Genomic DNA, 57,049 nt, shown 5'->3' with positions numbered 1-57,049 from the left:
TGCCAGGCCCCATCGTGGGAAGCGTTCCCGGGGCCACCACGGTAGTGGTCTCATCATCCAGCGTCGGCGCAACGGGATGCGTATACCCCTGTACGCCGAACGGCGGCGGTTGCGAACCCAGATGCATGGGCTCCGCCAACGTGGAGGCGGCCACCACAATGGGTTGGCTCATGGAGCGCTCATCCATGCTGTGCGCCGGATCAATGCGGGTGGCGGTATCCATTTCCTCGATCTGCCCTAAAGCGCCAGCGGCCTGAAACGCCTCGTCGTACTTTTTCGCCTTGCCCAGACTGAGATTCTTCTTCACCACCACCCGCTTACCGCTGAACAAGCGGGCGCAGGCGGCGTCGCTCAATCCCAGCGCCGCTTTCAGTTTTTCCTGGGTGTCCTGCAACTCTACGTCGCCGCGAATTTCGCCATAGAAAATAAATTGATAGACGTCTGGATTCGGCGGCGCCATCTCCATGGCCTTGGAGTATTCCGCAATGGCGGCGTGAGCGCGGTTCTGGATGTCCCGCACCATCGCCTGGGCGTCTGGATAGCGACCGTCCGGGCTTAGCGCCATGGCCTTCAGAATCACCGGCTCCAGAGCTTTATTGCGAGCGTCGGTCAAGCGGTTTTCCCGCAGCGCCGGCGGCGGTCCGGCGCATTGCCGGTTCATGATGTCCTGGGGGCTTTCGCCGGTATAAGGGCGTTCGCCAGTGATGCAGTAATAAAGAATCGCGCCCAGGGCGTAGATATCAGCGCGTTTGTCGATGTTGCGCGCGCCTTCAATCTGCTCCGGCGCCAGATAACCCGGTGTGCCCATCACCATGCCCAAACGGGTGTATTTAAGATCCCCTTCTCCCAGCGGCTTGCTGATGCCGAAATCCAGCAGCTTGGCGACGGAATGGTCGCCGGACACCCGCGCGACAATGATGTTGCCGGGCTTCAAATCCCGGTGCACGATGTTCATCTGATGCGCGGCCTGCAACCCGGCGCCGATCTGCTCCAGCAGCCACACCACGTTTTCCAGCGGCAGCCCGCTGCGTTTTTCCACCAGATCGGACAGGTTCTCTCCGCGCAGATACTCCACAACCAGATACATCATACCGTCGTCGGTGTTGCCGAAGTCGATCACATGCATGACGTTGGGGTGGTTCAATTGGCTGGCGATGCGCGCTTCGCGGAAAAACAGCTGGATAAAGTCATGATCGTCCATGCCCGCCCGCAGCAGTTTGACCACCACCAGACGGTCCAAGGATAACTGGCGCGCCACATAGACCAGACTCATACCGCCTTCCGCCAGGCGGGATTCGATGCGATACATGTCCTTCAGCATTTTGCCGATAAGCGGATCGCGGCGCTGCTTATCCACCAATGTGGCCCCATCGGCGGGACAGTAATCGCCCTGGGGAAAATCCGTACTGCAAATGGGACAAACCTTCATAGACTCCCCGAGTCGCAAACTGCTGAACTACTGCTTCAGGTTCGTGTCCGGCGCCTGGAAAATAACTGGCTGGACAAAGAAATAGAAATGAATGCTAGGGAGTATAGACAGGGAATAGCCGCAGCGCGAACGCTGCGACGGAGGGATCAATCTCTACGGCTGGACTTCCATTTCTGGTTTACGCACAAGCGATCCGCTTCACGGGCCAGCTCGTTTCCCGCCTGCTTGATCTGAGGGATCAAACAACGCATGACCTCCAGATCTTCGTTATGCAGCGCCAGCCGACACCAGCGCTGCAATTCCAGACCGCATTCCGCGATACTGGGCAACCCCTGGCTTTCCGCCGTGGCGACAATGCCGCTGGCGATATCCCGCATCATCGCAATCATGCGTGAGGTCTCCATCAGACTGGCGCAATGCAGTCGGGAGCCGCTGGAACTGATTAGTGACATGCTATCGGCGAGATGTTCCAGAAACTTGTTTCTGACGACATCCGCAGCGAAGTTCCCGTCATCAAAAGCCATAATCTTCTCTGCGTTCATTTCTATTCTCCAGTTTGACTGTCGCTGAGCTGCGCCAAACTCTCCTTCACCGAAAGGATATAGTTCTCGATAATCCTCGTGGAGGCCTGCTGGTGCTCGAACTGCTCCATCAGTTGGTCAACGATATTGAAAATGCTTTGCTCCGACTCGATGTCCAGGTCCAGCCCCATGATGGAGCTTTGGATAGTCCACTTCAGATCGGAAAAACTTTGAATGGAGTGCGCGCCGCAATCCAGCACCATCTTCATGATGTTGTCCAGCAACGCCTCTGTACGCCGCACCGCCCGCTGCATGATGCCTTGGCGCACCATCTTCTCCTGAGACTCCCGCACCAGATTGGAAAGGACGAAATTCGCCACTTGCGCCAGCCGGGTAAGGTTATCCAGATGGGCCTCTTTCTCCTCCGCCGTCATGGTCAGACAAATAGAGAAATACGGGAAATTGATCAGGGAATACTGATCGAAATTAACAATGCGTTCACGTTGCAACGTCAACGTGGTGATCACGTCAAACTGCAAATTGGTGACATAGTTTTTGCCGCCGAACACATAATGTTGCTCCGGCAGGTTGAGGATGAATACGTAAGGCACTTGATAGCCGCTCAGCGCATTCTCCATCGCCAGACCAATTTCAGAAGGCTCGCGAACTTCCGAGCAGCGCTCGAAAAACTCAATCATACCGCCCAGGAAGCTGTTGGAGCGTAACAGCCCCATCGCCATTTGGTTCACACTGGCCAGACTTTGCTCCAACTCGGCGTTCTTTTGCCTGCTGCGTTCCAGCTCGTCTTGTGGCGCATTAGAGGCGACCAGGGAAACTACTCGGTTTGCTGACATAAATCCTCCTGAACGTTATGTGCACAGATTAATCAGTTTGTCCGTGCAAGAGGATTCGTACGCTTACTGAAATATCAGAGCCGTTCTCAGTAGTACTACGGAGAAGTGATAAAAAATGCGCTGAAGGCGCGACATTATGGAGGAAGCATTAAATCAGCGAATCAACAGGTTCGTGAGTGAACTCGATCAGTTGACGCTGCTCTCCTCCGCCGCCAAGGGCAACACTTTGACCAGCAGATCCTTGATAGAGGAGACGTCGAATTTGGCCAGTACATTGCGGCAGTGCGTCTCGATGGTGCGGGGGCTGATGAACAGTTTAGCCTCCATCTCCTTGGTGCTGAGCCCCTGCAACAGCAGGTCGTAAATCTGCTTCTCACGGGCGGTCAGTTGCGAAATAGAGCGCTGGATGTCGAGACGTTTCATATAACGTTCGCGGTGCAGTTTTTCATGGGCCACCGCCTTTTCCAGCAGGGGGCCTACGTCGGTGATGCTGATAGGTTTGAGCAGAAAATCGAAGGCGCCGCCCTGCAGCGCTTCTTTCACCACCGGCACCGTGGAATACGCCGTCATTAATATCAACGGCGGCAGGTAGCCGGTTTCGGACATTCGGTTCAGCAAGTCCAGGCCTGTCATGTCCGGCATCATGATGTCGGAGAGAATCACGCAGTGGTGATCATTGCTGAACTCGGATAAAAACGCTTTGGGATTGCCGTAGGCTTTGGACTGGTAACCATAGGATTCCAGAATAGCCGACAGCAGATCAGCCTGCATCTGGTCATCTTCGATGATATATACGCACGTATCTTTCATGGCGTTTTTGCTTATCCCAAGCAGAAAAACACGGATGGAACCTTATTGTTATCGTCGCAGCCCCCAAAGCGCCATCCAATACGAAGCGCCCTCAGTTAATTGATAACTATTGGACAGAGTGAGGGCAATGTCAAAGCGAAGCGCCCAACATTTCATCCCAGAATTCCTGCGCCAGCGGCGATAACAATTGATTGCGCAACCGTATGAGATAGATGGGGACCAGACTGCGCGAAGGAAAGTTCTCCACCTGCAGGAACCTCAGTTCTTCTCGCTCCAGTTCGGCGTCCACCATATGCAGCGGAATCCGCGCCCAGCCCATTCCGGAGAGAAGCAGCCCCTTCTTCATCAGAAAGTCATTCACATACCAGCGATGGCCGCCGGGAATCACATTGACGTGATCAAAGGGCGCCAGCGAGCCGCTGTCGGCAATCAGAATATGCGGCAGATTACGTAACTGCGCATGGCGCACCACGCCGTCCGCGCCTGCTTCGACGAACCCCGGCGCCGCAACCGTAACCTGGGTGACTTTCGCCACCTCGGTAAATTCATAGCGATCATCCAGCCCAACCTGGGGACCGATGGCCACTTCCGCTTTCTCAACCAGCAGTTGCTCCAGCACCCCGGACAAATGCTCCGTATGTAAATGCAGACGCATCTCGGGTCGCTTTTTGGCGAACGCTTTCAAGGTGTCCAATCCCGGCAAATGCGCGCACATGGCGCTCAGGGAAATGGACAGCTCCGGCGCCTTGCCCTGGGCCAGACGATGCCCCAGCATCTCCAGATCATGGGCCTTGGACAGTAGCGCCTTGGCTTCCCTGAACAACGCCTTGCCTTCAATAGTCAGCGTCGGTCGGTAGGTTTCCCGACTGAATAACTGTAAATCAAACTCCTGCTCCAGCGCCGCCACCGCCGCACTGACCGTAGACTGGGTTTTAAACAGAGCCGCCGCAGCAGCCCGGAAACTGCCATGCTCCACCACGCCAACAAAAGCGCGTAACTGCTCATTCGTCATGCTCGCCCTCCCCTAAAGCTCCCATCAAAATCAACGACCACAACAATCGATAATACCGATCAACTTGAGCGATATATATCGTTATTTTACGGTCATATAACGGAGTAAGCTTGCCCCGTCAAGATCTGAGGGGGTTGTATGGACTTTGATACCGCATTCTTCTGCATTCTCGCCGCCGGGTTTATCACCGGCTTCTCCAAGTTCTCCATTGGCGGCATGGGGCTGCTCATTCTGCCGATTATCGCTATCGCCTATCCCGGCCCGGAAGCGCTGGGGATTCTGATTCCCATGTACATCGCCACGGATATTCTGGCGGTGAAAAGCTATGGCCGCCATGCCTCATGGCCTATCGTGCTGCGCCTGTTGCCACTAGCGTTAATCGGCATCGGTCTGGGCATCTGGTTGCTCTCCAGCATCAATCCAGAACAGTTCACGCTGTTGCTGGGCGTCATGATTGTGTTGATCCTGGCGCTGGGGCTTTGTCTGGATTATCGCCCCTCCGCCGTCATGCGCCATCCGGCGGCCACCCAGGCCATGGGACTGCTGTCCGGGTTCGTCACCATGACGGCGAACGCCGCAGGTCCTCTGCTCAGCCTGTATCTGATGGAGCAGCGCCTGTCCAAGGAAGCTTATGTGGGCACTCGCGCCTGGGCGTTCATGATCCTGAACAGCGCCAAAGTGCCGTTGCTGATCGCAGCGGGATTTCTCAACGAGGATATCGCCCTGCGCAGCCTCGCGGGATTGCCCGGGTTACTGGTCGGATCATGGGTAGGCTATTGGCTGCTGAGAAAGCTGAACATCAACCAGTTTAAGTGGTTGATACGGGGCATGGCGGCGATCGCCGCGGTCAAGATGCTGGCGTTCGGCTGAACGCCGCCGGGGTCGGTTCAAGACCCGTTCTGAGCGCCCGGAGTCAGCGCTGTAGCCGCTGCGTCTCCGGGCCTCGATTGGCTATCCGCAATGCTTATTTGATGGGAAAGACTACGACAATGCCGTCATCGTTGTAGCGGCGATGGTTGTAATAGCTGTAACGATTATCCCATCTACGGCCGTCATGATGTCTGTAATAACGATGATGACGGTGGTGGTGACGGTTATGATGCTTATGATGTCCACCACGATGACGACGGTTATCATGATGCCCGTGGTTGTGGTGATTATCGTAACGCTTACCGTCATGACGTCCGCCGTCGTGGGCCATCGCGGAGGTGGATGCGCCGGCGATCGCCAGTCCCAGGGTCAATAACAGCATCGGTAACTTTTTCATTTTTAATTCCTCGCAGGTTTATCGATCACGGTTGTTACGATAAGCCAGCTAACGTGAACCTTAACTGAATGAAAAACCGAATGTTTATCCGTCCGCGTTTCATCTTCCCCGGTAATCTTGGCAAAGTCTGCGCCTGAGGCTACATTCGCAGTGGGCGAATCCCATCGCCGTCACCTGATAACCAATAAATTGAGAAAGCCTCCATGAAGAAAGCGCTTAAATCCACTGGGCAAATCCTGCTTGGCGTCGTCATATTGGTCATTGTCGCCGGTTTTTTTCTACCGGACTCCACTCATGTCGAACGCAGTGTGGTGATTAACGCGCCGCAGCGGCAGGTGTTTGATTTCCTCAATAGCTACCGCAACTTTAATGACTGGTCGCCCTGGGCCAAGCTGGACCCCAAAGCTCAGTATCAGTTTTCAGGTCCGCAATCCGGCGTAGGAGCCAAGATGAGCTGGCGCAGCGACGACCCGAAAGTGGGTCAGGGCTATCAGGAGATTATCGCCGTCAAAGAGGCAGAGGAGATTCAAGTCGCGCTGGACTTTGGCGATAACGGCCAGGCTTCCGCGTTTTACCGCCTGCAGCCTGCCGACAGTGGCGTGAGAGTGACTTGGGGCTTCGACACCGAGCACGGCTTCAACCTGTTCAACCGCTACATCGGCCTGATGCTGGAAAGGCTGTTGGCGCCCATGTATGAGGAGGGACTGCAAAGCCTGAAGCGGCGTATAGAGAATCCAGGCGCCGCCAGTTGATGCTTTAACGATAACGGGCGTAGATCCGCCGCGCCCATTCCAGCTGCGGCTCCAGCTCTTTGACGGTCTGCGCCAATGCCGGCGGCGGGTCTTGCGGCCATGGAATATCAAAGGATTCCGGCTGCAGAAACGGCGTCAGCAATGAGGCCGCGGTCAGATCCGCCCGGGTGAAATAATCCCCCACCAGATAACCGTCGGTCCCCACGCGCTCATTGATACGGGCCAGCGCCGCCCGGATGCGGTTTAATGCATCCGCCGCCGTTTCATCATTAATTAGCATGTGCTTGCGCATAATTTTGCTTAACTTGCCAAAGCCTAGACGCAGCAGCCACTTGCCGTACCAGGGCCCGTGGTGCGCCAGCATGGGAACCACCTGATCCGGACGCGTCAATAAATAGTGGTAGCAATAGCAGCGGATGGAAACGCCAATCTCTCTATCCAGATACTTTTCCCACTCCAGAGCGGCGGACCTTGCTCCCGGCTCCACCGGCGTCAAAGGTCTGTCCGAGGACAGGCCATCAAGATAGTTAATGATTTCCGCTGAGCCCTGCACAATTTTTCCATCATGCTCAATGACCGGCACCGTGGACTTATCCGCCAGCTTTTTGATGGCTTTGATGTGCGCCCCGGGCATCAGGTTTTTCACCTTATATTCCAGCCCTTTATAGTCGAGCGCCCATCGCGCTTTTTCACAGAAATGGGAAATAGGGAACTGATAAAGAATGATCATGCGTTAATCCACCAAGATAGAAAAACCGTATTTAGAATACGCGGCAAATAGTTTGAATATAAGGCGCGCGGATTAAATTATAAGACTCTGTCACATCCTTTATTGACAGTGACTCTCCGCGCTTCTATCTTCAAAATAACCGCTTTTTTCAAGGCTGTCCCTCGCGCGCATCCCTTGAATGACGCGCCTTCCAGCCAAAACGTTGACAAGGTCGGAACCAGTTGACAGGGGTTCTTAGAACGGAAGGATATTATGGAAACCACGCCGATGGATGACGATGTAATCAGCTTCGCGCAGGATGAGCCGGAGACGCCCGAGCACATCACGCGAGAAGCCTGGAAAGTGCTCACCGTCGATGACGATTTCAACTACCAGCGCTCCACGGAGTTCGCACTCGCCGGTCTGAAAGTCCTGGACCGCCCCCTTCAGATACTTCGCGCCTACAGTTACGCAGAAGCCTCCAAACTACTCTCAGAACACGCTGACATCGCCATTGCTCTGGTGGATGTGGTGATGGAGACCGACGACGCGGGCCTCCGCCTCGTGCGCGCCATCCGGGAAGTGCTCGGCAATGCGGAAATACGTCTGGTGCTGCTGACCGGACAGCCCGGCATGGCGCCCATGCTGGACGTCATGAAGGAATACGACATCAATGATTACTGGACTAAGTCCGAGCTGACCGACACCCGTCTGCAAACGGTAATGACCGGCTGCGCCCGCTCTTACATTCAGATTCGGGAAATCGCGCGGGCGAAGCGGGGATTACAGTTGATCGCCGAGTCCAGCGACTCCGTTTACTCCGCCAAAAACCTGCAGGAGTTCTCCGCGCGCATGCTGGCGGAGCTGGCCAAACTTCTGGGACTGCCTCCTGACGGGCTGGTGTGCGCCAAAGCGTATACGACCTCCCAGCCGGAAAGTCGCGAGAGCTATATCATTGGCGCCGGTGGAATATATTCCAACTGCGTCGGCAAAACCTTGATGGAGTTTGAAGCGCCCAAGGTGCGGGAGCATCTGAACCAGTGCCTGCAGTCCCGCAAGTCCATCCATGAGAAAGAATTCACTTGCCTGTTCTTTCTCGACCCTATCGGCGCCGCCGATTACGCCGCCTACATTGAGACGGGCCATCCACTCGACTCCACCGAACAGGAGCTGATTCGTGTATTCAGCCTGAACATCTCCAATGGCTTGCAAAACGTTTCCTTGTTCAACCGGTTGGAGCGCCTGGCCTACGAAGACGATACTCTGCGCATTCCCAACCGTAATGCATTGCTGCGCAGGCTAAGTCAGATACTTTCTCGCACGGATAGAAACCAGTATCAGCTGATGCTGGTGGATATAGACGGCTTCGCCAGCATCAACACAGCATTGGGCGCCCGATACGGCGACTCGGTTTTGAAACTAGTGTCCAGCCGGCTCAAAGACGCCTTCAACGGAACCGTTCAGGTTTCCCGGGTCAAAGACGACCTGTTCGCCGTGCTGGGAGGCGTCAACGAGGTGTCCGTCGACAAGCTGGACGGTTTGTTCAATGGCCTGTCCGCCTCTGAGAAGAGCTTAAAACTGCTCAATATCAGCTCGGTGATCTATCCGCTCAACCATCCTGACAGTTCGCCGCCGGAAGTCATCACCCGCGCCGGCATCGCTCTGAAGCAGGCGAAAAAGCGCGGCATCCGCCAGCACACCACTTACGATCCGGAGACCGAAGCCGCCGCCGCAAGTCGCTTTCACTTGTTACAGGCGCTCCAGGACGCCCTGACCAAACAAAGCATCTACGCCGTCCTGCAGCCGCAAGTGGATCTGGAGACCAAGCAGGTCACCGGTGTGGAAGTCCTGGCGCGCTGGCGCATGGAAGACGGCACGCACATCCGGCCGGATCAATTTATTTCTCTGGCGGAAACCACCGGCCTGATACTGCCCCTGGGGCAACAGATTCTCACCCAGGGCTGCGCCGCCTGCCACCGCTTGCAGGACGCCGGCTATCGCGATATCCGCATCGGCGTGAACTATTCCGTTATCCAGTTCGAACAGGACGATATGGTGGACACGCTCATACGCAGCGCTGAGGCGGTGGGAATCAGACCCCAGCAGATCGAGGTCGAAATCACCGAGTCCACGGTCATGCATAACTTCTCACTGGTGCGGGATAAGCTGGAGCGCCTGCGGGAGATTGGCGTCGCCGTCGCCATTGACGACTTCGGCACGGGGTTCTCTTCCCTGGCCTACCTGAGTCGCCTTGCGGTGGACAGATTGAAGATCGATAAATCGTTCATCGATAAAGTCACCACCGATCAAGGCGCCGCCGCGATCGCAAAAACGATTATTCAATTGGGAGAAAGCTTCAATCTCGACATTATCGCCGAGGGAGTGGAAACCAAGGAGCAGGCGCAATGGCTGCTCGACAACGGCTGCAGGAGCGTGCAGGGTTATCTCTACGCCCGCCCAATGGAGGTGGATGACCTGCTGCAATGGCTGGCTCAACGACGCTGACGCCCCCATGACTATTCAGGAGCCTTCTCTATACCACATCCGCAAACGCCTGCTGAATTTGATTGCGCCCTGGAGCATGCTGCTACTGGCGCTTTCATTCTTTCTGTACGACTACCTGCTGGATAATAAGCTGTCTCCCCTGCAGGAAAGCGCCTCCGGTTCGCTCAGCTCCGCCTACGAGACCATGGCCAGAAACTTCGGCGATCTGGCTACGGATATTCGTTTTATTGCGCACAATAAAGCGATTCGCAACGCTACGCCGGAAAACAAACAACGCGCTGAACACTTGTTGCAGGACTTTTCCGAGGCATCCGGCATCTACGACCAAGTTCGCTGGCTAGGCCCAGACGGCAGTGAATTAGTGCGCGTGGAAATGTTCGGCGCTCAAGCAATACGCATTCCTGACGAACAGTTGCAGAAAAAAAGCCAGCGCTACTACTTCACCTCCGGCATGGCCTTGAAGTCGGATGAAATTTACTTTTCTCCGCTGGACCTTAATGTCGAACACGGCTCCATCCAGATTCCCCATAACCCCGTGATACGCGTAGTGACGCCCATTCACAATGATCAAGGCGAGCATAACGGTCTGGTGGTGCTGAACTACAAAGCCAATCTGATGCTGCAGGCTCTGCGCAACCTACACTTGCCCGCCAGCCTGCGCCTGCACTTGCTGAACTCCGATGGCTACTGGCTGTTGAGCGATAATCCCAAAGAAGAATGGGGATTTATGTTCAAGCGCACCGAATCGCGCTTTGGCGTTCGCCATCCTGAAGGCTGGGAACGCATCGCCAAGGCAAACTACGGTACCTTCACGGATGACGATGGACTCTGGCTGTTCACCACGTTCTCACCCACTTCGAACCTGAATAAGGATGATCAATACTGGAAACTGGTGGTGAATGTGGACCCAGCCGCCGTCTCTGCGCTGCAGCGGGAGGCGCTTGCGACCACACTGGGGGTGATCATCGGGCTTTGGGTGATTCTGTTTTTGGTCGCCATCCGCATCACCAGAGCCGACGCCTTAAGAGACTCGCTTAATACACAGCTTAGCGCACGCAGCGGCGAGCTGGAGCATTCCAACACACTGCTGAAAGAGTCACTGGATAATTTGATGCAAACTCAGGACGAGCTGGTGCGGGCGGAAAAGCTGTCATCCCTGGGAATGATGGTGGCCGGTGTGGCCCATGAACTGAATACCCCCATCGGAGCCTCGCTGGTAACGCTGTCCTCCATGCAACGACAGGCGGAAGAATTAAAAGAAGCCTTCGCACGCGGTCTGCGCCGCTCCGATATGAACGACTACTTCACCCGCTTCGAACAAGGCTCCGCCATCATCCTCAGCAACCTCAATCGCTCGGCGCAACTGGTGCATAGCTTTAAACAGCTCGCCACGGACCGCGCCGGAGCCGAACGCAGGGTATTCTCGCTGAAAGGACTGATTGAGGACATGCTGCTGACCACCTGGCTGCGCATTCACAAAAGAGAGCACCAACTGGTGACGGACATCGACGCCGGGCTGGAGCTGGACAGTTACCCCGGAGCCTTAAGCCAAGTGCTGGAAAATCTGGTCAACAACGCCATGAAACATGCCTTTCAAGATACGCCGCAGGGCAGAGTCTGGCTAACCGCTCAGCGCCGCGATGATCAGATTGCGGAAATAGAAGTCCGCGACAACGGCGCCGGCATCCCCCCGGAAATCCTGCCCAAAGTCTTCGACCCCTTCTTCACCACCAAACGCAACCAGGGCGGCACCGGCCTGGGACTGCACCTAACGCATCAACTGGTCACCAACGTATTGGGCGGAACCATCAACATCTCCAGCGCCGTCGGACACGGCTGCGTCGTCAAAATAGAACTACCGCTACATGCGCCCGCCACAGAAGAGCGCGATGTAGAACAAAAAGAAGAAGAGAAAGAAGCCGACACTGGAACTCGTGATGCGTCTATAACTTATTAGAACTGACTTAAAATATCTGCGACATGAACATATTAAGCCCAACTAGAGACAGATCAGCCTCCCTAAGCGCTAACTCTTGGAATAGCGCTTGATGACGTGACAGAGTCCTTTGGCCAGCTCGGTAAAATCATGCTCTAAACCTGAGCTTGTCACTATTTTCACAGCGCCCTCACTTTCATAAACCCGAATCAAAGTATTAATTTCTTCTTTTATCTCAACAGGAAGCGTACTTATTTTTTCAGGGCGCTTTTCAAGAATTATCAGCTCGGCAATATCCAGAGCGGCGCTGGTTTTGTCGCACCTGTACTCTTCAAAGTCTTTCACTATCTCTTCAATTTTCACCTTACCCTCGCTCCCTGAAATACTTGTTTTTGAACACGCCTCTGATTTGGGCATGCTCACGTCTGTGGGTCAAGGTAACGTCTAAGCCTGGCCGGTTTGCTCTTCTCTCACTGCAAACCAAAGTTGTTCCAGGAGTTGATTGATATGCGCGGCAAGATGCAGTCGCTGTTGGATTTCTGTTGCGCTCAAGTTGGCGCAAACGGGCAAGGCGTATAAATCATCCGCTTCAAGATCGTGGTGTTGCAGGAGCGAGGCCATGTCCAGCCAGGGCCAGCCCAAGCCGGCATATTCCCAGTCCAGCACGATCAGCTGTCCTTGATCCAGACACAGATTGCCTGAGTGCAGATCATGGTGGGTCAGCGCCATTGCGTCGTTGGGAATAGCGGAAAACGCATCTTCCAGTTGCTGCAGACAAGCCTGATGCGCGGCCACAGCGGCGCGCTCCTGAAGACGACGTCGATAGAGCGCCATCAAAGCCTGGTAATCAAATGCGGGCCCTTCCGTGACGCGCTGCAGATCTGCGACGAACGCCAGTAACTGCTCGACGGTCTGTTGCGAGGCGACGTCCTGATCACCGGCTTCGGTCAGGCTGGCGCCATGATGCGTCATCAACAGCCAACCTTCCCGCCACGCGTTACAGAGCACTCGCGGCGCCCAGCGAGCGCCCTGGATCAGTCGCAGCACATCCGCCTCAAGTCGCCGGTCAACGCCAAAGGCGCGTAACGAGCTGGCGTTGATACGCAGCACCAAATCGCCTTGCGGACCCTGCGCTCGAAACAACATATTGCTGTGACCTGACGCCAGCATGAGTCGCCAGTCCATCCCCGTCCCCAGAAAGGCGTCAGCCGCCCGCAGCCGCTCCGCAACAAACGGGCGTTGTGTGGGTTCTTCTGACTGTAGGATATCGCTCATGCCATGCTCATTATTTAAGGGTGTGAAAAGTTTATGGCTGTGACAGTTAATGGGGGCGACAGGTTAATGGGTAGTCCAGTTTCCCGCCGCAATTCTCGCGTACACGCAGGTGTTACGAAACTGTCCCTGGTTATCCATGCGCTCATTGCGCAACACGCCTTCAAGCTGAAATCCTGCGCGCTCCGCCAGTTTGCGACTGCTGAGATTGCGTTCGTCCGTGGTCAGATAAACCCGGCTGGCGGCCAGCTCAAGCAACGCGTACTCCGCCAACGCCTTTACGCCCTCCGTCATATAACCGGCGCCTTGCAGGCGCGCCGAGCCCCAATAGCCCACCTCATGATGACGCAAAGCGGCGTTGGCCTTACGCAAACCACACACTCCCGCCAACGCGCCATCTTCCTTGCGCAGCAGCATCAGGTTCACTTCTTCCTCCAGCAGATAGCGAGCGTATGCCTGCCGACACCAGCGGGCGGTCTCCTCTACGCTCGGCGGCGGCGTCATCCAGTCCAGCCAGGGTTGTAGCTGATCCAGAGATTCTATGATTGTCTGGTTTAGCGCCGGACCGTCTTCCGGACTCACCACCCGCAGCGTTAAACGCTCGGTTTCCATCTTTGTAAACGCCATCCTGTCTTGACTCCTTGTTAAGGTTTACTCGCATTACGCCAGCGCAGACAGAGTTTCCTCACTGCAAAATATCCTGCGTCCGCGTAGATTGTCCCATCGCTTTTGGTTAGAATCCGGGCAGTCTCATCGGGGCGCCTGACTCCACTGCGTTTATTCGACGCGCCATTGCGCATGAATGCGCGCCAGTCAGGCTGAGAGTGTACCCGTAGAACCTGATCCAGTTAATGCTGGCGTAGGAAATGAGGCCGGCTAATCGCTTTCTGGATCAAGCCGCCGCTTCCGCGCCTCGCTGTTTAGAGGAGCCTCCATGTACAACCTGTTTCACACTGCATCCGTATCTCGCGTCGCCCGTACGCTTATCGCCGTTTCTGTCGCGACCTTCGCCACCAGCGCCAGCGCGGCGGAAGAGCTGACGGTCTACACCTACGACTCCTTCATCAGCGAATGGGGACCTGGTCCCGCGCTGGAAAAAAACTTCGAAGCCGCCTGTCAGTGCGATCTTAAATTCGTCGCCCTGGAAGACGGGGTCAGCATTCTTAACCGGCTGCGCATCGAAGGCAAGAACGCCAAAGCAGATGTGGTGCTGGGTCTGGACACCGGACTGATAGAAGAAACCCGCAAAGAAGGTCTGGTGCAGCCGCACTCGGTCGCCTTCGACGCCCTGACGCCAGTGCTGAAATGGAGCGATAAAGACTTCGTACCTTTCGATTACGGCTATTTCTCATTCATCTACGACAGCCAGAAAATCAAGCAGCCGGCGCAATCTCTGCAAGAGCTGGTGAACTCATCCGCCTCGGTGATTTATCAGGACCCGCGCACCAGCACGCCGGGACAGGGCATGATGATGTGGATGAAGAGCGCATATGGCGATCAGGCGGAAAACGCCTGGAAACAGTTGGCGCAACATACCGTCACCGTCACCAAAGGCTGGTGGGAAGCCTACAGCATGTTCCTGGAAGGCGACGCGGATTACGTACTCAGCTACAGCACGTCTCCCGCCTATCACCAGGTGGCGGAGGACAAATCGCAATACAAGGCGGCGCTGTTCAGCGAAGGCCATGTGATGCAAGTGGAAGTCGCCGCCATTGCGGCGAATAGCGAGAAGAAGGAGTTGGCCAATCGCTTCCTTGAATTTCTGATTTCTCAGGAAGCGCAGGAAGTCATCCCCGTGACCAACTGGATGCTGCCGGTCCGCAAGGGGGTCAAACTGCCCAGCGCTTTCGATACGCTGATTCAGCCCAAGCCCATTGAGTTAACGCCGGAGTACATCGCGGCGAACCGTAAAACATGGATCAAGGAATGGCGCAGCGCCGTCGCTCAATAAGCGCCGCCATCTCTATTTGTTGTCTTAACTGGTCGGCTTTTTCCATGCAGGTTGTACTTTGATGAAGCTGAGCGCATTCACCTCAGGCAAATGGGCCGGCTGGCCCGCCCTGGGTTTGGTCGCCACCGCAACGGCCCTGGCCTTCGGCGGCCTGATTGGGTTCAATCGCAGCGAGTTCGACTGGAGCTATTTCAGCGATCCCTACTTTCTCGCCATCCTGCGCTTCACTCTGTTGCAGGCGACGTTGAGCGCTGCGTTGTCGGTCGTCCTGGCCTGGCCGATGGCGTTGGCGCTCAGTTATCTCAAGGACAGCACGCACAAGCGCGCGTTTCTCAGTCTATGCGTGCTCTGTTTCGTGATGCCGACGCTGATCGTCATCACCGGCATTATCAGTCTGCTGGGTCGCTCCGGCAGTCTCAGTCCATTATTGGGAGACGACTGGAACCTGTATGGCCTGAGCGGCATCCTGATCGCGCATATCTACCTTAATCTACCCTTTGCGGTGCGCACCCTGTATTTGCGTCTGCAGTCCATTCCCGACGCCAGTTGGCGTCTGGCGCGCCAGCTCAAGTTCACCCGCGCGCAGCGTTTCCGGCGCCTGGAGTGGGCCGCGGCGCACAGCGCCACCTGGCTATTGCTGGGTTTTATCTTCGTCATTTGTTTCAACAGCTTCGCCGTAGTGCTCGCGCTGGGCGGCGGCCCCAAGGCCACCACCCTGGAAGTGGCCATTTATCAGGCGTTGAAATACGACTTCAATATCTCTGAAGCCCTGGCGCTGGCCTGGGTACAATTGTTGATCGCCGGCTCCGCGTTTCTGCTGGTGTCGTTCTGCGGCAAAGTGTCCTGGCTCAGTCCCGCCTCTGCGCCAGCGCAACTGCGTCCGCCGGCGACGCGTCTTGAACAGTTGGCGTATCGCCTGCTCTACGCCTGCGGCTGGCTGTTTTTATTGGCGCCGCTGCTGGCGCTGACGCCGCGGGTAATCCATAGCGGCGTGGATATGGAATTCTGGCGTTCTCTAAGCCGTCCCTTACTGATCACACTTGGCCTGGGCGTCGTTTCGACGGTGTTGTCGATCAGCCTCGCCTACAGCGCCCTGCGCCCCTATCGCCGCGCTCGTATGCAACAATCCCCCGCCGCGCTGTGGCTGGACTGGCTCACCTCGCATTCGCTGGCGGTGCCCGCCATGGTGCTGTCCGTTGGACTGTTCGTGTTGCTATTGCCGCACCTGGACCTGGATCATTGGGGCATCTGGCTGGTGGCGGCGATTAATGGGTTGATCACCGTTCCTTTCGCCGCATCGCAACTGAAGCCCGCGCTATTGAACTTCGACAGTCAATACCACCGCTTGTCTCTTTCCTTGAAACTGACTTCCCGGGAGCGCCGACGCATTGAGTGGAGCTATATGGCGCCGGCCATTCGCACCGCCGCCGCCTTTGTCGGTATGCTGGCCATGGGGGACGTGGCGATTTACTCTATTTTCGGCAACCAGGACTTCGTCACCCTGCCCTGGCTGATTTATGGTTACGCCAGCACTTATCGCCTGGACGAAGCCTCACTGGCCTCCATGGTGTTCCTGGGCGTCTGCGGCCTGCTGATTTTTTATCTGGAGAAACAATCCCCCCGTCATGCTTGAAATCCGCGCACTTCAAATTAAACGGGGCGCCCGCACCCTGCATTACGATCTGCAAGTCGCCCAAGGGGAAATCATCGCCCTGCAAGGTGTCAGCGGCGTGGGGAAATCTACGTTGCTGGAGGCCATCGCCGGCTTTGTCGCGCTCGAGGCAGGACACCTGTCGTGGGAAGACAGGGACCTCACCCACACGCCGCCGGAGCAGCGACCAGTCGCCATGTTGTTTCAGGACTACAACCTGTTCGAACACCTCACTGTCATGGCGAATTTGAAACTGGGGGTGGACGTTGCGATGCAGTCTGAGATCCCCAACCAAGCCCAGGCTTTGGGAATCGCCGACCAGCTGGACAAACTTCCCGGCCGCCTCTCAGGGGGACAGCGTCAGCGAGCCGCTTTGCTGCGCACCATGCTGCGGCCAGAGCCGCTGATTCTACTGGACGAACCCTTCTCAGAGCTGGATGCGGACACCCGTCGCCTCGCGACAGAGTGGACCCGCACGATGGCGGAGCGATTCGGCAAAACTCTGCTAATGGTCACCCATCAAAGCGAGGACGTCAGCCGGCTTGCGCACCGCGCGATTCATCTCGACAACGCAGAGACAGGCGCTGTTTAGGCAATCTCTTGTGAGCCATCACCGTCGATCCGCCGTCTTGTTCAACACATCTGCATAAACGCCGCGCAACGCGCTCCACGCGTACTCGCCCATATCGCAAGGGCTCGCGGATGGGGCGTCCAGCAACAAATCAACGGCTTCATCAATACCCTGATAGCGGCGACTCTGCGGAAACAGTTCAGGATAACTCAGGCGATCCGGCGTCACTGGCGCGCAACCGAGCGCCGCAGCCTCCATCATCGCCAGTCCCTGAAACTCATGCTGCGCCGTGGATAGCGCCGCATGGGCGCGACTCAGCCAGCGCCAGTAGGCTTCGCGACTTTCCGCGAAATCATCGAATAGCAGATGCGCAGCGAATTCTTCCTGCAGTTGGCTCCAGGCGGGAGGCGCTTGTCTGAAGCGACGTCCGAGCAAGACGAGCTGAAAGTCATGGGTCCGCGCCCGCAGCCGCCGCAATATCATCAGCAAGTCATCCACGCCTTTGTCGTATTCCACCCGATGATTCCAGGCGATGGTCAACGGCTGATCGCCGTTTTCCTCCCGCGAAAAACGCAGTAGTTCGTCCTCCAGTGGAACGGGAATCACTTGGCTTTTATCGCGAATGCGGCGACACAATTCTGCGTCCACTGCATCCGGCAAGCGGGCGATCAGATTCTCCAGGCCAGCGAGAAAAGATTCCAGATTGAACGTCGTGTTGAACACCACACGGTCGGCGGCCAGTGCGGCGTAGATATTCACCATGGCCGGATCGATACTGTCGTGCTGTTCCTCGGAACAGGGGTAGGCCAGTTGATTCTCGTGAAAGTAGACCAGCAATGGAGTCGCCGCCAGATTCGGATACAGCCCGCGCAGGGTGGCGACGTCCGCCATGGAAGTGGCTACGATCAGGTCATACGCCCCTCGCAGCGCTTCGTCTTCATACAGGCTCCAACTGATTGGCGCCCCGCGAATGCGCCAGCGAAAGAAGCGAGGCGGCAGGCTGAGCGAAACCCAATCGTGTTCCGGGAACGCATTCAGCAAACCTTGTCGCCAACGTTTATGGCTGTCTACATCGTAAGCGGATAGCAGCAGTATCTTCATGAGTGATCCATTTTATGGATGTGAGCGGCCGCGCCATGTGTCAGCACCCGGATATTAACATGCCATGATCATCGCCATGTTAATAACAATCAGGGAGTTAGAAAACGTCTGTAAATGGCCTAAAAAAACCGCCCATCATTCCACAAAGTTTTACGGGCGTTCTACGAATTTTGCGATAGACTTTTATTGAGCGGCGCAATTAAAAGCGACCCTAGCGGAGCACTTCCACCCCGTCGCCAATGAGGCGCCGCAAGCTGTAAGCGAACAATTTCCCCTGGCCTGATTTTCAGCAGACCTTCGTGATACTCACGGACGTGAGCAGGTTGACGCAATGCCGCTGTTGTCGCTTAGAGACCTAGCCATAGGCTCTCTCAAACCTTTCTCCAATCACCTTTACGAGGGTGACTGCGTCGCTCTGAGCGGCCCTTCCGGCTGTGGTAAAAGCCTGCTGTTACGGGCTATCGCCGATCTGGACCCGCATTCTGGAACCTGTTTCCTGCGCGGAGAAGCCTGCGATCAGATTCCAGCGCCGGAGTGGCGGCGCAGGGTGATGCTCACCCCCAGCGAGTGCCGCTGGTGGCTGCCTACAGTGGGAGAGCATATGCCCGCCGGCATGCCGCCTTCCTGGTACGAAAAAGCCGGTTTCAATCCTGATGTGGCGGGCTGGGAAGCGAGCCGTCTCTCCAGTGGCGAACGTCAACGCCTGGGCCTGATCCGCACCCTGTCGCGCGAGCCTGCCGTCTCGCTGCTGGATGAGCCGAGCGCCAATCTGGACAATCGTAATCGTGAGCGCATCGAGCGGATGCTCACCGCCTATCTGGCGGAGCCAGGCCGGGCGATCTGTCTGGTCAGCCACGATCAGGAGCAATGTCTGCGTCTGGCCAATCGCTTCTGGAATATCATTGACGATAAAGTGAGAGAGCTGAGCGAACTCACTCCCACTTTCCAAGTTTAAGCGCCATTTTTAGGCTGCATGATGAGCATTATTCATTTAAGCATCTGGGACCTGGGCTTATGCGCACTGCTGGTGTGCAGTCTGGCCTGGATCAACTGGCGACAGGCGCCGGACCTTAGCTCAGGCATACTGATCGGCGTCGCGCGCCTGACGATACAACTGAGCTTGATCGGTATGGCGCTGAAGTTTCTGTTCGCCCAGACTTCGCTGCCCTGGGTGCTTATGGTCTGCCTGTTTATGGCCGCCATGGCGGGACGGGAAGTCGGCGCGCGACAAGAACACAGATTCACGGAAGGCTGGACTTTCCGCATCGGTCTGTTCGCCATGACGGCGAGTTCCTATTCCATGATATTGATTGTCCTGCTGGCGCTTATCCAACCGGAGCCCTGGTATAAACCGCAATACGCCATTCCTTTGCTGGGTATGATTCTCGGCAACACCCTGAACGGCGTGTCACTGTGCCTCGATCGTCTCACCGCCGGGGCCAGAAACCAGAAAGATCTCATTGAAGGCCGCCTTATGCTCGGCGAACCCGCCGAGGAGGCGATTCAAGACCAACGCCGACAGGCCTTGCATGCGGGTATGACGCCGGCCATAAATGGCATGGCCACAGCAGGCGTCGTCAGCCTTCCCGGAATGATGACGGGGCAGATCCTCGCGGGCAGTCCGCCGGAAACCGCCGTCGCCTATCAGATCATGATATTCCTGATGATTGTCGCAGCCACCGGCTTTGGAACCTGGATCGCCAACCGCCTGGCCATCTGGCGTCTGTTCGACGAGCGCCACCGTTTGCGCCTGGATCGGCTGGCGTTGAAATGAGCTGCGCCCGTTGTCATCAGAACGTCATCGCTCAAAGCCAAGATCGGCCACAGTTCTTTACGCCCCCGTTTCAGGCTATATTAGACGCACAACCAGCCGTCAGACGCCCGGCTCGGGCCAGACTCCAACCTAGCGAATCCGACTACGCCTATGCTGACAATCGATATCAGAGCGGCCTCTTGCGCCGACGCAACTCCCATCTCCCATTTAATGACGCAATTGGGTTACGCCGTCTCACCTCAGGAAACGTCAGATAGAATCGCCCTGATCGCCGAGCGAGGCGGCGAAACCTTCATCGCAGAAAAAGACGGCGTCGCCGTCGGCTGCATTCAAGCCAGTATGGACGTTCGACTGGCTGAAGGATGCTTCGGCGAGATTATCAGTCTGGTCGTAGACGAAAACGGACGCGGTTTAAGCGTGGGCAAACAATTAGTGATGGCGGCGGCTGAGTGGCTGCAGGCGCGTGGTTGCGAACGACTGCGCGTGCGTTGCAACGCCGTGCGGCTGGAAGCGCTGGAGTTTTATGGCAAACTTGGCTTCGAACATATGAAACAACAATCCATCCTGGAAAAAAGCATCGGTTAATCTATCACGTGACTATCCTAGCCCCCACTCAGGCACTACTGCCTCATATTGAAATTGAACCCAATAAACCCGCGGACGCCGCCTTCATCATGCTGCACGGCCTCGGCGCCGACGGTAACGACTTCGCCCCCATCGTGCCGGAGCTGCGTCTGCCCGAAGACATGGCGGTACGCTTCATCTTTCCCCATGCGCCGTCTATCCCGGTCACGATCAATGGCGGTTACGTCATGCCGGCCTGGTATGACATTCTGGAAATGAACATAGAACGCAAAGTGGACGAGGCGCACTTACAAGCATCCGCCAACGCGGTGCGCGCATTAGTGGACAGAGAGATCGAGCGCGGCATAGACAGTCGCCGCATTATCGTAGCGGGATTTTCCCAGGGCGGAGCAGTCGCCTATCAGACCGCATTGACCTACCCTAAACCACTGGCGGGCCTGATGGGGCTTTCCACGTATCTGGCCACCGTCGCCAGTCTGAAGCCTGACCCGGCGAACCGCGACATTCCCATCCGTATTTGTCATGGAACGGTGGATTCTGTCGTGCCGGAGAGTCTGGGACGGGCCGCCCTCGGCCATCTGCAGACAATGGGATATGCGCCGGAGTACAGCACTTACCCGATGGATCACAGTGTGTGTCTGGAAGAGATCCACGATATTTCGGCGTGGATTCAGAATGTACTGGCTTAATCTTTGAACCGGCGCGCTAAACGCGCCGGTCTCGTTTACCTCAGGCGTTCACACGCCTTACCAGCAGCTTAGAGCGCAGCCAGCGCCGCTTCATAATCTGGCTCGTCGGCGATTTCCGCTACTTGCTCGTTATGCAGCACCTTACCGGATTCGTCGATAACCACAACCGCCCGTGACAGCAGCCCTTTCAGAGGACCGGTCATCACCGTTACACCATAACGATCACCGAACTCGGCATTGCGAAATACAGAGCCGTTATCCACATTTTGCAAACCTTCCGCGCCGCAGAAACGCGCCATGGCGAATGGCAGGTCGGCGGAAACGCACAGCACGGCTGTGTTGTCTTTCTTGCTTGCTTTCTCGTTGAACTTGCGAACGGACGTGGCGCAAGTCGGCGTGTCCACACTGGGAAAAATATTCAGCACCAGGCGCTTGCCGGCGTAATCCTTCAGCGTCGCCTCGGACAGATCAGGTTTGACCAGAGTAAAATCCGGCGCGCTGGAGCCCACGGCAGGCAGGTCGCCTTTGGTTTCAACCGGATTGCCTTTTAAGGTGATAGAAGCCATGTTTTATCCTTTTCGACAGGTAAGTAATTGAACGGGAATCCCTGAATCCAGCGGGAAGGCAGGGCCGCCTACAAAGCTAGCACAAATCCCATTGCGGAGAGATGAAATCTTGGCAAGCAGCGCCCAGGCATATGAGAAGCGATTGCAGCCTTATGGCAGGCTGAAAAATGGCCTATTCAGTTTAGTCCCGTCGATCCGCTATGCTAGCGCCCTATGAAAAATAAAATACTCTCTCTTACACAAACATCCGTATTGCTTGGCGCTGCTGCGTTCAGTTCGCACAGTCTGGCGGACTGTCAGGCTCAGGCCCGCACTGATATGGAGCGCCTCTACTGCGAAATTCAGGACAAAGGCGAAGGGGCCACGCTGCCAAAACTGGAAGATTTTCGCCGCAACGACCGCCAGATTCAGGCGCTGCTGCTTAAACGCCCCGCCGCCAAGCTGGGACTATCGCTGCCCGGCGCCGGCAAGTCGCAGAAGCCGCGGAAAACCGAAACCGCCGCCACGCCTCCCGCAACCGCTTCCAAAAATAGTACTCGCCCGGAGCCTAAGGCGGATGCGCAACCAGCCACCCGATCCAGCGCTCCCGCCGCCAACGACTGCCTGCTCTACAAGGACCAGATAACCTGCGGCTCTCACCAATATCATCTGGCGACCAACAAGCAGAACAAATTTTTGAAGCAAGGCGCTCTGACGGAAAACAACAAATTAAACCTGCCGTCCTTCCAGGGCGMCCCCGCCAATGAAACAGCGGTGAAGGATTATCTGTCTCAAGCCTATCGCGTCTACATCCCAAAAATGTTGGAGATAGGCCTGGGCGACGCCACCATGAGCTTCACCAAGTTCTATTACTCCTTCAAAGATATCCAAAAGCAAAACCTGAGTTTTTCAGATCGTTTTGAAACCATGTACGGCTTCCTGAAGCGGGATAAATCCGCCATGGCGATCCAGCCGCGCTATTCGAAAGAATTGCCATCGGATATCAATCAGTGCAACGGTCTGTCGGACGCTATTATCGTTTGCGATAACGGCGCCACCAACTGGGTTTACGTACGCCAATCCTGAGCGCTCTCTGCGCTCAGCCTTCGCTTAATTCCACGCAGTCATAGATGCCGGCGACATTGGTGAAATGCAACACCAGTGTGTGGGACAGACGCTTCTCTGCGTCATGCAAATGGTACTTAAAACGCGTTTGTTTACCGGTTTGCAAGAAAGCGTCGTAGTCTTTCAGCAACTCTCTCACATCACTGACCACCTCCGTGCTCCAGGTCGCCTTGAAAGGGCCCAGCACCGCTCCGCCCGTTAAGCAAACAGTGACTTCGTGATTGGTCAAACCTTTATTTTTGGTTGTCATAGATCGTCCTCTGAAAAGATATTTCGCCCTGTGTTCACTATAGAATAAAAACCTCTCCGCCATGTGAAAAGCTCAACGCTATCCCCTTTTGACCATAGTCAAAGTCGTGGATGACGATACTTTTGAGCCCACAACCTGCGACTTTACCTGACTTACTATCGCTTTTGTTCAGCCCAGGTTCATGCTGGTTCGGCCTTGAGGTTGGCGACGTTTGCGTCCTCGACCTTTTTCAGCAATACAAGAAAGTGAGGTATACGCTATGGCGATAAAAATGATCTCTACGTTAACAGCAAGCGCCTGTTTGCTGTTTGCATCCACCAGCTTCGCGGCGGATAGCATGCAACATTTCTCTCAAGCTGCGACGCATTCCGCGCAGGCGACGACCAACACCGTCTCCGGCGGCGTCAAACTGGCGTCAGGCGCTGCAGCGGTTCCGTTTAAAGCCATCGCAGTAGTCGGCGAAGCCAGCGCCAAGATCGCTGAGCCGCTGTGGAACAGCGCTACCGGCAAAAAACTGGAAGTATCTGACGAAAGCGTGACGGCAGGCCCGGCTCCCGCACTCGCCGTCGCAGCCCGCTAAGTCAACGCACAAGAGGCTTACTATGTCCGCATCAGGCTCCATATCGGGAGCACGCATCGCATTCGCTGCGTTAGTCCGGCTTGTGGCGCTGACCGTAAGCCTCTTTTTATTTCAGTCCAGCGCTTACGCGGGGAGTCGCCAACAAGAAGGCCCCTCTCCTTTCACAGCGGAAGAAATCGCGACCTTTGCGAAAAAAGTCGAGAAAACCGCCGCAGCGCGAGGCGCCTACGTGTTCTTGCTGGCCAGACAGGGCGTTCCCAGCAAGGACCTCCCGGAAGGCGTGGAATTCACCCATACCGGACTCGCCGTCTACTCCACCATCACCACAGAACAGGGAGAGACGCTGAAGGGATACGCCATCCACAATTTATATCAAGACGATGACAATCCCCGTCGCAGTCATTTGGCGATGGATTATCCCATCGACTTTTTCTCCGGCGCCAAAGTCTTGAAGGCTGGCGTCATCATACCTGCCCCGGCCTTGCAACAGCGGATACTGCAAAGCCTGGAGTCAGGCATTTTGGAGAGCGTTCACAACAATAACTATTCAATGGTGTCCAACCCGTTCAACACCAAATATCAGAACTGCACAGAATATGTGCTGGATATTCTTTTCGCCTCGATCTATCAAACCGACAGCATTAAACAGATCAAGGTCAATGAGCATGCATGGTTCCAACCGCAAGAGATCAAACTCGGGCCGCTGAAAGGACTGCTTGCGCCGTTGATCGCGAAGGAGTTTCGCACCTCCGACCATTCTGGCGACATCAGAACCACCACATTTGGCGCCATCGCCGATTTCCTGAAGAGCCAGTCTTTGGCCGAAGAGGTATTAGTGGTATATCCCTGATTCAAAATACTGATCCGTCTTAAAGTCTTCCCAGTATTTGGTATCGATATTCGATACCAAACTGCGAATATCCCAACACCCCAAAAGCGTTGATAGCCGGACGCCTGGAAATATTCCATGATGGCTTCCACGACAACATCTCGCTTATGCGATATTTAACGCTTACCCTCGGGAAGACATTATGAAACTGATCAACGATTATCTCAGCCGTCATGGTCATGCGCCTTTCAAGTTTGGCCAGGGCCGTATTTCCGGATACATTTCCGCCACACTTGGCATTCTCAGTTTCCTTGCAGTTTTGTGTTTCCATTTCCCTGAATATCTGACCACGCAGGAATTGCGTCAGGTTTATACTGAACAGTTCGCTCGCACTCTTCTGCTGGTGGCGCTTAGCGCCTCTTTTATACTTGGACTGCTCAGTTTCCTGCTGAACCAGCAGAAGCGCCTCAGCATGACCGGCGTGCTGTTTTCCACCGCTGCAGTGGTCGCAGGCGGCGCGGACATTCAGCTCAACAGCATTGGCGAAACCCCTTATTCGTTGGGTCTGGACTGGTTCATTCTGGCGCTGTTTTTCTCCGCCCTCGTCTTTATTCCCATGGAGCGCACATTCGCGCAGAAGCGGGAAACGCATACACTGCGTCCTGAGTGGCGCACCGATCTGGCTTACTTTTTTATGAGCCACATGCTGGTGCAGTTCATTCTGATTTTCACCACATCCTCATCCACGTATCTGGTTGGCTGGGTAGCTTCTGACTCCCTGCGTGACGCTATTCAATCCATGCCTGTCTGGGCGCAGTTTCTGCTGGCTGTATTCATGGCGGACTTCTCCCAGTACTGGTTCCACCGCCTGTACCACACGGTTCCATTTCTGTGGAAGTTCCATGCAGTGCACCACTCCAGCAAACACATGGATTGGTTGGCCGGTTCCCGCGTACATTTGGTTGAAATACTGATTACTCGCAGCGTGGTTATGGTTCCTCTGTTCCTGCTGGGCTTCTCCGCCGAAGCATTGAACGCATACGTTATTCTGGTGGGAGTACAAGCGGTATTGGCGCATGCCAACCTGAACTTCAACTTTGGCTTCCTCAAGTACATTCTGGTAACGCCGCAGTATCACCACTGGCACCATGCGGATGACCCTGCTTACGCCTATAAGAACTATGCGATTCACTTACCGATTATTGATATGCTGTTCGGCACCTTCAAACTGCCTGGTAAAGAATGGCCAAAAAGTTACGGACTGCTGAACAACAAAACCGTACCCAAAGGCATCGTGCGCCAGCATATGTTCCCTTTCGGATACGACGAATAACTCAAACTATTGATACGCCCCGGAAAACCACAGTTTTACCGGGGCTTGTTAGGCTTATAATAGTGCGAACTCATTCAATGACTGGAAGTATGCATCTGATGATAAAAACCAAAAAACTCATTTATTCCCTGCTATTGATTCTTGGCGTCGCTTTCAACGCTTCCGCTGCGTCCAAAGTGGAAATTGACGCCAAAGTGAACGCCGCCCTGAAAGTCTTCTACAACAAAGTTCCTTCTGGGCAAGAGCTCGCTTCCAAAGCGCAGGGCGTATTGGTATTTCCTGAAATACTGAAAGCCGGCTTCATTGTCGGCGGCGAATACGGCGAAGGCGCACTGGTGAAAGGCGACGTCATTCAGAGCTATTACAATATAGCTTCCGCATCCATCGGCTTTCAGGCGGGGGTACAGGAGAAAACTGTCGTCATGCTGTTCATGACGTCCGACGCGCTTAACAAGTTCACCCGAAGCGAAGGCTGGGAAGTCGGCGTCGACGGCAGCGTCGCCATTGCCGAATTCGGCGCAGGCAAGTCAATCGACACCAACACCATACAAGAGCCAATCATCGCCTTTGTCGTCTCCAACAAAGGCCTGATGGCGGGCGTATCTCTGGAAGGCTCAAAAGTCACGCCTATCGTGAAATAGTCTCTTCCTTTGAAACGAATACAAGAAGGGCGACTCACCGCCCTTCTTGTCGACTACAAACCGTACTTTTCCTGAATTTCCATCTGCGCTTCCAAAGCCGCTTCATCTCCCAGTTTTTCCAGTAAGTCCGGCCAAATCAGAGGATGCTCCAGCTCAGCGGAAAAACCGCTCAGTAGCACATTGACGGCATCCAAGTCTGAGCTGACGGGAACCGCGATGTAGATATAGACTCCAGGCAACTCTGCATCGTCCTCCAGATACAGGACATAGTCTTCATTGCTGCGACGATCAAAATGCACCTGCAGCTCCGCGAGGCCATCCTGCAAACGCGCCAGATTTTCATCGCCGGGATGCGCTCCATCAATGGCGAAGTAGTCATATTCAGGAGCTTTAAGGATATGCACGACGGAAAACAGCAAAGTGTAATACCCTTCGCTATCACGCATAACTCCTTCTTCGTCCTCCTGATCCAGTTTGTTCAACGGCGCAGCGTCAAACACCACTTCACACCCGAAACGTTGGGGTTCGCCGAGTCTGGCCAAACCGATGACGCGAGCCGTGACCGGACCATTGCGCACCGCCAGATAATCCCGCGTCTCCCCATCCGCATCCGTAAAGCGAACTCTCACATAAATGCTGTCTTCATCGATAGGTCCTTCGCCTTCAGGAACATCCATCCCCAAGACTTGCATGGATTCCCTGACGCAAACCCAGTCGCCAGCGATAGTCGCAGGAACCATACGGTCCCAATGCAGACTGATTTCCTCCGGGTCCAACGCAATCAGACGCGTCCACCAGTTAACGGACTCCTGATAGCTACCGAGTTTCATCGCCAGCCGCGCAGCGGCGGCAATAGCGAAACCTGCTTCTGGTGAGCGATCGATCAATTTACAGACATGCTCATAGGCCTGTTGCGGATAGCTATTGGAGTAGAAGCGCATTTTCAGCCAGCACAAACGACAAAACAGATCATCGTCCAGTGCAGGGTCAATTTCCGCACCGAATTCCCGCAAGAACTCATCCGTATGATCCTGTTCGATGAGAATACTGCCGTAGGTCATCAACAACCGTGGAGTCTGAAAACCGGATTTCTCCCGCAATACCGCAAGCGCCGCATCACTCCAGCCGCTGGCGTCCAAGAGTTGGGTGTATTCGAGCAATACTCGCTCGTCGTCCGGCCACTTCCGCAAGGCGTCTGTAGTCATCTCCAACGCCGCTTCACGGGTTTCCGCCTGTTGTTCAAGGAACTGTTCAATTTCGGAGAATTCCCATGGCGTTCTTTGCACTTCGGCCTTAGTGACTGCTTCATTTAGAGCAGCCAGTTCTTCTGTGGCGCCGCAATCCCGGTGCAGTTGCTGTACCGCTTCCGCCACGCGCTGGGCGCATAAGCGGGCGATAGAGACGGCGCCACGGGCCAACGCCAGCTGAGCCTGCACCAATCCAAGATTGACGGTATCTCGCCAGGCTTTGCTATTGAATAGCTCCGTCAACATAGCGTTAATCTGCAAATCCAGCTCTTCCGAGTTGGCGCTGGCTTGCTTGGAGGCCAACACTTCCTTCGTCTTGATCCAGGGCTCAAAAAACGCGGGAGACAGCATGGTCTCGTCGTAGCTTAGCAATGCTTCCTCCGCCTCTTCCGCACGCTCCAGCAACGCCAGACACCACGCCAGATAGTTCTTTCTGCGGCGCTCGAAATGTTCTCCGCCGCCGTCATTTCTGGCTTTACGCGCCAGCTTTTCCGCTTCTTCGTATCGATGCAGTCCAATCAGGGCGTCCAACTGGCAAAACAGCATATTGGTGTCATCAGGCGAACGATGACTGGCGGTCAACGCCTTTTTCTGATCGCGGATAGAAGCCAGCGCATCCTCGAATCGACCCGCGTCAATCAACGCGCTGTTGTATTCGCCGCCAATACAGGTGAAACAGGGCCAGGACGCATCGATCCTGCTCAAGGTTTCCTGCGCCACCGCCAGTCTTTCCTCCACATAGCCAGGGCCATCGGTAATCGCATAACAACAAGCCAGATCCTGTACGACACAGATGCTTTGCGGGCAGTCACGGGTTTCTTCGCGGTGAGCGAACTCCAATAAATCCACCGCCTCGCCCAACATGGCCTGGCCTTTACGCCGGGTCAGCACCTGACTTTGCAGATGCCAGTGACGAAAATAGATCTCCAGCCATTTATCGCCGTTCTTGCGCGCCAGACTCAACGCTTCCGGGTACAGCGCATCCACTTTGTGGTGCTCATCATTCACCGAATAATGGGAAATATCGTAGACAAAATCCGCCAGACGATGCTCGCCACTTTCTCTCAACGCCGAGACGCGTTCGTGAACCCAATTCCAGATATCCATCGTTACACCCCTCGCGTGATCGCCAGCAACGCCTCGCTGAAGCGCTTGAGTTCATCGGAAAAATTAGAGTCGCTATCGTCGACCTGATGGGTTAACGACTCCATATAGGCCCGAACCGCCACCGCCAAATGCCTTGCCGACTCCTGAGACGCGTCCATCATGGCCGCAACCAGAGGCGAATTCAGGTTGACGTACAGACGTCGCTCAATTTCCGCCGAAATGGCTTGCGTATGCAGCCGCGCCAGACTCAACGCCGCTGATCCGATGCGCTTATCCGCCTCATCCCGCTCAATTCGCTTCTTGAGCGCCACGTCCTGATCGTGGATGACCAGCAGCGGCACATGAGCCGGCTCAAACCGCGCGCAGGACAAGGCCTCATTTTTGCGCAACAAGAGCGCCGCCAGCTTGTCGTGAGTCGCTTTATCCACCGTCTCTTCGGCGAACAGCTTGGTTTCTGTATCACCGCTACCCAGAATGTGGGCTTTCAGCTGATTCCAGTGCGCATACTTCTGACAAAAGCCAGAGGCGGCATAAAGATAGCCAGAGACCAATGGCTTCATTTGCGCCCGGAACAGCAGCTCTTCTTGGCTGTTCTTGTCTTCATTACGGATATAAATCACGCCGCCGCTCTGCTTGAGATACGCGGGAAGCGTCACATCGCCAATCGTGGTCGGTATTTTCAGGTCGTTCTGCATGACCTCAAACAAACGGTCATCGCTCAACGCCGCCCCTAACAACGTCTGGTTGTGGCGGCTGAGAATACGTCGCCACACGCTGCTCTCGTTGGCGGCGACGGTTCGCAGGCCCTCAATCAGCGTTTCGGCCAGAAAGTCGCGAATTTCATAAAAGCGCTCGTCTTTTTGAATATCTTCACGGCTCGCCGTCGGCGACAGCGCCACCGACTCCACTACGCCGCCTGCGAATCCCGCCCACAGCGGCAACAATTCACGACATTCTCCGGTGATGAACATACTGCGCACGAATACCGAAATATTGCGGTAGTCCGAGGTGGCGTAACCACCGCGATCCTGCACCCAAAGTAAGCCTTTCAGACTCCAGGGGTTATTTTCAGGAATGGGAATGGCGCACAAGGGTTCAAAGGCGCCTTCGAAAATAGTGGCGAATTCCAGGCGTCGTTTCTTGCGTTGTAATTCGGATGTGGCGGCGTCCAGTCGCCAAGGCGCTACCAGACTGTTGACCTGCTCATCGTCGTTATTCAGAAAAATGGGGACGCGCAGCAGACAACAGTAGCGTTCAATCAGCCCCTGTAATAAATCGCTTTCCGCCAGGTGATAAAACTCCTCCCGCAGGTGAAGCTTAACTGTAGTTCCCACCTGCGCTGGCGCAGTAGCGGAAATGGCGAATTTCTTGCCGCCGGCGGTGGAGAAATACCAGGTCTGCTCCGGCGTCTGGTAGGACGTCGTCCAGACTTCCACTTTCTCCGCTACGACATAGGCGGATAAAAAACCTAGCCCGAAATACCCCACCATGTCCTCATTATGGGAGCTGTCCCGCAACACGCGGGTATAGCCTGATCCGATAGTGGCGAGGTATTTCAGCACTTCCTCGTAGGTGAGGCCGGAGCCGTTATCGGTGATGACAATCTGGTTGCGGTGGCTGTCCGCCTGAATGCGGATGGCGAAATCGCCGTCGCGGCCTGTCTCCAGGCGGGAACGCACGCAGGCGTCATGCGCGTTCTGAATAAGCTCCCGGATTGCGACGGCGGGAGTGGAATATAAATTGCGCCCCAGCACCTCCAACAGTCCATCGAGGTCAACCTGGGTTTGATGAAGTTCACTAGCCATGAAATAACTGCTTTTTATTAATTGAAAACGGTCAATCGAGCGACGATATGGCAGACACAGTGCGTCAGTCGCCGCGCACGACATTAAAGATTCAGTATCTGTGTTTGATTACGGGATCACATCCATTATGAGAGTAGGTCAACTTTGCAGGGAGAACGCTATTTAACCGTTATTTCTCCCTGATTTAAAGGGATTGCCGTGCATAAATGTCGCGTCAGACCTTCCAGCGTCTCTCCACCCTGTCGCCAATAATGCCAGTACAACGGCACTTTTTGCGCATAGCCTGGCTTTACTTCCACCAGCCGTCCCGCCGCCACCGATTCCTGCGCCTGAATCTCCGGCATCATGCCGTACCCTAGCCCGGCTTCCGACATGCGAATAAACCCTTCTGAAGAGGGACATAAATGAAACGGAAATGCGCCCTGATAACCCAGGCTCTGCAACAGGCGATGCTGCAATTGATCGTCAGGGCCGAAATTAATCACCGGCGCAACCGCCAGCGCATCAGCATTCAGCCCCAGCGGAAAATAACGGGACATAAACCCCGGGCTGGCGTAGGCGCGATACACCAGTGTTCCCAGATAAACGCAACGAGAGCCCTGCACTGCCTGCTCCGCACTGCATACACATCCCGCCACATCGCCATCGCGCATGCGTTTGAGCCCGATATCCTGATCTTCAATCAACAGGTCCAGCAGCACGCCTTCGCGCTGGCAGTAATCGCCCATCACGGGAAACCACCAGGTGGCGAGACTGTCCGCATTAATAGCGATGCGCAGGCGCAGCGCCTCCGCGCCCAGCGTCGGCACGTCCAGTAACAGATCATGCTCCAGTAGACGCACCTGCTGCACATGATTGAGAAGGCGTTTTCCCAGATCGGTAGGCGCGAGTCCCGGGGAGCGGACCAGTACAGGTTGCCCTAACCTCGCTTCCAGCAGTTTGATGCGCTGTGAAATTGCGGACTGGGAAATACCCAGCAAGGCGGCGCCTTTCTCAAAGCCCTGGCCTTCCACTATCGCCGCCAGCGCCTGTAGTAACTTGTAATCCAGCATGATCAGTTTTTCTAATGAGATGTTAGGATTATTTGTTTTATTAATATACAGAAACACCCTAACCTTCAACACAGACAAACGCAAGGCGCCTGCGACAAGCTGAATCACAACAACGTACATGACTATAAACGTCCATAACGACACAACGTCTATAGCGGCAATGTACATTACAAAAAGGTGTTAACTGCATGTGGCAGAGCTATTTTAACGGGTTTAGCCTCTCTCTGGGGATTATCGTCGCGATAGGCGCACAGAACGCATTCGTATTGGCGCAAAGCCTGAAGCGGGAGCATCACTTTCCCGTCGCCGCAATTTGCGCACTGGCGGACCTGGTGCTGATCGCCGCCGGCGTTTTCGGCATGGCGGCGTTACTGAGGGAGTTCCCGCAGATTGCAGAGTGGGCGCGCTGGGGAGGAATGATTTTTCTCTCTGCTTACGGCGCCTTTTCCGTCAAGCGGGCGTTCTATCCGGGTCCAGGGCTGGAAGCGGAAGGGGCCGTCAAACGTAACCTTGGCATTGTCGTAGCGACCACCCTGGCGGTGACGCTCCTCAATCCACATGTCTATCTGGACACGCTTTTCCTGATCGGTTCAGTGGGCGCTCAACAGTCCGCCCCCGCCGCTTACGCAGCCGGCGCCGCCTCGGCCTCGATCATCTGGTTCTTCGGTTTGGCCATCGCCGCCGCCGCGCTGTCGCCCTGGCTGTCGCGTCCTTCATTCTGGCGACTGGTGGATGGGCTGATCGCAGTGCTGATGTGGCGCATCGCCTGGGGGTTGTTTCAGAACGGCGCGTAATGCGCCGTTTTTTATGCGCGGCGGGAAATAATTTCAGCGAGAATCGAAATCGCAATCTCCGGCGGCGTTTTACCACCGATATTCAGTCCAATGGGCCCTTTGACGCGATCAACCTCCGTCGCACTGACGCCTTCCGCCGCCAACTGCTCTCGCCGTAGAGCCTGCGTCCTCAGACTCCCCAAAGCGCCGATATAGAAGCAGTCCGTGCGCAACAGGTTGCGCAAAATAGGAAGTTCCCATTCATGGTCGTGGAATAACAACGCCGCCGCCGTCCAGGCGTCGCTCCAGCCCTCCTCGAAATGGTCCGGCGTATGCAATCTGGTCACGCCGGGCGGGGCATATCCAGATGCATCCCCGGGAGAGACCGCCAACACTTCATATCCCATCGCAGGCGTCAGCATCAACAACTGTCGAAATATCTCTCCCCGCCCAAACGCCAACAGGCGGGTGGCGGGGTTATAAACTCTGACAAAGCGATCGCCGTTCGCATAGGAGTCGGAAGCCTGCGTTCCTGAACAGGCTTCCAGTTGCAGATACGCGCCATCACCGCTGGCTGCGCGCTCCAGGTCCATGCACAACAACGCTGGCTGACGCTGCAGTTGCCGATCTCGCACTGCGAACAAAACATCAGCGCCGACATTAACGTCAATCAGCACATCTATCCCAGAGCCGCAAGGCAGCCGAATATCAAAGAAAGGAGAGTCCTTACCGTAACGCAGCTTGCGATTGCGTCCGTCCGCCAGAGCGGCGACCGCTTCATGGGTTAACGCCGCCTCAACGCAGCCTCCCGAAATCAAACCTACCGCCACGCCGTCCTCACGCACCGCCATTTGACTCCCCAGCGGGCGCGGCGAGGAACCGTCGACGCCTACCAGAGTAATCAACGCCACCCTGGCGCCCTGAGCCAGCCAGGCGCAGGCCGCAGGTATCACGTTTTCCACAAACATCGGCGCGCTCATATCAGGCGAACAGGTTCTTGAATGGAAGGCTGCGAGGGATTTCTCCTGTCGCGGCGAACAACGCATTGGCCACCGCAGGCGCTGCAACCGGCGTACCCGGCTCGCCAACGCCGGTGGGCGGCTCCGCCGAAGGCACGATATGCACTTCCACATCCGGCATTTGATTCATGCGCAGCACTTGGTAGTCATGGAAGTTGGATTGCTTGACCGCGCCATCCTCCAAGGTGATCTCACTGACCAGCGCTGGCGATAAGCCATAGCCAATCCCCCCCTGCATTTGCGCTTTGATAATGTCGGGGTTGATGGCGAGCCCACAGTCCACCGCACAGGTGATTTTCACGATACGGAAGCGGTTGTCGTCCACTGCCTCAATCTCCGCGACCTGGGCCACGTATGAATTGAAAGATTCATGCACCGCCACGCCGCGAAAACGCCCTTTCGGCAACGGTTTATCCCAGCCGGCTTTTTCCGCCGCCAGCTTCAATACGCCCTGATGACGCGGATGGCCTTCCAGCAGTTTCATGCGGTAGGCGACCGGGTCCTTACCGGCGGATTTGGCCAGTTCGTCGATAAAAGTCTCTGTGGAATAAGCTGTGTGGGTCGATCCAACGGAGCGCCACCATAGAATGGGCACGCCCTCCTTGATCGTGTGCAAATCCACCTGCATGTTGGCGACGTGGTAAGGCAGGTTGGAGGCTCCTTCTACAGAGGTCGGATCAATACCGTCTTTCATCATGCCTTCAAAGCCAGTACCGGAAATAATCGACTGGCCCACAATGCGATGACGCCAGGCGGAGGGGTAACCGTCCGCACCCAAGGTCGCAGAGATCTGGTGTATATAGATGGGACGGTAGTACCAGCCACGCATATCATCTTCACGGGTCCACACCAACTTGATCGGGACGGACTCCGAATAGGCTTTGGCGACCTGCGTAGCTTCAACGATGTAATCAGAGTGCGAGTTGGCTCGACGGCCAAAACTGCCTCCCGCCAACAGCATATTGATCTTCACGTTTTCCATCGGTACGCCCAGGATCTGTGAGACCTGCATCTGGTCCCCCGTCTGAAACTGGCAGCCATACCAAAGTTCAGCGCCATTCTCTTTCTTCTGAATCACGCAGTTCATCGGCTCCATCGCCGCGTGGGCCAGAAAGGGGAACTCATAGATGGCGTCAAACTGCTTTTCCGCCGCAGCGTATGCCGCATCGAAGTCGCCATTGCGCAAGACGGGCGTCCCCGGCTTATTCAGCTCTTCGCGGTACTCCTTGAGAATAGTCGCTGAGCTTTTACGAAACGCAGTGCTGTCGTCCCATTCCACTTTGAGGGCGTCCCGGCCTTTTTTCGCGGACCAGAAGTCCTGCGCCAATACCGCCACGCCAGCGGGTATCTGCATGACCGACACGACACCAGGCACTTTCCGCGCCGCGGAGTCGTCCACTGTTTTGACCTTACCCCCTGCTTTGGGAGCATGGGCGATCAACGCCGTCAGCATGCCTGGGAGTTGCACATCCTGGGTAAAAATCGCCGTTCCGTTGGTTTTACCCGGATCTTTACGCACCAGCTTCTTACCAATCAGGCGAAAGTCTTTGGGATCTTTCAAGGTCGCCGTTTCCGGCACTGGCTGCATAGCCGCCAGTTCCGCCAGATCTCCGAAGCTGGCTTGTCTGGAGGTTCCGCTGTGGCTCACTTTGCCGGATTCGACCTTGATTTCCGCAGCTGGAACCTTCCACAAGGTCGCCGCAGCAGCGACTAGCATTGCTTTAGCTTTGGCGCCCGCTTCCCGCATCTGCTGGTAGGAATTCGCCATGGCGGTGCTGCCGCCGGTGCCCTGGAATGGTCCCCAAAACAGGTTGTTATAACGCTTGGCGTCCGCTTCCGCCCCTTCCACGACGACCTGGGACCAGTCCGCATCCAATTCTTCCGCCAGCAAGGTTGCAAGCCCCGTGTAGGTTCCCTGCCCCATCTCGATGTGCTTGCTGATAACGTACACTTTGTTGTCTGGGCTGATGCGCACGAATGCGTTGGGAGCGAAGTCCTGGTTAGCCGCCTCGCCCGAGGTTTTCCCCGGACCGGACTCCGCTGCGCCTGCCAGAGAAGGCAGTGATAGCGCCAACGTCAGTCCCGCTCCGCCCAAGGTGGATTTGCTGATAAAGGAACGACGGCTCAGGCTGGGATTCATGGTTTTCATAGAGCCTCCTTACGCTATCTTTTCTGCTGCGGACTTGATCGCAGCGCGAATGCGGACATAGGTGGAGCAACGACAGATATTGCCTGACATAAAGCTGTCGATGTCACTGTCGCTGGGCTTGGGGTTGCTTTGCAAAAGCGCCACCGCTGACATGATCTGCCCAGACTGACAGTATCCACACTGTACGACCGCTTCTTCTTCCCAACTTTCCTGCACCGCCTTGGCGACCTTCGACTCCAGCCCCTCTATCGTGGTGATAGACTGCCCCTGAACTGAGCCAACCGGCGTCACGCAGGAACGAATCGCAGAGCCATTCATATGCACCGTACACGCGCCACATTGCGCCATGCCGCATCCGAACTTGGTTCCAGTCAAATGCAGATGATCCCGGATCGCCCACAACAAAGGCGTATCCTCAGGCACATCCAGCGAGCGCTTTTCTCCATTAATAGTCAGTTCGATTCCCATAATCGCCCCCACAGAGTATTCGTTGATTCTTTATATCCCTGACCCGGGATGTGGTTGATAGGCATACACAGCTCAGTAAAGTGTAGTCCTTGTCAGACAAGAGCAACTACATCATTCCTGCGGGAGACTTGCCTAATACTGCGGAATTGGGGGAAGAGAAAGAAGTAGAAAGGGGCGGAAAAGAACTTCCCGCCCGAAGAAAAATTTAACGTTAATCAGTCACAACAGGAACGTAGACATTTATTTCAATGCGTTCGTCTGACTTTGTCACAACCATATAATCGCCTTCGCCACCAAACACCGCGACTGGAGCGCCTTCATATTCCTGTTCTGCAACCTTCTCGAAAGCGGGATTCAATTCCGTCAAGAGTGTCCCGCCATCTTCTATCTCCGAAACAGCCAGAAGGCCGCTGCTTTTCGTCCAGGTAGCGCCTTTTAACGAACTCAGAGGCAAGCTAACGGCATTGGTCAGCTGACTCCCCTCCTCCTCAAAGCTGTATACAGCCCTATCGATAAGCAACAGATCTTTGAATGGGTTGTACGCTAAAAAGCCGGCTGATACCGGAGCATCGACTTGTGCGATGTAATCCAAATACCTAGGGCTGGAAAATGAAATCATGAGTTCAGGGAAGTCATGCGAGAAAAAGTATAAGGCGTCGTCTTTGCCCGAAGCATACCAACCATTCAATGCCGGCGGTACACTGGCCTCAGACAGAATGCGGCCAGTGTTGTCGTACAACCAGGCGCCTTCTGACATTGGAGACGCCATGACGATAACCGCATTTCCTCCGGCTATTATAGAGGTGGGATTGCCGACCATGTATGCAAAAAAGCGATTCTCATTTTCCTCATCGAAGTATCTGACTTCACCATTCTTGTACAGAACATAAAGCCGCTTAACGCTATCGGAATAACTCATATCGACGACAGGCTGACTTAAACGCCATGGATTTTTATATCCATGGTCGACAGCGGACCAACGATAGATGGCGTTGCGATCGCCATTCAGAGCAAACACATCCCCTTGCCGATTACCCTGAACGATCGTCGCAACAACCTCAGAATGCATTCTCGCGATATCACACAGACTGACGTCCATGGGCGAGCCATGCTCAATCAGAGCGCATGACGAATCATTGGGATAGTCGTCCAGGGACAATCCTGTCGTCGTATCAGCATCGGTGAAGCCGGGGTTCCATTCATCGGGATAACCGTCGTTATCAGAGTCTTTAGAGGCGGAGATGTCCGCTGGAAAAGCATCGTCACGATTTGGTACGCCGTCGCCATCATCGTCCAGACGGATATCGTAGCTATAAATAAATGTTTCACCGCCATCTTCAACCACAAGCGCCACTTGATTTCCGGCGTCAACCAACGCCTTTGCAACTCCCGGGTATATCCGGTAATCCACTACCTGGCGAGTATCGTCCCACCTAATGAGATAGGTTTTTCCCTCATGAATGTAGCTCGCCAGAATATGTCCTTCAAGCCAGAGAGTCTGCTTGTATTTGTACTCCCCAAACCCGAAGGCATCAGGATCAGTAAAAGGACTTCTAAGCTTAGTTAGGGCGGAGTCTCCGTCTAAGTCATGAATTTGGGCCCGCAGATCAACCAGCGCTCCCCCGTCAGGACTCAACGAAAAATCTCCGTCTTCCAGGCACCTCGCCAACTCGGAGGAGTGCTCAATTGTCGCGGCATCCTTGTTGTAGCGTCTCCAATAGAGACCGCCTTTAGTCACATAATCACCTGATCCGCAGAAATAGTATTCCGTGCCCGGAAATGTCTGGTAACCAAAGAAATAAAGACGGCCAGTCTCAGAATTCCATTGCAGAGTGTATAGCTGATCATTAATAGAAGTACTGCTCTTAACTTGCCCGACTGCGTCCAATAAATAGAGAACATCGGGGCTGTAGTAAGGATCACGGTCACCAGGGACCACAACCCACAAATCGTCGCCGGCCGCGACAAGTTTAATGATATTAAGGCCAGGCTTAGCGAAAGGGCGTTCTGTTTTATCTTTAGTAATATCAATCGCCGTAATTTCGCCGTTCTGATGCCCTAAAAGCAGGCGTTCATGCGATGCGGAATATTCAAAATCGGATATTGGATTTAACAGCGTAATAGGATTGATATAGCGCTGGGTAGTCAGGTTCCATCTATATATCTTGCTTGCATCCTCACTACTCAGGACATACAAAAGACCGGAAGGCCCCGCCTTAAACCTATCGGGAGAGCTTGCCGGCTCCCAATCTTTAGTTCGGCAATCTTCAGATAGATCAGCTTGTGTTCCGACAGGGGCGTCACAGGGATTAGATGGATTGCTCGTATCGCCAGAATTATCTCCCTGCTCCCCGCCAGTTTCCACGCTTCCGCTATTGCTGTTATCGGCAGCAGAATTTCCGCCTCCACCACCGCAACCAGGCAAACAAATAAACGCTCCCAAGAGCAACAAAACAGACAAATAACGGGGCAGCATCATAACTTTACTCTAACTTCCACAGACTACATTTGAATAAAAAGCGCGCGATTCTAGCATGCAGTGTATTCAGTAGACAGTGAAAACAAGATAGTTCATCACAGTAAAGTGATCGCCTTAACATAGGGGTCACGGCGTTTGCGCCAGCTAAAGTTTGCAACTATTTTAAATCAAAGCCTTTTTCCCCGTTTCTGCTTTACGGCGATTAAGAAAGAGGATTTAATTCCGTCCCTGACAACTTGTCCTTTTTATTACTCTTCAGCACTTCAGAATTTCATACAGGAAGGGATGAATGGAACCAACGCAAACCTATCAGGCCCATGCGTTTCACGAGCAATTCAATAACGGCAGAGCTTCTGGCTCCCTGACGGTGTCCAGCGGGTTCGTCGAGTTCTCCAATGGCGAGAGTAGCGTTCGCTTTCCTGTCACCGGCGCCCAGGTCAAAATGGGCGGGGCTAGCGATAGGCTGGTTTTTATCACTCATCCCGACTTTCCCGAGTGGAGCCTCTACACCAGCGATCGCAGCATCCTACATCACCCTGCTCTGCATCAGGATAATCATCTGCAGGGCCAGCTACGCAAGGCGCGTAATGTACGTCGTATTAACTGGTCAGTGCTGGTCATTGTCGTGGCGTTGATCATCGGCACGCCGCTTTCTATTGTCGTTTTTATGGATAGCATCACCGCCGTCGCCGCAAAGCAGGTTCCCGCTGAGTGGGAAGAGAAACTGGGCAAGACGGTATTCGGCCAGTATCAGGTAGAGAATGAGCTACTTGAATCCGAAGATGGCAAACAAGCGGTCGCCGCGCTTACTGATCCACTGATTAATGCCGTGAAAGATGAGCGTTACACCTACAAGGTTTACGTATCCAACTCATCCGACATCAACGCTTTCGCATTGCCTGGGGGATACATCGTTATTAACTCTGGACTGATCCTGGCCGCAGATAACGCCAGTGAGGTTCTTGGCGTCATGGCGCATGAAATATCACATGTCACGGAGCAGCATGGCGTGCGCAATATTATGGGAGCCGCCGGCACTTACGCGTTGGCTCAGGCGCTGTTCGGCGACGTCAGCGGTCTGCTGGCGACCGTGGCCAATGCAGCGCCGCTATTGCTGAACCAGAGCTATTCCAGAGGGTTTGAGTCGGACGCCGACGCCAAGGGACTGGAATTGCTAAAACGCGCCAATATCGACCCTAAAGGCTTGATTTCCTTCTTCGATAAAATCATCGAAGAAGAGAAAAAGCGCCTTGAGAAAATTGAAGACGAAGACGCCAGGGATCTGATGAAAGACACCATGGGATTCCTGAGCTCGCATCCAGCCACCGAGGATCGCATCGCCGATCTTCAAGAGCGGATCAGTGATCAGGAAGGCGACTACCGCAATCTGGAGCCGGAATTCCAGAGACTGAAGCAACTGGTCAAAGAGTTTGTGGCGGAAAAATAGAGTCCGCTCCATCGAAATTCGAAGAAATAAAGTTATCGACAACGGAGATAGCGCATGAAGGCAGAGATAAAAGGAGGCGCCGCGTTCGGTTACGTGGACGTCGAACTGGAGCCCGGCGAGCAGATCACGGCGGAGTCCGACGCCATGTCCAGCATGTCGGCGGACCTGGATATGGAAACGCGCACCAATGGATCGTTTTTTATCGCCATCCTAAGAAAATTTCTGGGAGGCGAAACCTTCTTCATTAACCGCTTCAGCAATAACACCAGCGGCGTGCGAAAGCTGACCTTGGTGCAGCCTACTCCAGGGGAGGTGCGCTGCGCTGAATTGAATAATGAAACCTTGTGTTTCCAGCCGGGCGCCTTTCTGGCCGCGACGGAAGGCGTCACGCTGGGTGTGCGCTGGGCGGGATTCAAATCCTTCATCGCCAAGGAAGGTCTGTTCAAGCTGGTTGTCTCCGGCACAGGCAAAGTCTGGTACGGAGCCTACGGCGCCCTGCTCGAAAAAGAGATTGATGGCGAGTATATCGTCGACACCAGTCATCTGGTGGCCTATGACCCAGGCCTGAGCCTGCATATCCAGCTAGCTGGCGGCCTGTTCTCCAGCTTCTTCGGCGGCGAAGGTCTGGTAACCCGGGTCGAAGGCAAAGGCAAAGTCATCATTCAAACCCGCAGCATTTCCGGTCTGACCGACTGGATCAACCCAAAACTTTTCTAAGGGGCGCACTATGGACATCGAACTTATCCATCGCCCTGGCAACACCGCGGCGAAAGTCAAACTGGCCCAGGGCGAGATCTGTACGGCGGAATCTGGCGCCATGATCGCCATGAGCGGCAATATGGACGTCACGACGACAACGCATAAGAAGCAAGGCGGCGGCCTGATGAAAGCGATCAAACGCATGGTCGCAGGCGAATCTTTGTTTCTTAACCACTTCGAACCCAAATCCGGCGACGGTGAAGTCTGGTTCGGCGCGACGCTCGCTGGCGACATGATGGCCTATGAACTGGACAATGAGAGCCTGATCGTACAGGGCGGCTCCTTCATGGCCTGCGAACACAGCGTGGAAATCGATTTAGGCTGGCAAGGGTTCAAGTCTATCCTCTCGGGAGAGAGCATGTTCTGGCTGCATATGAAAGGAAAAGGCAAAGTGCTGCTCAACTCTTTTGGCGCCATTTATCCGGTGGAGGTGGACGGGGAATATATCGTCGATACCGGCCATATCGTCGCCTTCAACGAGACGCTGGATTTCACCATCACCAAAGCCGGCAAAAGCTGGATGCATTCGTTCCTCGGCGGCGAAGGGCTGGTTTGTAAATTCCACGGCAAGGGCACCGTCTGGTGTCAGTCGCATAATCCATCCAGCTTCGGATGGGCGATGTCCTCAGGCTTGAAGCCGCGCAAAGCTTAAGGAGAGTGATGATGAGCACAGCAGCATACCAAGTCACTGTGACAGGTGAGTTGAATCCTGGCGTTACCCGGGAAAGCGCGGTGGAGGCTTTCGCCAAATTGTTCAAGGTCGCGCCTGAGACCGCCGAGCAGATATTTTCCCGCGCCCCGATGGTCGTGAAAAAGGGCATTGATGAAACCACGGCGGATAAAATTCAACTGGCGTTGACTAAAATCGGCGTGCAAAGCCAGGTAGGAATGAGCGAAGCGCCCGCTCCTGCCGTCGTTGCAGCGGAAGAGCCGCAGCCAAACAATGAGATTACCAGGCCAGTTCCGCCTCCTCCTGAGCCTGTACCGCAGCCTGCCCCCCCCGCCATGGCTGAGCCTGAAGCGAGCATCGATCAGGAGCAGGATCAACCGGGCTTTAAATTCAAAATTGAAGGGAGACCAGACTTCGCATTCCTGACGGTGCAAGTGCCCGGCGGAAAGACACTCAGGGTGGAAGCCTCCGCAATGGCGACCATGGACACCAACATGGTCATGAAGACCAAGGCGAAAGGCGGCCTGGGCCGCTTCTTAACCTCCGAGTCCATTTTCATCAATGAATTCACCGCTCAAAACGGTCCCGGCGAAATTGGCATCGCGCCGGCGTCTCCTGGGGATCTGGCGCACGTATTTCTACAGGGAGAAACAGTCTTTCTGCAGAACTCCGCATTTGTCGCCTCCGACATGGGCGTGACGGTGGAAACCAAATGGCAGGGGCTGACCAAAGGTTTCTTCTCAGGCGAAAGCCTCTTCCTGATTCGCTGTAGCGGCGATGGCGACCTCTGGTTCAACACTTACGGCGGCATGATCATGCTGGACGTGGATGGCGACTATGTCGTGGACACCGGGAATATCGTCGCGTTTACGGAAGGGCTGGATTACAGCATCACCAAAGTCGGCGGATACAAGTCCCTCTTCTTCTCCGGCGAAGGTTTTGTCTGCCGTTTCAGCGGCAAAGGCAAAGTATGGATACAAACCCGCAGCGTACAAGCCTTCACCAGCTGGGTTTACCCATTCAGACCAGTGCAGAACAAGGGATAGATCTTATCTAAACAAGCCTTCGATGAATATCGGAGGCTTCTCTCTACCAATCAATCACCTGCGACTATCAGCGCAAAGGCCAATATGGGGAAAACCTATGGCCGTGCTAGGCTAGCCAAGCAATATCATTACAACGCATCAGGAGTATTAGCTGTGATCAACTGGACCCGTAGAGCCTTTAATGAGTTAACGCTTGATGAACTGTACGCATTATTGCGCCTACGGTCAGAGGTTTTTGTTGTGGAACAGAACTGTCCCTACTTGGATGCGGACGGCGCGGATAAAGACTGCCTGCATTTACTGGGCTGGTCGGACATAGAAGGCGTACAAACGCTGACAGCCTACCTGCGTCTTGCGCCGCCAGGAATAAAGTACACAGAGACCTCCCTGGGCAGAATTGTCACCGCACCATCTGCGCGAGGCGGCGGTTCAGGTAAAAAGCTAATGGCTGAGGGCTTGAGTTGGGCGCGTGAGCGCTTTCCTCAACACGACATTAAAATTCAAGCGCAGGCTTACTTGGAAAAGTTTTATCAAAGCTTCGGCTTCATCACTATTTCCGAGCAGTATGACGAGGACGGCATTCCTCATATTGATATGTTGCTGGCAAAGTAAATTTCTTATGCATGGAAAACCATTCAAGGTTTTCTGTCAGATAGAAGGGCGACGGGCGGCTTCCATGCCTGGGTTTAACAGCGCTTCTGCGTCAATTCCGTTTATAAGTCCGTTTCGACCCAGCCGGGTCTGCGGGCTAATCCTTTTGTGAGTCCATTTGTGAGTCCTTGATGAGAGCGTCCCTCTCCATCCCGTCGCAGGAGTAATATTACTTTTTGCAGCGACAAATACTGTCGCGGACTCGGAATTTTTTTAGCGATTATGACGACGCCAGTGCAGGGCTTTTAATGCATCGATGGCGTGCTGCCCCCAATGAATGCGGAAGCTTTCTTCCCAGTAGCACACGGCTTCTTTGACGTGATGATGATCCCATAAGGACAGGCCGTCTTTCATGTCGCGATAAATATCCGCCAGATCATCGGCGATGTCGCCCGCATTGACGGAAGCGGATTGCATATCAAACGGGTCGTCGATATCGCGATACTGTGTGAATGGCATCGAGCTGAATCGCTGGTAGACTTTCTGCCAAGCGTCGTGGGTCATGGTTTCAAATTCCAGATCCGTCCCCGCCGGCTCAAAAGGCAAATCCAGTATCGTCGCGTAAAGCTTAGCCAGCAGCCTGGTAGCTGTCGCCATTTCTTCATCTTGGGAGCCCGGCGTCGCTTCGCTCCATTGACAATATTCCCGGGCCAATTCTACAAAACGTTGAGTTTGCTCACTGCTGGGTTCTATTGTTTTCAAGTTCAGTTACCTCTGAATATTAGGCTCGTTGTAATTCTATTGCGCAGGCCATTGCACAATTACAGCCGCGATTTTCGCCGCCGACTCATTCTTTATTATCTACGCAAAGACAGAACGCCTTTCGAGTTAATTTGTCACCAACGTTATCAAATACCCCATTGATTCAACAGCTAGTATTAATGCTAGCTCTGTATTCATAAATTCGAATGGAGAATAATGGGCCTCTCTTGCAAATTGCTGACAACACGCCCGTAAATCAGCTCAATACAGGATGTTATGACATGAGCGAAAACCTGCACTGCTGGACCCATAATCCAAAGCAAAACAACGCGATCATTCTATTCGTACACGGGGGCCCCGGAAGCCACTCGCATTATTTCAAAGAGTGGTTGCAACGTTATCCTATTTACAGCGAACATTTTGGCTGGATCTCTTATGACCAGCGCGGTTGCGGACTATCAGCGCAGACGCCCGCGCTCAGTCATCAAGATAACGTCGATGACCTTGTCGCCGCCATTCATCGCCTAAGCATCCGCCATCCTGGCTTCTGCGCCGTGGTCGGACACAGTTACGGCGCCAGATTGCTTTATGACGCACTTAAACAAGATGACGCCATTGAGACTAAAGCCGTTTTTCTGGGGAGGTCTCTACGACCGGATATTCCCGCTAAGAGAAACTTCCTGATAGATCAAATCCTGATGAAAGTTTTCCAACGGGATGACTACGCCACGCTGATGCAGGAAGTTGAGTATGATATTCAGAATCCCGCCAGCTTATGGAGCGCCAAACAAGCATTCCGGGAAAAGCTGAAACACCGTGATCTGCGATCCTTATTTTATTGGTCGAACTTTCAGGCCATGGATGAATACGCCGCCATCAAAGCGCAGACGGAGTTACAGGAAAGCGATGAGGTGTTTAAGCAGATTACCAGCTCAATTCACAGTCAGTCAGGGCCGGACGAGGAATATGACTTCGCCAGCTTGAAACAAGACTCTTTACACATTATGGGCGTGGGCGATTTCGTCATGGCGGGAGACACTTACACTGCGCCAGCGGACAACGCCTATAGCGCCAGAATGTTTTCCAAGTCAGGACATTATCCGCATCTGGAAGAGCCGGAACCGTTTATCGCGACGCTGGAGCGCTTCCTTCTCCACCGTCGCACATAACCACCCGCCGCGACTCAATAGGCGTGCGGCGCGTTCTGGCTCTTCCAAATGTAAAACGAGGCTTCTCAGTAACTTCTCAGCCGGACTTTGTTTAAAAACTGAGTCCGCTCATGTTCGTCTGGAATACACTCCGCCATCGCCTGATAAAGCTTGATTTCCGTCGGCGACTCTTCGCGGCATTTGCGCACGATACAGCCCGCCAACGGCCCGACATACCGGCTGAGAAGCTGCGTCAGACGCTGCAGCTTTTCTTCGCTCAAGGCGGTTCCAACGCTGCTTTTATATTTGGGCTTTGGCCTGTTCGTGTTCGCCGCAGGCGCGGCTGCTTTCTGGCGCGCAGTGGAATCCAGGCTGCGTCCGGGGTGTGTCATAACGTCATTTCTGTGGGCGCGATCAAGAAAAGTATCTCGCTCGGCGCCGTTGGGAATATGCAATGACAGCGTATCAATCATTTCCGGCAGTGAGCGGGAATGCGAGGCGGCATTGCGAATAAGGTGAGTTGAAACCGGCCCCAAGTGTCGCGCCAGCGCGACGGTCAAGATGCCATAGATTTCCGCTGACAGTTGAAGTGGCGATGTTGTTTCAGATTGACCATTGCGCGCACCACTTCGGCTAGCGCTCTCTTCGGCCGTGTGACTTCCATTCTTCCCATAAACTCTGGTTGCCAAAATATCCATACCATAGCCGCCTGTAATGTTGCTTTCGTTTTTAGTATCAGGAGATGTGAGAGAGTTTCACATTAAGAGAGGCAAGGCCTTGCAAGGCAATACAGAGTCGACCGCATGACATCCCTCTCATACGCCGCGAACACTGCTGGGTTCTGGGCGTGTGGCGGCTCAAACAAAGCATTCCAGGCTTCATGGGCCGCCAAATGAGCAAGCGTCGCATCAAGCGGACAACCGTCATTAATTTGATAAACGATCACCCGCGCGATGACGTTAAACGCCTACGACGTCACACTCTATCATGATAAAACGTCAGTTTCAGTCCTCTCCTACTTCTACCCCGCCATTTTGTTTGGGGGCATGAGCCAAAATTCGATCCGCCAGCCGAGAGAACGGCAAACTTTGAATCCAGACAGTCCCGGTTCCACGTAGAGTCGCCAGAAACATGCCTTCTCCGCCGAAAAACATACTGCGTATGCCTTTCACCATCTCAATTTCGTAACTGATGGACGGCGTAAACGCCACCAGACAGCCGGTATCCAAACGCAGCGTTTCGTTATCAAGGCGCTTTTCCACCACAGTTCCGCAAGCGTGGATAAAGGCCATGCCGTCCCCTTCCAGCTTTTGCAGCACAAAACCTTCGCCGCCGAAGAAGCCGCTGCCCAGTCGACGATTGAACTCCACGCTAATGCGAGTCCCCATAGCCGCCGCCAGAAAGGAGTCTTTCTGACAGATAATAGTTCCGCCCTGATTGGCCAGATCCACGGGTACGATGCTGCCTGGATACGGCGCCGCAAATGAAACCTGCTGCTTGCCATGGCCGCTGTTGGTGAAGTGAGTCATGAACAGAGACTCCCCGGTCATCATGCGTTTGCCGGCGCTGAACAACTTGGAAAAGAAGCCCTGCTCAGGGTCCGAGCCATCGCCCATCTTGGTTTCGAATTCTATGCCGCCGGTCATGTAGTTCATGGCCCCGGCTTCCGCGATGACGGTTTCGCCTGGGTCCAGCTCCACTTCCACCATTTGCATATCGTGGCCGATGATCTTGTAGTCCACCTCGTGGCTGCGCATATCAGTTTTTCTCCTTGCGGTTTTGTTGATGACCTCATAACGCCATAGTTATCAAACAGATGCAAGCCTCCCTCCTTCTGCAAAAGACAGTACAGGTCGTTGTGTTCTGTATTATTGGCCAGGATTGACACAGCCATTGATAAAAGCAGTTCCATCATTGTTTTGCACTCAGCGCACAGCCAATTTCATCACTGCAATTGTCCCGCCGCTGAGGTATAAAGGGAGCGCAAAAATGTTCGGAAACAAAGACTACAACAGGAAGCTTTTAGGCAGGATCAGAACCATGGAACGTACTGAAAGGGAGCAGACTTCGGACAGCAATAAGGCCTTGCGCACATTACGCACCGCGATGCTGGCTGGAGCGGCGGCAATCGCCCTCTACGCACTGCAATTTTCGGCGATCTCGCAAAAAACGGCAGTGGCCAGCGTTGGGCTGATGGTGGCGGGCGCCTTCCTGCTTATGGGCGGCGTACTCGGCTTTATATTCGGCATTCCCCGCACCTTGCAACAAGAGTCAGGCGGAGCAATCAAAGTCGGCGCCAGCGACAGCCTAGGTGCAGGCTACCTTGCCAACACCAATCTTGAACAAATATCCGACTGGCTGACCAAGATGCTGGTTGGCGTCGGCCTGACTCAACTGACCGCCATGCCCTCTCACCTGCGCGAGGTGACCAGCTATATTGCGGAAGGCATCGGCGGCGGGCGGGACGCCTCTATCTTCGCCTTATCGGTGCTGCTGTATTTTTCCATCATTGGATTTCTATTCGGTTATCTCTGGACCCGCCTGTTTCTCGCCGGCGCTTTTCGTCAGGCGGATCAAACCGCGCTGGGCACATTATCCGCGCGCATGGAGCAGGCGAACCGCGACATTGAAGAAATCAAGAAACAAACCAAACTGGATGCCGAAGCGCAAAACCTGGTGGACCGCCAGCTTAACCCGAGTTTTGAACTCCCTCCCGCCCCACAACCGGAGCTGGATGAAGCCATCGCCGCCGCCTCGCCGGAGGCCAAGGCGAAAATCTTTTATCAGACCTGGAAAGTGCGTGGAGAAAACTGGCGTAACAATAAACAACTCATGGAGAAAACCATTCCCATATTCCGCGCACTGGTCAAGTCAGACCCAGACGGTCGCTACCATATGAACCATGGGCAACTGGGCTTCGCGTTGAAGGATAAGGTGACGCCGGAATGGGAGAATGCGCTAACAGAACTGTCCTGCGCCATTGATATCCGCGGCGGCAATAAGGAAGAAGGCTGGAGATACTATGAGTTCAATCGCGCTATCTGCCGCATTAACCTGGATGAAGACTTTCGCAGCAACCAAGCCTCTGCTCCGCCTGTGCGCAAAGCTATTGTGGCGGATCTAAAGGAAGCAATCGCGCACGACTTTACCGATTTGGTCAGCGCCAATGAAAACATTCAGGCATGGATGCAGCTGAATCAGGTCAGCATGGAAGACATGGTCGCCTGACCAGTGAGAGCGTAATGGGAAGTCTTACCAGGCTTCCCATCGGCTTGGATCACTCTAACTCGACGATCTCAAATTCTTTCTCCTGCCCCGCTGCGACAAGCACAACCACGTCGCCCACCGTTTTCCCCATCAATTTCATACCGATGGGAGAATGCCGCGTAATAACCAACACCTCTTGTTCATCCAGCAGAAACTTATACCCAGCCGCTTCAGGCCCCACGAACAAACGACGCTCAGAGCCGTCTTCCGCTTCCAACGTGACTAACGCAAAAACGCCGACCTCATCTTGATCAGTAAAACGCTTGGGCGGGGTATTTTGATAAGAGGCGAGCGCCAGTTCCAGTTCCCTCACGCGCCGGGATTGCCCTTCCGCCAGATAAGACGCCTCCAGACCGAAAGTGTCGTATTTGTTTTCCGCGACGCTTTCTGTATGGGTGGCGGTTTCATGAGCGGTATTGGCCGCCTGCTGGGCGACAGCCAGGTCGTCCTGCAGTTTGGCGATAATCTGTTGGTGAATTTTCTCTTTTCGCATGGTCCTAAAGCACAACGGCGCAGAAAACGAAGAACATGATTAAAACGGCGATACGCCGCGGCAGACAGGCGCTGACACGCAACAGCCTATCCATTCAGACAAATAGAAGGAGACAGCGGGCCCGCCGGATGAATAAATAAACCAGATTCGTATTCCTGTCCATATCCGCCGTTCAAAGAGCCAGATTACAGCCGCAAAAAAGCCCGGAACCGCACAAGGCGGCGCCGGGCTAAGCGCTATGGGTTTACCAACCAAGGATCAGTGGATTATTTGATCCAGTGTTTACCCCAGTGAGTAATGTCGTAGGAAGAAGCGCTGGAGCTGGAGCTCGCGCTGAATGCGCGCATAGCTGCAACACCTTCGTCTTTCTTCGCCGCAGCTTCGATTTCATCATCGATAACTTTGGTGGACAGAGACAACCAGCTGGTTACGAACGCCACTGCGTCGATGTTGATTTCCAGTGCGTCCTGCGCGATGTTATTGATATCGTCGCAAGCCTGGTGGTAGCAATGGTCCAGAGCAACGCCAGCGTCGCCGCCGTATTTCTCCGCCTGCTCTTCAGTCTTCGCGACTTCCGCGCCAGTGAACAGACCGCCGAAGGCTACGCCGTCAGTGAAGAACTGCGCATAGTCGGAACGGAAGCTGATCTCGGTGCCTTCATAAGGCAGCGCACGCAGCTTGTAGTAGTCTTCGAACAGTTTTTCAGTGGCCTTGGACCCAGGAGGGCCTTCCAGACCGAAGTCAGAACCGTCGCCGTCATAAATCATATAAGCGAAGTTCGGAGAAGCGATCATATCGAAGTTCAGGTAGACCTTGATTTTCTTAAGCTCGTCTTCCGGCAGGTTCTGCACGTAGTGTGTAGAGCCAACCAGACCTGATTCCTCAGCGCCCCACCATGCGAAGCGGATTTTGTTGCGTGGATGCGCGCGACGCATTTGCAGCGCCATTTCCAGCAACGCAGCGCTACCGGAGCCGTTATCGTTGATGCCAGCGCCTTCATAGACGGAGTCAAGGTGCGAACCGACCATGACGACGTTGTCCGGATTGCCTCTTCTGGACTCGGCGATCACGTTAACTGTCTCGGTTTGCTTTCTCACGACGTCAGTCACGACGTGCATCTGCAAGCCTTCAGTTCCGGACCATGCAACACCGTTGTCGTAGGTCGCGAACACGACAGGAATGCCGCCTGTGTAATCATCGCCCAAAGTGGCGTTCATCAGACCTTTGCGATCTTCAGTGTTGCCCTGGTTGAAGATGATAACGCCGATTGCGCCAGCCGCCGCTGCATTTTCCGCTTTGATCTGGAAAGTACAGGAGCCGCGCTGAACCAATGCGATGGAGCCTGCCGGGAAGCCGGCGAAGTCTTCCGCTTCACATCCGCTGGTAGAGCCGTTATCTGGACCCAACGCCAGATCAACCGCCGCCACAGGACCCGTTACATCGCCTGCGTCGGTTTGCGACAGATAAGAGAAGTCAACTTCCCACTCATAGGAAGTGGTGTCTGGAGCGGTGGATTCCAGAGTTCCTGGACCTTGCGGATAGAACGCATTGAACGGGAATGGAGCCAGCGTTACGTTGTAACCAGCGCTTTCCAGCGTGGATTTGATGTAGTCGACGGAAGCCTCGTAACCCGGCAAGCCAGCGGCGCGAGTGCCGTCGTTAGCGCCGGCGATATCGTTCAGCATTTGCAGGTGCGCCATGACGTTTTTAGCCTGCATACAACGAGGCAGTCCCCATGGGGAGTTATTTAAAACGCCAAAGCGGCATTCCAGTGGGTGCAGGCGGTCTGGGCTCCAGAATTCGTTCAAGAGATCACTGCGTGAAGGGGGCGCCGAATGAGCGGCGGTGGCGAGAGCAAGAGTAAGGGAGCTCAAAGCCATGGATAGGCTTGTCTTCTTCGTTAGCATTTATTCCTCCAGTCCATATAGGAGATTTATTTTTATCTGATAGGCCTGCTTTTGGCCGGCTATCATTTTCGCCCTATACAACTCCTCTTAGGCGCGATCAGTCTATAGTAGTCAGATTGAGTCTATGCGGAAGGGGTTAGTCCGGGCTTTAGGTAGGTAATTACCGAAGGCCGTTATCCCTCACGTTTAATTAATGTGAAGAGGCTCACACTTTATAATGTCAACCCTTAGTGGACTATCCCAATAGTCTCGATTGGACAATGGGTTAGCGCGCATAAATCGCATTCTCGGCCTTCTCAATCGGCTCCCTGCAAGGCTTTATGTGCCATAATACGCCGCCTGATAAGTCATATAACAACACAGCAAACACACACAGTTAAGGAGTCCACGATGAGCGAGTTATTGAGTTATGAACTCAAGGACAATATTGCCGTCATCACGCTAAATAACGGCAAAGTCAACGCCATTTCCCCGCAATTGATCGAAGAGTTCAACGCAGCATTAGACGCTGCGGAACAGAGTAAGGCCGTGGTGGTCATCACAGGAACACCGGGCATGCTCTCCGGCGGTTATGACTTGAAAGTCATGACGCAAAGCATGGAGTCAGCGATGGCGCTGGTTAAACAAGGGTCCACCCTGTCTCACCGCCTGCTTTCTTTTCCCATGCCAATTATCGTCGCCTGCCCAGGTCACGCTGTCGCCAAAGGCGCCTTCCTGTTGCTGTCCGCAGACCTGCGCATTGGCGTCGAAGGCCCCTATAAAATAGGCCTGAATGAAGTGGCGATCGGCATGACCATGCATCACGCCGGCATCTCTATCGCCCGCGCGCGTCTGGCGCCGGTATACCTCAACCGATGCGTCATCAATGCGGAAATGTTTGCGCCTCAACAGGCCAGAGAAGCCGGCTTCCTGGATATCGTGGTAGAAGAGTCAGAACTGATGGCGAGGGCGATGGAGGAAGCCAAGAAAATGACGGCGTTGAATTTGAAAGCGCACAAGAACACCAAACTGAAAGTACGCAGCGCGTTCTTGAGCGAATTGGCGGAAGCCATTGAGAAAGACGCAACCGGATCACTGTAATCCCACACGTCACAGGCGCGCCCGCTCATGGTTAAGCTTTCAAAGTAAACCGATAACAGCAGCGACGCGCGCCTTTCAACACATGTTCCGTACGCTCCACCGCTGCAAGCTCTTCAAAACAGCGCTGGAAATTTTGCAGCTCCGCTCGACATAATCCCTGACAATGCTGCGCCGCCACGCAAACAGGACAATGGTTTTCCACCAGATACCAGACGCCTTCGTCCTGCTCAAAAAACGCGGCCGCCATATATCCTTCCGCACTGCGCAGCTCCGCCAGTTTGGCGATTCGGTCCGACACATCAGGATACACAGATAGCGCCGTTAAATAGCTCTGCAATTGTTTGGCGTTGCGCGCCTCAATGAGCTTATCCAACCCTTCTTCTCCAAACACCTCACGGGTGGATGCGATCAAGTCGACGGTCAGATTGGCGTGACTATCCGGAAATCGACCCTGCGCCTTTTCCGTCAGACGCCAGACCGCGACAGGGCGTCCACGCGCCTTCCTTTCCTCTACGCTATACAAAAGGCCCTCTTGCTCCAGCTTTGCAATGTGCTGCCTGGCGCCCATGGTGGTCATGCCCAACATCCCGCCTAATTCGGGAGCGCTGGCCGGCCCTCGGGATTTAATCAAGTACAGAATGCGCTCGCCGCTGTCTTCCTGCGTCGTCAAAGAAGTCTCGCTCCTACAATGAATGGATAGCGCTTCAGTATACGTTGATAGGAAAAATTTAGTAAAGCGATAGCTTTACTAAAGAAAGGAACAGGCATAATCTATTTGTAAAGCAAACGCTTTACTAAATAAACCTAACAACAAATACGCCCCCAGGGCGACAATGGAGAACGAATCATGTATCTGGAACACGCTAATATCACCGTTGAATCCATCGAAAAGTCCATGGAGTTTTTGCAAGCCGCTTTCCCCGACTTTGCATTACGGGGCGAAGGCGATCTGATGAGTCAAAACGGCAGATGGGCCCATGTGGGCAATGACCGCTTCTACTTCGCGCTACAGCAGTGCGATAACCACCTGAGCGATGTCAGCACCCGCTATATCAACGACGGCATTAACCATATTGGCATGGTGGTGGAGGATCTTGATGGGGTGACAGGACGTTTGCAGCAGCGCGGTTACGATGGTTATGAAACAGAGGCGCATCCGTTTCGCCGTAGGGCCTATTATTTCGACCCTAACGGCATCGAGTGGGAATTTGTGCAATATCTGAGCGAAAACCCTGCGGAGAAGAACCGTTATTAGAGCGCCCAGGCAACGCCACATCTATTAAGCGTTAAACGCCCCGTTCATGGGGCGTTTCATGGCGATACCAGAAAAGTTGTCGATATAGCGATCAACGTGCAGAAAAAGTCCATTTATCGGGCATTTATTTAACAAAGTTTCACAAATAACCGCGAAATAATTATCGGAGAAACCCGCCGCCATCGGATACCATGGCTCTACATTATTACAAGAACTGAGAGTGCTATGACCAAGTTAGTTTTCCGGGTCGCAGTCAAGCAAAGTGAGAAAGCGGACTACTTCTCGTCGATACCCGGACTTCTGGTTTGCGGCGTGGGAGGCACGCTGGAGGAAACGCTGGCCAACACCCAGCTCATCATCGCTGACTACCTAAAAGACAGCATCAATGCCCCTGTTGCAGCGCTAGCGGACACTAAAGTCACTTATACCGACGTCACCTGGCATATCGTCGAGATTAACCGCCCGTAATTTCATGGCTACCTGGACCGCGTATTCATTCCCATAATAAATTGAATACTGGAGCCTCCCCCTATTCAAACCGCGCACACGCCCCCTTGAAATCCTCGTATGGAGTAAACCATGGTGGCCTCCAACCATAAAGGTCAGGTTGCATGATTGGCCTAATTAAGCCCTAACCCTATGATAAAAAACACTTAGGTCTTCGGCGTCGTAATGCTTCCAGCTAAGGTCTTCGTATCGGATAAATAATTCTTTCGAACGAAGGATATCCCACCATGCGTGAACTTTAGATAGAAGTATTTCTGGCTCGAAGCTATCCGCAAGATCGCGAGGAAAGAAAGACAGCTCAACAGCACACTTTTCGTCTTCTGGACAATCCAAAAATACCTGTATTTTTTTCACTATGGCTTTTTCGCACTCAAAAAAACCCAATGCGTAGCTTGTTTCAAGATCAAATAGTGCGGCCAGTGATTCTGCGTCTAGCGCAATATCTGCCCCATCCTGATCAGTAAGACTACCCATTCCGTACTCAGAAAACAGCGCAGACACGAATCTGACAACATCTTCGAAGAGAGCAGGAGTAAAGTTGATATCCCTAGTGCTTCCATCTTCGTCCTGAAGACAGGCCATAATTCGTTGCTTATTCATAGCCACCCTAGAGAAATTGAATCGAAGCAGGATAGAACGAAGTTATAGAAGAAAGCCGACGACAAAGATTTGCATGACAATCTCGCGAGCTCTACCTACTGAGCTACAGTCACTACAGACTGCCGGGGCTCGAACCCGGGACCTCGCGAATCAATGTAGTCATACTGGCATTCGTCAGCGCAAACCAAAACGCTTTTCCATATTCGCCCCAAGCTGAGACTCAGGATATTCCTCAGCTCTGGCGTTATGGAGAAACGCTCTTGTGGGCGCTTCCCTTCAGCGACAAAAATGCATAAGACGCAGCATGGTTTCAGTATGTAGTCTAATACGCATTCGCTAAAAAGAGCAAAAGCGGCCAACAAGCGTAGCGCAAGGCCCGGAATATGTAGCCCTGCAAAGTATTTGGCCTAAAAAGTCGGCGACAAAAGTTTGTATGACGCATATACCGCGCGCCTTTACCAATGGGCCACAACTGTAAACAGTCGCCGGGATTCGAACCCGGAAATTCGCAGCCCCGATGTAGTCATACGGGCATTCGCCGACTTACCAAAGAACCCTTGCATCAAATGCAAAAGCGCTTTCCCATAATTTACTCATTATGGGGAAACGCTCTTGCAAGCCTTTCCCTTCGGTGACGAGAGTGTGTGTGACAATCCTGCTCTCCCGACTGAGCTACCACGCCATTTTAAGCGTGGGCGGGACTCGAACCCGCGACCTGGCCATTAAAAGTGGTGTAGTCACACAGGCATTCGCCAAAACTCAAATAAGGCGGCCAACAAAAAACAGCCAGGAAGTTATTTGGGAAAAATGTAATCCTGACCAGCATTTGGCCTAAAAAGACCAGCGACAAAAAGGTCGTATGACATCTACGCTCGCGCTACCACTGCGCTACGGTTGTCAGCCAACCGCCGGGACTCGAACCCGGGACCAAATGGTTAATGTAGTCATACAAGCATTCGCCAATATCAAAAATTAAGCCTTCGAATCAGGCCGCCCGCAGACGGCCTTTTTCTCCACCAAGATCCCTGGCTACAGTTCGATTTCCCTGATGGTGCGCACCCAGGTCTGTGGGTTATCACTCAAAAAGGACTTCATCACGGTGAACACCTGATCGGAGAATCCTCCCACGTTCAGGATGTCATCACGCTCCATCGCCTGGGTGTACGCATTGGGCACAACATCGATACACACCATTTTTGCTTTGGGGTTACGCTGCTTCAGCTTCAGCCACTCCTGCATCACCGCCGTCCCTGAGTTGTACCCCGCATAACGGCTGTTCGTATCAATCCATGACTCGTTATCGCTAACGAAGACCACCGTATCCACCTCCGCTTTGCGTCGGTTCAGCTCCACCAGAGGCGCAGAGCAGTTCGTTCCGCCGCCGCCCAGTTGCGCCAGTTTGGTCGCGTTGGTCATCACCGAATCCCGGGGATTCAAACGCACCTGATGCACTGAGGTCGCGAACGGGAGAATCTCCGCATCCTTGTTTTTCGCCAGGATAGCCGCAGCCACCAGAGCGGCGACATCAATACACCGCACCTTACTGGAAGCGCCGGGACGATAACCTGATACCGACTGAGTCATAGACCCGCTGGTATCCGGCAGCACGACAACCCGACCTTCCAGCGCCGGCACATTCTGCAGCGCGATCTCCATCGCGTCCTGCAAGGCCTCCGTCACCATTTTAGGCACACCTTCGCCCGCCATGGTGTAAGCAGCCATCAATTGGTACGGAAACGCCTTAGCCTTGCGAATGGCGTTCTCATCACGCAGACGGTCAGCGATCACACGGTCCATTCCTTTTTCATTGAACACGCCCTGCCGCGCAAAGGTATTCAAGTTCATCCGCGTCATCTGCCATCCCGCATTGCGGGCGATGCCAGCCCAATGCGCTTGCGTCAGGTTCAGCGCTGTCAGCAACCGAAACTCCACTTTCGGCAGCGGCTGAGACTGATCCGCCTTAAAGGCCTCATAATCCCGCACAACCTGCGGCAGCTTCTCCGCATCGTATTCTCTATCGATCAGATAACCGTACAGAGCCTGCCGCATCAGGTTTTCCGGCTTTGGCCGCACCATCTTGATGACATCCTTCATCGAAGGCGACGCACCGACAGAATCCATGAACAAAGAAGACTCGCCACGAGCGTTGATCCACTCTTTCACCAGCCGCTTGGGCATGGTTCCCAGGGATTTCCGTCCAACAACGCCGGAACGCATGATCTGCACAAAGTTTCTCACCATACGGCCGTTATCAATGACCCGCTTGAACACAGCAGGAACCAGTTCCGGCGCCCGCACAGTCAGTATCGCAGTCAACAGCGCTGGCATATCTTTCATGAAGCCGCGCTCCCGAGCGAACACCGCCAATTTTGCGATAAACTCAGGCTCTACTTGAGCGGCGAACTCCATGACTTTTTCCAACTGATCTTCAGCGGAAGCATAGAATGTGCTGGTGAAACATCCGGTCACCGCGTACTGCGCCAGCGCATGCTCTGCGGAGTATTTATAAGCCAGGCCGCCGGCCTGATTAAGGGTGTCCGCTGCAGGCGCCATATTTCCGCGCTGGGTGTTGAATAGTGTTTTACTCGCCATTTCTTTACTCCCGCCGACAATACATTCGGCTTTACTGAATTTCACTGCTATCTAATCTGGTAATCAGACTCTGTCGCAGTGTTCCAAGACATTGTTTGTTTACTTGCCAGATGTATTGCAGCCCACATGCCAAC

General features: G+C 54.4%; 55 protein-coding genes and 1 riboswitch (1 of these 56 cut by a window edge). Of the genes, 27 read left to right on the top strand and 28 right to left on the bottom strand.

Features of this window, described 5'->3' with window-relative positions; translation table 11 throughout:
• The 5 genes from KP814_RS26250 to KP814_RS26230 form a co-directional block, all read right to left on the bottom strand.
• Positions 1-1,429, bottom strand: the 5' portion of a protein-coding gene (locus KP814_RS26250; RefSeq protein ID WP_216739570.1) for an ABC transporter substrate-binding protein. 1,289 nt of this gene lie to the left of the window's left edge; 1,429 of the gene's 2,718 nt are visible here — the first part of the coding sequence; it begins with the start codon at positions 1,427-1,429; the stop codon falls past the left edge of the window.
• A 146-nt stretch (positions 1,430-1,575) separates the two neighbouring features.
• Positions 1,576-1,971, bottom strand: coding sequence for a hypothetical protein (locus tag KP814_RS26245; protein ID WP_216739569.1), 396 nt, complete (start codon positions 1,969-1,971; stop codon positions 1,576-1,578).
• Positions 1,972-1,973: 2 nt separating this feature from the next.
• Positions 1,974-2,804 (bottom strand): hypothetical protein, encoded by an 831-nt coding sequence (locus KP814_RS26240; protein ID WP_216739568.1) that lies wholly within the window; start codon positions 2,802-2,804, stop codon positions 1,974-1,976.
• Positions 2,805-2,990: 186 nt separating this feature from the next.
• Positions 2,991-3,614: a response regulator transcription factor gene (locus KP814_RS26235; protein WP_216739567.1), complete on the bottom strand. Its 624-nt coding sequence runs from the start codon at positions 3,612-3,614 to the stop codon at positions 2,991-2,993.
• A 130-nt stretch (positions 3,615-3,744) separates the two neighbouring features.
• Positions 3,745-4,626 carry a LysR family transcriptional regulator gene (locus KP814_RS26230; RefSeq protein WP_216739566.1) on the bottom strand — a complete coding sequence of 294 codons (882 nt, stop codon included), beginning with the start codon at positions 4,624-4,626 and terminating at the stop codon, positions 3,745-3,747.
• Positions 4,627-4,764: 138 nt separating this feature from the next.
• Here KP814_RS26230 and KP814_RS26225 point away from each other — a divergent pair, with 138 nt between their 5' ends.
• A complete protein-coding gene (locus tag KP814_RS26225) occupies positions 4,765-5,496 on the top strand; it encodes a sulfite exporter TauE/SafE family protein (RefSeq protein ID WP_216739565.1) in 732 nt (243 codons plus the stop codon).
• 94 nt (positions 5,497-5,590) lie between these two features.
• Here the strand turns inward: KP814_RS26225 and KP814_RS26220 are convergent, their stop codons facing one another.
• Positions 5,591-5,893, bottom strand: a complete 303-nt coding sequence (locus KP814_RS26220) for a hypothetical protein (protein WP_216739564.1) — start codon at positions 5,891-5,893, stop codon at positions 5,591-5,593.
• A gap of 203 nt (positions 5,894-6,096) precedes the next feature.
• On the opposite strand from KP814_RS26220, the gene KP814_RS26215 reads away from it, so the two are divergent.
• A complete protein-coding gene (locus KP814_RS26215; RefSeq protein WP_216739563.1) occupies positions 6,097-6,645 on the top strand; it encodes an SRPBCC family protein in 549 nt (182 codons plus the stop codon).
• Positions 6,646-6,649: 4 nt separating this feature from the next.
• Here the strand turns inward: KP814_RS26215 and KP814_RS26210 are convergent, their stop codons facing one another.
• Entirely contained in the window at positions 6,650-7,375 is a 726-nt protein-coding gene (locus tag KP814_RS26210; RefSeq protein ID WP_216739562.1) for a glutathione S-transferase family protein, read from the bottom strand.
• A gap of 252 nt (positions 7,376-7,627) precedes the next feature.
• Here KP814_RS26210 and KP814_RS26205 point away from each other — a divergent pair, with 252 nt between their 5' ends.
• Positions 7,628-9,859: an EAL domain-containing protein gene (locus tag KP814_RS26205; protein ID WP_216739561.1), complete on the top strand. Its 2,232-nt coding sequence runs from the start codon at positions 7,628-7,630 to the stop codon at positions 9,857-9,859.
• The gene (locus KP814_RS26200; protein ID WP_216739560.1) at positions 9,825-11,816 is read left to right on the top strand and encodes a sensor histidine kinase; all 1,992 of its coding nucleotides are present in this window, start codon (positions 9,825-9,827) and stop codon (positions 11,814-11,816) included. The genes KP814_RS26205 and KP814_RS26200 overlap by 35 nt, the downstream gene beginning before the upstream one ends.
• A 69-nt stretch (positions 11,817-11,885) precedes the next feature.
• Here KP814_RS26200 and KP814_RS26195 read toward each other — a convergent pair whose 3' ends face one another.
• From KP814_RS26195 to KP814_RS26185, 3 genes are all read right to left on the bottom strand, one after another.
• The gene (locus KP814_RS26195) at positions 11,886-12,158 is read right to left on the bottom strand and encodes a hypothetical protein (protein ID WP_216739559.1); all 273 of its coding nucleotides are present in this window, start codon (positions 12,156-12,158) and stop codon (positions 11,886-11,888) included.
• A gap of 81 nt (positions 12,159-12,239) precedes the next feature.
• Positions 12,240-13,070, bottom strand: a complete 831-nt coding sequence (locus KP814_RS26190) for a phosphotransferase (RefSeq protein WP_216739558.1) — start codon at positions 13,068-13,070, stop codon at positions 12,240-12,242.
• Positions 13,071-13,133: 63 nt separating this feature from the next.
• On the bottom strand, positions 13,134-13,694 hold the full coding sequence (locus KP814_RS26185) for a GNAT family N-acetyltransferase (RefSeq protein ID WP_216739557.1): 561 nt from the start codon (positions 13,692-13,694) through the stop codon (positions 13,134-13,136).
• 117 nt (positions 13,695-13,811) lie between these two features.
• Positions 13,812-13,950, top strand: a riboswitch (TPP riboswitch).
• 51 nt (positions 13,951-14,001) lie between these two features.
• Between KP814_RS26185 and thiB the strand changes: the two genes are divergently transcribed.
• The 3 genes from thiB (at position 14,002) to KP814_RS26170 (ending at position 17,261) form a co-directional block, all read left to right on the top strand.
• The gene (thiB, locus tag KP814_RS26180) at positions 14,002-15,018 is read left to right on the top strand and encodes a thiamine ABC transporter substrate binding subunit (protein ID WP_216739556.1); all 1,017 of its coding nucleotides are present in this window, start codon (positions 14,002-14,004) and stop codon (positions 15,016-15,018) included.
• 61 nt (positions 15,019-15,079) lie between these two features.
• Positions 15,080-16,651: a thiamine/thiamine pyrophosphate ABC transporter permease ThiP gene (locus tag KP814_RS26175; RefSeq protein WP_216739555.1), complete on the top strand. Its 1,572-nt coding sequence runs from the start codon at positions 15,080-15,082 to the stop codon at positions 16,649-16,651.
• Entirely contained in the window at positions 16,644-17,261 is a 618-nt protein-coding gene (locus KP814_RS26170; RefSeq protein ID WP_216739554.1) for an ATP-binding cassette domain-containing protein, read from the top strand. The genes KP814_RS26175 and KP814_RS26170 overlap by 8 nt, the downstream gene beginning before the upstream one ends.
• 18 nt (positions 17,262-17,279) lie before the next feature.
• Here KP814_RS26170 and KP814_RS26165 read toward each other — a convergent pair whose 3' ends face one another.
• Positions 17,280-18,341, bottom strand: coding sequence for a DUF3524 domain-containing protein (locus KP814_RS26165; protein WP_216739553.1), 1,062 nt, complete (start codon positions 18,339-18,341; stop codon positions 17,280-17,282).
• 331 nt (positions 18,342-18,672) lie between these two features.
• Between KP814_RS26165 and KP814_RS26160 the strand changes: the two genes are divergently transcribed.
• From KP814_RS26160 to KP814_RS26145, 4 genes are all read left to right on the top strand, one after another.
• Positions 18,673-19,296 (top strand): ATP-binding cassette domain-containing protein, encoded by a 624-nt coding sequence (locus KP814_RS26160; protein ID WP_216739552.1) that lies wholly within the window; start codon positions 18,673-18,675, stop codon positions 19,294-19,296.
• Positions 19,297-19,317: 21 nt separating this feature from the next.
• The gene (locus KP814_RS26155) at positions 19,318-20,115 is read left to right on the top strand and encodes an ABC transporter permease (RefSeq protein WP_216739551.1); all 798 of its coding nucleotides are present in this window, start codon (positions 19,318-19,320) and stop codon (positions 20,113-20,115) included.
• A gap of 150 nt (positions 20,116-20,265) precedes the next feature.
• Positions 20,266-20,700, top strand: coding sequence for a GNAT family N-acetyltransferase (locus tag KP814_RS26150; RefSeq protein WP_216739550.1), 435 nt, complete (start codon positions 20,266-20,268; stop codon positions 20,698-20,700).
• Positions 20,701-20,708: 8 nt separating this feature from the next.
• Positions 20,709-21,389 carry an alpha/beta hydrolase gene (locus KP814_RS26145; protein ID WP_216739549.1) on the top strand — a complete coding sequence of 227 codons (681 nt, stop codon included), beginning with the start codon at positions 20,709-20,711 and terminating at the stop codon, positions 21,387-21,389.
• Between the two features lie 68 nt (positions 21,390-21,457).
• Here KP814_RS26145 and tpx read toward each other — a convergent pair whose 3' ends face one another.
• On the bottom strand, positions 21,458-21,955 hold the full coding sequence (gene tpx, locus KP814_RS26140) for a thiol peroxidase (protein WP_216739548.1): 498 nt from the start codon (positions 21,953-21,955) through the stop codon (positions 21,458-21,460).
• Between the two features lie 213 nt (positions 21,956-22,168).
• Here tpx and KP814_RS26135 point away from each other — a divergent pair, with 213 nt between their 5' ends.
• Positions 22,169-23,020, top strand: coding sequence for a hypothetical protein (locus tag KP814_RS26135; protein WP_216739547.1), 852 nt, complete (start codon positions 22,169-22,171; stop codon positions 23,018-23,020).
• A 13-nt stretch (positions 23,021-23,033) separates the two neighbouring features.
• Here the strand turns inward: KP814_RS26135 and KP814_RS26130 are convergent, their stop codons facing one another.
• Positions 23,034-23,309 carry a hypothetical protein gene (locus tag KP814_RS26130; RefSeq protein WP_216739546.1) on the bottom strand — a complete coding sequence of 92 codons (276 nt, stop codon included), beginning with the start codon at positions 23,307-23,309 and terminating at the stop codon, positions 23,034-23,036.
• A gap of 259 nt (positions 23,310-23,568) precedes the next feature.
• On the opposite strand from KP814_RS26130, the gene KP814_RS26125 reads away from it, so the two are divergent.
• The 4 genes from KP814_RS26125 to KP814_RS26110 all read left to right on the top strand — a co-directional run bounded on the left by KP814_RS26125 (position 23,569) and on the right by KP814_RS26110 (position 26,692).
• On the top strand, positions 23,569-23,889 hold the full coding sequence (locus tag KP814_RS26125) for a hypothetical protein (protein ID WP_127972897.1): 321 nt from the start codon (positions 23,569-23,571) through the stop codon (positions 23,887-23,889).
• Positions 23,890-23,911: 22 nt separating this feature from the next.
• The gene (locus KP814_RS26120; RefSeq protein ID WP_216739545.1) at positions 23,912-24,739 is read left to right on the top strand and encodes a DUF2145 domain-containing protein; all 828 of its coding nucleotides are present in this window, start codon (positions 23,912-23,914) and stop codon (positions 24,737-24,739) included.
• Positions 24,740-24,920: 181 nt separating this feature from the next.
• On the top strand, positions 24,921-26,051 hold the full coding sequence (locus tag KP814_RS26115; protein WP_216739544.1) for a sterol desaturase family protein: 1,131 nt from the start codon (positions 24,921-24,923) through the stop codon (positions 26,049-26,051).
• Between the two features lie 98 nt (positions 26,052-26,149).
• The gene (locus KP814_RS26110) at positions 26,150-26,692 is read left to right on the top strand and encodes a YSC84-related protein (RefSeq protein ID WP_253938644.1); all 543 of its coding nucleotides are present in this window, start codon (positions 26,150-26,152) and stop codon (positions 26,690-26,692) included.
• Between the two features lie 53 nt (positions 26,693-26,745).
• Here KP814_RS26110 and KP814_RS26105 read toward each other — a convergent pair whose 3' ends face one another.
• From KP814_RS26105 to KP814_RS26095, 3 genes are all read right to left on the bottom strand, one after another.
• On the bottom strand, positions 26,746-29,046 hold the full coding sequence (locus tag KP814_RS26105) for a hypothetical protein (protein WP_216739542.1): 2,301 nt from the start codon (positions 29,044-29,046) through the stop codon (positions 26,746-26,748).
• Positions 29,047-29,048: 2 nt separating this feature from the next.
• A complete protein-coding gene (locus KP814_RS26100; protein ID WP_216739541.1) occupies positions 29,049-30,851 on the bottom strand; it encodes an ATP-binding protein in 1,803 nt (600 codons plus the stop codon).
• Positions 30,852-31,009: 158 nt separating this feature from the next.
• Positions 31,010-31,903 (bottom strand): LysR family transcriptional regulator ArgP, encoded by an 894-nt coding sequence (locus KP814_RS26095; RefSeq protein ID WP_216739540.1) that lies wholly within the window; start codon positions 31,901-31,903, stop codon positions 31,010-31,012.
• 188 nt (positions 31,904-32,091) lie between these two features.
• Between KP814_RS26095 and KP814_RS26090 the strand changes: the two genes are divergently transcribed.
• Entirely contained in the window at positions 32,092-32,697 is a 606-nt protein-coding gene (locus tag KP814_RS26090) for a LysE/ArgO family amino acid transporter (protein ID WP_216739539.1), read from the top strand.
• Positions 32,698-32,708: 11 nt separating this feature from the next.
• On the opposite strand, the gene KP814_RS26085 is transcribed toward KP814_RS26090, so the two are convergent.
• The 4 genes from KP814_RS26085 to KP814_RS26070 all read right to left on the bottom strand — a co-directional run bounded on the left by KP814_RS26085 (position 32,709) and on the right by KP814_RS26070 (position 38,791).
• Positions 32,709-33,656, bottom strand: a complete 948-nt coding sequence (locus KP814_RS26085) for an XdhC family protein (protein WP_216739538.1) — start codon at positions 33,654-33,656, stop codon at positions 32,709-32,711.
• A gap of 1 nt (position 33,657) precedes the next feature.
• Positions 33,658-35,844 (bottom strand): xanthine dehydrogenase family protein molybdopterin-binding subunit, encoded by a 2,187-nt coding sequence (locus KP814_RS26080; RefSeq protein WP_216739537.1) that lies wholly within the window; start codon positions 35,842-35,844, stop codon positions 33,658-33,660.
• A 9-nt stretch (positions 35,845-35,853) separates the two neighbouring features.
• The gene (locus tag KP814_RS26075; protein WP_216739536.1) at positions 35,854-36,312 is read right to left on the bottom strand and encodes a (2Fe-2S)-binding protein; all 459 of its coding nucleotides are present in this window, start codon (positions 36,310-36,312) and stop codon (positions 35,854-35,856) included.
• 211 nt (positions 36,313-36,523) lie between these two features.
• Complete coding sequence (locus KP814_RS26070) at positions 36,524-38,791, bottom strand: hypothetical protein (RefSeq protein WP_216739535.1); 2,268 nt, start codon at positions 38,789-38,791, stop codon at positions 36,524-36,526.
• Between the two features lie 289 nt (positions 38,792-39,080).
• On the opposite strand from KP814_RS26070, the gene KP814_RS26065 reads away from it, so the two are divergent.
• From KP814_RS26065 to KP814_RS26045, 5 genes are all read left to right on the top strand, one after another.
• Positions 39,081-40,238 (top strand): M48 family metallopeptidase, encoded by a 1,158-nt coding sequence (locus KP814_RS26065; protein ID WP_216739534.1) that lies wholly within the window; start codon positions 39,081-39,083, stop codon positions 40,236-40,238.
• 54 nt (positions 40,239-40,292) lie between these two features.
• Positions 40,293-40,955, top strand: coding sequence for a TIGR00266 family protein (locus KP814_RS26060; RefSeq protein WP_216739533.1), 663 nt, complete (start codon positions 40,293-40,295; stop codon positions 40,953-40,955).
• A gap of 10 nt (positions 40,956-40,965) precedes the next feature.
• Positions 40,966-41,649, top strand: a complete 684-nt coding sequence (locus KP814_RS26055) for a TIGR00266 family protein (RefSeq protein WP_127972911.1) — start codon at positions 40,966-40,968, stop codon at positions 41,647-41,649.
• Between the two features lie 11 nt (positions 41,650-41,660).
• Positions 41,661-42,713 (top strand): TIGR00266 family protein, encoded by a 1,053-nt coding sequence (locus KP814_RS26050; RefSeq protein WP_253938643.1) that lies wholly within the window; start codon positions 41,661-41,663, stop codon positions 42,711-42,713.
• Between the two features lie 153 nt (positions 42,714-42,866).
• Positions 42,867-43,325, top strand: a complete 459-nt coding sequence (locus tag KP814_RS26045) for a GNAT family N-acetyltransferase (RefSeq protein WP_216739531.1) — start codon at positions 42,867-42,869, stop codon at positions 43,323-43,325.
• A 252-nt stretch (positions 43,326-43,577) separates the two neighbouring features.
• Here the strand turns inward: KP814_RS26045 and KP814_RS26040 are convergent, their stop codons facing one another.
• Complete coding sequence (locus tag KP814_RS26040; RefSeq protein ID WP_216739530.1) at positions 43,578-44,066, bottom strand: DUF5063 domain-containing protein; 489 nt, start codon at positions 44,064-44,066, stop codon at positions 43,578-43,580.
• 281 nt (positions 44,067-44,347) lie between these two features.
• On the opposite strand from KP814_RS26040, the gene KP814_RS26035 reads away from it, so the two are divergent.
• A complete protein-coding gene (locus KP814_RS26035; protein ID WP_216739529.1) occupies positions 44,348-45,235 on the top strand; it encodes an alpha/beta fold hydrolase in 888 nt (295 codons plus the stop codon).
• 65 nt (positions 45,236-45,300) lie between these two features.
• Here the strand turns inward: KP814_RS26035 and KP814_RS26030 are convergent, their stop codons facing one another.
• On the bottom strand, positions 45,301-45,774 hold the full coding sequence (locus KP814_RS26030; protein WP_216739528.1) for a hypothetical protein: 474 nt from the start codon (positions 45,772-45,774) through the stop codon (positions 45,301-45,303).
• A 444-nt stretch (positions 45,775-46,218) separates the two neighbouring features.
• Positions 46,219-46,971, bottom strand: a complete 753-nt coding sequence (locus KP814_RS26025) for a TIGR00266 family protein (RefSeq protein WP_216739527.1) — start codon at positions 46,969-46,971, stop codon at positions 46,219-46,221.
• 283 nt (positions 46,972-47,254) lie between these two features.
• Between KP814_RS26025 and KP814_RS26020 the strand changes: the two genes are divergently transcribed.
• Complete coding sequence (locus KP814_RS26020; protein WP_216739526.1) at positions 47,255-48,442, top strand: hypothetical protein; 1,188 nt, start codon at positions 47,255-47,257, stop codon at positions 48,440-48,442.
• Positions 48,443-48,491: 49 nt separating this feature from the next.
• Here the strand turns inward: KP814_RS26020 and KP814_RS26015 are convergent, their stop codons facing one another.
• Positions 48,492-48,974, bottom strand: coding sequence for a GreA/GreB family elongation factor (locus KP814_RS26015; RefSeq protein ID WP_216739525.1), 483 nt, complete (start codon positions 48,972-48,974; stop codon positions 48,492-48,494).
• Between the two features lie 266 nt (positions 48,975-49,240).
• On the bottom strand, positions 49,241-50,881 hold the full coding sequence (locus KP814_RS26010) for a M28 family metallopeptidase (protein ID WP_216739524.1): 1,641 nt from the start codon (positions 50,879-50,881) through the stop codon (positions 49,241-49,243).
• Between the two features lie 390 nt (positions 50,882-51,271).
• Between KP814_RS26010 and KP814_RS26005 the strand changes: the two genes are divergently transcribed.
• Positions 51,272-51,961, top strand: a complete 690-nt coding sequence (locus KP814_RS26005; RefSeq protein WP_216739523.1) for a crotonase/enoyl-CoA hydratase family protein — start codon at positions 51,272-51,274, stop codon at positions 51,959-51,961.
• A 31-nt stretch (positions 51,962-51,992) separates the two neighbouring features.
• Here the strand turns inward: KP814_RS26005 and KP814_RS26000 are convergent, their stop codons facing one another.
• Positions 51,993-52,631, bottom strand: a complete 639-nt coding sequence (locus KP814_RS26000; RefSeq protein ID WP_216739522.1) for a metalloregulator ArsR/SmtB family transcription factor — start codon at positions 52,629-52,631, stop codon at positions 51,993-51,995.
• A 177-nt stretch (positions 52,632-52,808) separates the two neighbouring features.
• Here KP814_RS26000 and KP814_RS25995 point away from each other — a divergent pair, with 177 nt between their 5' ends.
• Together KP814_RS25995 and KP814_RS25990 are read left to right on the top strand one after the other, a co-directional pair.
• Complete coding sequence (locus tag KP814_RS25995) at positions 52,809-53,216, top strand: VOC family protein (protein WP_216739521.1); 408 nt, start codon at positions 52,809-52,811, stop codon at positions 53,214-53,216.
• A 225-nt stretch (positions 53,217-53,441) separates the two neighbouring features.
• Positions 53,442-53,684 (top strand): hypothetical protein, encoded by a 243-nt coding sequence (locus KP814_RS25990; RefSeq protein ID WP_216739520.1) that lies wholly within the window; start codon positions 53,442-53,444, stop codon positions 53,682-53,684.
• A gap of 156 nt (positions 53,685-53,840) precedes the next feature.
• Here KP814_RS25990 and KP814_RS25985 read toward each other — a convergent pair whose 3' ends face one another.
• Entirely contained in the window at positions 53,841-54,323 is a 483-nt protein-coding gene (locus KP814_RS25985; RefSeq protein WP_216739519.1) for a hypothetical protein, read from the bottom strand.
• 1,029 nt (positions 54,324-55,352) lie between these two features.
• Positions 55,353-56,915 (bottom strand): RNA-binding protein, encoded by a 1,563-nt coding sequence (locus tag KP814_RS25980; RefSeq protein WP_216739518.1) that lies wholly within the window; start codon positions 56,913-56,915, stop codon positions 55,353-55,355.
• Between the last annotated feature and the right edge of the window lie 134 nt (positions 56,916-57,049).

Origin of the sequence: Hahella sp. HN01, from assembly GCF_018986435.1 — a bacterium.
Classification (GTDB): domain Bacteria; phylum Pseudomonadota; class Gammaproteobacteria; order Pseudomonadales; family Oleiphilaceae; genus Hahella.
The sequence above is the reverse complement of the archived record's forward strand: the minus strand, read 5'-3'. Positions and strand labels throughout refer to the sequence as shown.

Bases quoted from the DNA above. Each gene is read 5' to 3' on its own strand.
- KP814_RS26165 (WP_216739553.1), bottom strand. From the start codon at position 18,341: ATGAAGATACTGCTGCTATCCGCTTACGATGTAGACAGCCATAAACGT.
- KP814_RS26055 (WP_127972911.1), top strand. From the start codon at position 40,966: ATGGACATCGAACTTATCCATCGCCCTGGCAACACCGCGGCGAAAGTC.
- KP814_RS26020 (WP_216739526.1), top strand. From the start codon at position 47,255: ATGGAACGTACTGAAAGGGAGCAGACTTCGGACAGCAATAAGGCCTTG.
- KP814_RS26225 (WP_216739565.1), top strand. From the start codon at position 4,765: ATGGACTTTGATACCGCATTCTTCTGCATTCTCGCCGCCGGGTTTATC.
- KP814_RS26160 (WP_216739552.1), top strand. From the start codon at position 18,673: ATGCCGCTGTTGTCGCTTAGAGACCTAGCCATAGGCTCTCTCAAACCT.
- KP814_RS26235 (WP_216739567.1), bottom strand. From the start codon at position 3,614: ATGAAAGATACGTGCGTATATATCATCGAAGATGACCAGATGCAGGCT.
- KP814_RS26125 (WP_127972897.1), top strand. From the start codon at position 23,569: ATGGCGATAAAAATGATCTCTACGTTAACAGCAAGCGCCTGTTTGCTG.
- KP814_RS26080 (WP_216739537.1), bottom strand. From the start codon at position 35,844: ATGAAAACCATGAATCCCAGCCTGAGCCGTCGTTCCTTTATCAGCAAA.
- KP814_RS26010 (WP_216739524.1), bottom strand. From the start codon at position 50,881: ATGCTAACGAAGAAGACAAGCCTATCCATGGCTTTGAGCTCCCTTACT.
- KP814_RS26075 (WP_216739536.1), bottom strand. From the start codon at position 36,312: ATGGGAATCGAACTGACTATTAATGGAGAAAAGCGCTCGCTGGATGTG.
- KP814_RS26210 (WP_216739562.1), bottom strand. From the start codon at position 7,375: ATGATCATTCTTTATCAGTTCCCTATTTCCCATTTCTGTGAAAAAGCG.
- KP814_RS26095 (WP_216739540.1), bottom strand. From the start codon at position 31,903: ATGCTGGATTACAAGTTACTACAGGCGCTGGCGGCGATAGTGGAAGGC.
- KP814_RS26050 (WP_253938643.1), top strand. From the start codon at position 41,661: ATGAGCACAGCAGCATACCAAGTCACTGTGACAGGTGAGTTGAATCCT.
- KP814_RS26190 (WP_216739558.1), bottom strand. From the start codon at position 13,070: ATGAGCGATATCCTACAGTCAGAAGAACCCACACAACGCCCGTTTGTT.
- KP814_RS26115 (WP_216739544.1), top strand. From the start codon at position 24,921: ATGAAACTGATCAACGATTATCTCAGCCGTCATGGTCATGCGCCTTTC.
- KP814_RS26005 (WP_216739523.1), top strand. From the start codon at position 51,272: ATGAGCGAGTTATTGAGTTATGAACTCAAGGACAATATTGCCGTCATC.
- KP814_RS26085 (WP_216739538.1), bottom strand. From the start codon at position 33,656: ATGAGCGCGCCGATGTTTGTGGAAAACGTGATACCTGCGGCCTGCGCC.
- KP814_RS25995 (WP_216739521.1), top strand. From the start codon at position 52,809: ATGTATCTGGAACACGCTAATATCACCGTTGAATCCATCGAAAAGTCC.
- KP814_RS26105 (WP_216739542.1), bottom strand. From the start codon at position 29,046: ATGGATATCTGGAATTGGGTTCACGAACGCGTCTCGGCGTTGAGAGAA.
- KP814_RS26185 (WP_216739557.1), bottom strand. From the start codon at position 13,694: ATGGCGTTTACAAAGATGGAAACCGAGCGTTTAACGCTGCGGGTGGTG.
- KP814_RS26015 (WP_216739525.1), bottom strand. From the start codon at position 48,974: ATGCGAAAAGAGAAAATTCACCAACAGATTATCGCCAAACTGCAGGAC.
- KP814_RS25985 (WP_216739519.1), bottom strand. From the start codon at position 54,323: ATGAATAAGCAACGAATTATGGCCTGTCTTCAGGACGAAGATGGAAGC.
- KP814_RS26035 (WP_216739529.1), top strand. From the start codon at position 44,348: ATGAGCGAAAACCTGCACTGCTGGACCCATAATCCAAAGCAAAACAAC.
- KP814_RS26120 (WP_216739545.1), top strand. From the start codon at position 23,912: ATGTCCGCATCAGGCTCCATATCGGGAGCACGCATCGCATTCGCTGCG.
- KP814_RS26070 (WP_216739535.1), bottom strand. From the start codon at position 38,791: ATGATGCTGCCCCGTTATTTGTCTGTTTTGTTGCTCTTGGGAGCGTTT.
- KP814_RS26245 (WP_216739569.1), bottom strand. From the start codon at position 1,971: ATGAACGCAGAGAAGATTATGGCTTTTGATGACGGGAACTTCGCTGCG.
- KP814_RS26170 (WP_216739554.1), top strand. From the start codon at position 16,644: ATGCTTGAAATCCGCGCACTTCAAATTAAACGGGGCGCCCGCACCCTG.
- KP814_RS26155 (WP_216739551.1), top strand. From the start codon at position 19,318: ATGAGCATTATTCATTTAAGCATCTGGGACCTGGGCTTATGCGCACTG.
- KP814_RS26100 (WP_216739541.1), bottom strand. From the start codon at position 30,851: ATGGCTAGTGAACTTCATCAAACCCAGGTTGACCTCGATGGACTGTTG.
- KP814_RS26230 (WP_216739566.1), bottom strand. From the start codon at position 4,626: ATGACGAATGAGCAGTTACGCGCTTTTGTTGGCGTGGTGGAGCATGGC.
- KP814_RS26065 (WP_216739534.1), top strand. From the start codon at position 39,081: ATGGAACCAACGCAAACCTATCAGGCCCATGCGTTTCACGAGCAATTC.
- KP814_RS26110 (WP_253938644.1), top strand. From the start codon at position 26,150: ATGATAAAAACCAAAAAACTCATTTATTCCCTGCTATTGATTCTTGGC.
- tpx (WP_216739548.1), bottom strand. From the start codon at position 21,955: ATGGCTTCTATCACCTTAAAAGGCAATCCGGTTGAAACCAAAGGCGAC.
- KP814_RS26240 (WP_216739568.1), bottom strand. From the start codon at position 2,804: ATGTCAGCAAACCGAGTAGTTTCCCTGGTCGCCTCTAATGCGCCACAA.
- KP814_RS26200 (WP_216739560.1), top strand. From the start codon at position 9,825: ATGACCTGCTGCAATGGCTGGCTCAACGACGCTGACGCCCCCATGACT.
- KP814_RS26175 (WP_216739555.1), top strand. From the start codon at position 15,080: ATGAAGCTGAGCGCATTCACCTCAGGCAAATGGGCCGGCTGGCCCGCC.
- KP814_RS26220 (WP_216739564.1), bottom strand. From the start codon at position 5,893: ATGAAAAAGTTACCGATGCTGTTATTGACCCTGGGACTGGCGATCGCC.
- KP814_RS26060 (WP_216739533.1), top strand. From the start codon at position 40,293: ATGAAGGCAGAGATAAAAGGAGGCGCCGCGTTCGGTTACGTGGACGTC.
- KP814_RS26215 (WP_216739563.1), top strand. From the start codon at position 6,097: ATGAAGAAAGCGCTTAAATCCACTGGGCAAATCCTGCTTGGCGTCGTC.
- KP814_RS26130 (WP_216739546.1), bottom strand. From the start codon at position 23,309: ATGACAACCAAAAATAAAGGTTTGACCAATCACGAAGTCACTGTTTGC.
- KP814_RS26090 (WP_216739539.1), top strand. From the start codon at position 32,092: ATGTGGCAGAGCTATTTTAACGGGTTTAGCCTCTCTCTGGGGATTATC.
- thiB (WP_216739556.1), top strand. From the start codon at position 14,002: ATGTACAACCTGTTTCACACTGCATCCGTATCTCGCGTCGCCCGTACG.
- KP814_RS25980 (WP_216739518.1), bottom strand. From the start codon at position 56,915: ATGGCGAGTAAAACACTATTCAACACCCAGCGCGGAAATATGGCGCCT.
- KP814_RS26205 (WP_216739561.1), top strand. From the start codon at position 7,628: ATGGAAACCACGCCGATGGATGACGATGTAATCAGCTTCGCGCAGGAT.
- KP814_RS25990 (WP_216739520.1), top strand. From the start codon at position 53,442: ATGACCAAGTTAGTTTTCCGGGTCGCAGTCAAGCAAAGTGAGAAAGCG.
- KP814_RS26150 (WP_216739550.1), top strand. From the start codon at position 20,266: ATGCTGACAATCGATATCAGAGCGGCCTCTTGCGCCGACGCAACTCCC.
- KP814_RS26025 (WP_216739527.1), bottom strand. From the start codon at position 46,971: ATGCGCAGCCACGAGGTGGACTACAAGATCATCGGCCACGATATGCAA.